We start from the raw sequence: 57,159 nt of genomic DNA, 5'->3' as shown, positions 1-57,159 counted from the left end.
CCTTCTCCGTCGCGCGCAGCAGATAGTCGATGTCGGACCGTTCGGGCGCGGGCCAGTAATCCGATCCCGCATGGAACACATCGGTCGTGCCAAGGTACGTGAACGCGCCGCGCGGCACGGCGAAGATGCTCCGCTTGTCCGGCGCGCGCAGGATCAGCGTGGCGTTGACCGGCACCCGCGCGCGGGGCAGCACCAGATGGATGCCGCGGCTGAGCGAAAGGCGCGTATCGCCCTGCCCCGCTTCCAGCGCCCGCACACGATCGACCCACGCCCCCGCCGCGTTCACGACCAGCTTTGCGCGGATTCGCGCCCCCAGCTCCTCACCCTCCAGCGTGGAGCGCGCCACGAGGCCGTCACCGGTCAGTTCCGCCGCCGCCGCATAGTTGACGACCACCGCGCCCGCCGCCTGCGCGGCGCGGATATTGGCCAGCACCAGCCGCGCGTCGTCGGTCAGGAATTCGGGATAGAGGATCGCGCCGTTGAGGCCATCGGTGCGCATCAGCGGTTCGCGCCGGCGCAATTCCGCGAGGCCGATCGCCTCGTGCCGTTCGGCTTCGGGTACGCCGCCCAGCTTTTCGAACGTCCACAGCCCGGCGCGCAGCTTGGCCGCCATCGCCATCGACACGGTGGGGATCAGGAACGGCGTCAATCGCGCGAGATGCGGCGCGATGCGGCGCAGGATCTGCCGCTCCGACGCCGCCTCCTTGACCAGCGCCACATCGCCCTGCGCCAGATAGCGCAGCCCGCCATGGATCATCTTGGAACTGCGGCTGCTGGTGCCGCTGGCGTAATCGCGCGCTTCCACCAGCGCCACCGAAAGGCCCCGCATCGCGGCATCGCGGGCAATGCCCGCGCCGGTGATCCCGCCACCGATCACCGCAAGATCGAACACGCCGGCTTCCAGCCGCGCGAAAGTGGCGCGCCGGGTCCGCGAGTCAAGGAAAGTGCCGTTCATGCGCTGTACGCTATGCGAATGTCCGATGGCTTGGTAATGCAAAACAGGAATGATATGGTGACTGTTGATGAACCTGCGCCGGCTCCGCCATTTCGAAACGCTCTACCGCATCGGCAATTTCGCGCGGGCGGCGGACGAGCTTGGCCTCACCCAGTCCGCCCTGACGCGGTCGATCCAGAAGCTGGAAGGCGAACTGGATGCCCCGTTGTTCGACCGCTCGACGCACTATGTCCGGCCGACCGGCGCCGCCGAACGCCTGATCCGTTCCGCGCGCGACGTGATCGCCGCCGCCGCCAATCTCGAACAGGAAGCGCGCGGCCTGAAGCAACCGACCACCGGCACCGTCCGCATCGGCGCCGGCCCCTATCCCCTGCAACCCCTGCTGACTGACGCCATCATCCGTTTCGCGCGCGATCACCCGGCGGTGCGCGTGACCGTGACCGGCGGGCCGTCGGAGCAACTGCTGGAAACGCTGGTGGACCGGCGCCTCGATCTGGTGGTGTGCGATCGCGCCAAGTTCGCGACATCAGGCCATGCCGACGAGGTGCTATGCATTCCCCTGCCGTCCGAGCCGCTGGTGGTGGTCTGCCGCGCGGATCATCCCCTGCTGGCCGCCGAAGGACGCCCCGACACGGCGGCCTGGCGCTGGGCCTTGCCCCGCCCGGCACCGGGCAGCAACTTTCCGCGTGCCCTGCGCGCGCGCTTCGCCGCCGGCCTGTTCCCCGATTACGAGCTGGATTCCACCGCCGCCTGCCTCGACATGGCGCGCAGCGGCCTGGCCATCACCGTCGTGCCGCGATCGCTGGCGGCGCGCGCCTGCGCCGACGGCACGCTCGCCACGCTACCGCTGCCGGAGGGCGAACAGACGCGCGACGCCATCCACCTGTTGCGTAACCGCAGCCGCAGCGCGCTGGTATCGGCCTTCGTGACCATCCTGCGGGGTACGGCCTAGGTCAGCCCCCGGCTGACGAGGCATTCCTGCACCGCGCGCTCCGCCTCGTCGATCGCGACATTGGTGAACGCCGCCGCGCCCGCATCGGCGTTGGCGATGGCGATGCGCCCAAGCGGGCGGCGACCGATCACATGCGGGCGCTGCGCATCGGGCATGTCCGGATCGCCCAGCGTGTCGTAAGTGTAGGCATAGCCATGCGGCCAGCGGTTGACCGTGATCGCCAGGATATCGCGCCGCGCGTCGAACCCGCCCGCGCCCAGCATCCGCTGGAGTTGCGCGCGGATTTCGCGCTCGATCGTTTCGAACGGCGTCGCCAGCATGTCGGCGCGACCGGCGCGATTCTGGTCCTTGCGCGAGAGGCCCGGCTGGTTGGGATTGCGCACCATGTGCACCACCACCGGTTCGGCCGGGTCCATCGCGCTGGCATAGCCGCCGATCGCCATCGCCGTGTCGAGCGAGGCCGAGGTGTGATAGCCATTGGGCGCGCTGATCGAGCGCACGCCCAGCGCCTTCCATGCCTTCCAGTCGCGCAGCAGGACGTTGGTGTACTGCATCGGCACTTTGGACGGATAGCGCAGCGCCGCTTTCTGCCCCTCCGGCAGTTCGGGCACGATATGCGGGATGATGTTGTTGAAGCAGGCCAGGATCACGTTCGCTCCGGTGACCGACCGGGGCTTGCCGTCCTGCATGTAGACCACGCGCGCCGCCTTCTCGGTCAGCACGGTGGGCGTGCCGAGATGTTCGACGCGGATCGCCGTGCTGCCCAGCCGCACACGCGTCTTATTGTCAGGCCGGTCGAGCGCGGCATAGTCGGCCGGCGCGCGCACGATCGTCTCCTGATCGAGCGCGGCGGCGCCGAACACGCCGGGCACCAGACGGTTGACCAGCAGGCGCGCGATCGAGGCGTTGCCATCGGGAAAGTGGAAATGCTCCGCCTCCGCCTCGATCGGATGCGGTAGCGCCATCCCCGCGAAGCCAGGCGACCGGCCGCCGCGCGCGGCGGTATAGGCGGGGCAGGTATCGACGCGCATGTTGTTGCGGAAAGCCATCCCCGCGAACCAGGGCAGGCTTTCGGGCCGCAGCCGCGCGTGCTTCAGCAGGAAATCCGCATAGCTCATGCGCTGGAGCGCGGCGACTTTCGCCTCGGGCGCGAGGGCGGGCATATAATCGACCTTCTCGGTATAGAGCCGCGTCAGGTCCGCGCGCACCGCCGGGGTCAGCGGCGCGGCGGCGAAGAACTCAGCCCACGGCCGCCGGTTCATGCCCGCAACGGTGCGATCCGCGCCGAAGTGCTCCTTGTCGAAGAACGCACCCTGCCCCAGCCCGGCATAGACCTGCGCCGAGCGGTCGTAGCGCGCATACGTCGACGGCACGATGCCAAGGTCCGCCAGCAACGCCTTGGACGAATGGCTGTAGGGAAACGGCGTCTCGATGCTCATCGTGCCGCCGTAAGCCAGGATCGTGCGCCCTTCGTGCCGGAACTCGTTGCGCTTGGCATGGCCGCCGAAGTCGTCGTGGTTGTCCAGCACCAGCACGCGCACGTCCGGCCCCAGCGCCTTGCGATAGAACCACGCGGCGGAAAGGCCCGAGATGCCCCCGCCGACCACCACCAGATCTTAATGCTCGCCCGTATCGTCCGCCACGACGGGGCCGGTGAAACCGCCGTCGCGCGCCAGGTGTGCCGCCTCGAACGAGCCCGGATACTGTCCGCGCAGGCCGGTGCGCAACGGCGGATAGGATGTGGGGTCGGGCGCGAGGCCAACCGCAGGCGTCTGCTCGGAAGCGGCGGGCGGCATCGCGCCCACCGCCGTCGCCACGGCCATTCCCTGCATGAAATCCCGGCGCGCGATGGGCATATCCATCCCCAGCCGCCGCGCTTCGCCGTCGCCCATCGCCATACCCCCGCAAGCTTTGCGGTGATCAAGCCTGCTTAATCCGCTTCGGGCAAGTTCTTATCGGGCGATCGGGTTTGGCCCGGCTATCCCAGCCGCTCGAACACCCGCTTCAGCACATCGTTGAGATGGGCTTCGTCTTCGGAGGGGATGTCGTGAAACACCGTCTGGTAGATCGCGTTGGCCACCGTCCAGGCCCGATCGCACGCTTCCTGCCCCGCCGGCGTCAGCGACACGTCGGTATAGCGCGCGTCCGACGCGCGCGGGGCGCATTGCACCAAGCCATCCGCTTCCATGCGCTGGATCAGCTTGAGCATCGTCGGCAGCTTGACGATGGCGAGGTCGGCGATCTCGCTTACGCCAAGCTGGCGGTTGCCGACCGACATCAGCACGCGCCAGCGCGCGACATCCAGCCCCTCACGCTTCAGGTGCTGTTCCAGCTTGCGCAGGTAGCGGCCCACCGCCTGCGTCATCCAGAAAAACGGCCAGCCGCGCGGGTCGAAATGCGCGGGGCGCGAAGCAGGCGAACTCTCTGTCATGCTCGCGCGTTTGCCGCCGGGCGCGCCGGATTGCAACGACCGCCTCAATAGAGGTCGTAGATGCCCGGATCGACGGCAAGGACCGGGACCATCCGTTCCATCGGAACACGCGGGGCATAGGCGTTCGAGGCGAAGCGGAACGTAACCTCGCCATCGGCGCTGAAATCAAACGCGGCCGGATCGACCGCCAGCGCCGGCGCCAGATCGTCCATCGTCACGCGCACCTGCGAACCGATCTGCGTCAGATCGTAAAGTTCGCGGGCAAAGGCATAGGGCATGCGGATGCATCCGTGGCTGGCGGGCCGGCCGGGATTGTGGCCGGCATGCAGGGCGATGCCGGTCCAGGTCAGCCGCTGCATGAACGGCATGGGCGCGTTGCTGTAGAGGTTGGAGCGGTGCCACTTCTGCTTCTGCAGAATCGCGTACACGCCTTCGGGCGTGCTGTGTCCCTTCCTGCCCGTGGACACGGACGCCTCGCCGATTACCCGGTCACCGGCATAGACCGTCAGCGTCTGCCGCCGCAGGCCGACGACGATGTGAACCGGATCGCTCCACGGCCCTTCGTCCAGCCAATAAGTACCGGGCGCGGGCGGCGGTGCGGTAACCACAATGTCGCTGGCATGGGGGGCAGACGGCTGTGCGGACGGGGGTGCCGTCTGGGCCATACCGGGCCGCGCGGAGACCAGCGCAAGCAACGCCAACGCCGCCGCAGATCGGAACCCCTTTGTGACCATGGAATTCTGTTAACCATGCCGGTGACCGGAGTCACCAGCAGGTTGGCATTTCCACCGCCGCGGAACGAAATTCCCGGCGACGCCATCCTCACCGCATGTAGAGGCCGCCGTTGATGTCGATGGTGGCACCGGTGATGAAGGTGGCATCGCGCGCGCAAAGGCGAACCGCCATCGACGCGATGAACGCGGGATCGCCGATCTGGCCGACGGGGACGTTGGTCAGGAACTGCGCCATGCGGTCCGCCGGCACCGTGCGATGTACCATGGGCGTATCGAGCGGCCCGGGCGCGATCGCGTTGACCGTGATCCCGAACGGCGCGAGATCGCGCGCGAAGACCTTGGTCATCGTGATGATCCCACCTTTCGACACCGCATAATGCGCGCCGGTGGCCGTGCCGCCGTTCTGCCCGGCCAGCGAGGCGAGATTGACGATGCGGCCATAGCCCGCCGCCTTGAACGCGCGCGCGAACACCTGGCTGCCGACAAAGGTGCCGCGCAGATTGACCGCGAGCACGGCGTCGAATTCGTCGGGCGTGATGTCGAGCACGGGCCGGGCCACGGTCAGCGCGGCGTTGTTCACCAGCGCTTCCACGCTGCCCCAGCGCGCGGCGAGCAGGCCATGCGCTGCCTCGAACGCGGCCTGATCGCGCACGTCGAGCGCGATGCCGGTCGCGGTGGCACCACTGGCGTCAAGTTCGTGCGCCAACGCCGCCGCCCCGTCCGCGTCGATATCGCCAATGCCCACGTTGTAGCCGGCGGCGTGGAACTCCCGGGCGATCGCCGCGCCAAGGCCGCTCGCCCCACCGGTGACCAGAACGGTATCGCGCTTCACAGCAGGTATCCTATGCCGAACAGATCCTCGTCGGAATTGAGCAGCAGAATGGTCTTGCCCGCCATCCTGAGCCCCGCATCGGTGCGGACCAGGCGGTAGGTCACGTCCGCCGCCAGCGTGCGGGTGCGGCCATACTTGTATTCGACGAGGATCTGCGCGCAGCGCACCGTGAGCGCGCCGGGCGCGCTGTCTTCCACCACGAAGCGCGAAGCGGAACGTACCGTCCGCGCCGGCGGGGCCGACGACATCGAGAAGCCCGAGAGCAGCCGCTTGACCCGCGCCTCGCGCATCGTCGCATCGTCATAGGCGATGTTCAAGGCGTCGACCGGATCGCTGGCGTCGCGGTCGATCGGGATCACGTAGTGCCCGCCCGCCCACAGTGGCAGCCAATCCTTGTATGCCAGCCGATCAAGCAGTTCGCCTTCCGCCCAGATGAAGGCGGCGGCCTCGTCAAGGCCGATCGCGGCAGTCGCCGTGAGTGTGGCGGTGGTTGCCGAAGTGCTCATGCTTCCATCATCCTCTTCCACATGCGGTAGGCCGCGCGCATTCCCGTTTCGGAAGACACGTCGCCCGCGTTATGGCCCGGCTCGGCCACGCCATCGGGCGCGGCCACGCCGCGATTGACCATGATCCACACATCCTGCCCGGCCTGCGCGCCGCGCTGGACGCGCTCCCAGCCTTCGGCGTCGTCGGGCGTGCCGAAGCCCATCGGCCCCTGGAAGTGCTCGTGCAGCCGCAGACGCATCCGGTTCGCCGGTGCAGGGCCGCCGTCCATGCCGATGGCGATGTGCTGGATCTCGGTCTCGTCCACCTTGACCGGCCGCAGCACGCGGAAGAACGCCATCGAACAGGCGATGTTGGGGAACATGTTGAGATTGAACCCGGTGCCGCCCACCGCGCGCACGACCTTGCGCACCAGCGCCTCGTCATGCCCCTCGGCGCGCAGTTCATCGGCCAGCGCGGCGAAGCGCTCGGGAATCGGCGCGTCGAGGTTGTCTTCCAGATCGATGAGGTCGGGGATCATGACCATGACCGAATGGCCGTTGCCCAGGTCCTCGACCCAGCCGCCCTGCCCCAGCACGTCGAACACGTCCTCGGTTTCCTCGTCCAGGCTGTCGAGGAAGGTCTTGTGGACGATCGGGAAGTGATAGGCGTCCGTCGTGTTCTCGAGCTGGATCTTCCAGTTGCCGGGGAAGCGGAACTTGTGTTCGCCCAGCGCCTTCACGCCGAAGCCCGCGCCCTGCTTCATGAACAGGTCGATCCACTTGCGCGCCGGCCCGAGCCATTCCTCCAGCGGCATGATGTCGTCGCGGAAGGTCGCGTAGATCATGCCGTTGTAGCTTTCGGTGCGCAGCGACAGCAGCGGAAACTCGTCCTTGTCGAAATCGGCGGGATAGCCCTTGGCGTGCGGCACCATGCGCAAGGCGCCGTCGGGGGCGTAGCTCCAGCCATGGTAAGGGCAGACGAAGACCGAGGCCTTGCCCTTCTTCTTCTCGCAGACGCTGGCCGCGCGATGGCGGCAGCGGTTGAGCAGCACGTGGACTTCGCCCGCCTTGTCACGCGTGACGATTACCGGCTCCAGCCCGACGTGCGCGGTCTTGAACGTGTTGGGGCCGGGCAGTTCGCTGGCGTGCGCCACCCAGACCCAGCTGTTCTTGAAAATCCGTTCCATCTCCGCGTCGAACAGCGCGGGATCGGTATAGAGGCTGGTATGCACGCGGTCTTCGCGCACCAATGTGTTCGCTGGATCAGTCATGCAGACCTCCTTGCGGGCTGGAACAAAGGATCGGTCGAAAGGTCACGCCGGGATCACCAGCTCGCGCCCGATGCGCGCTTCGACGCGCATGTAGCGCCACAGGCGATGTTCACCGACCTCGATCGTGCGAAACAGGTTGCAGGCGGCAACGACCGTATCGCGATCGGGCACTTCGGCGAGGATGTAGAACGTCCACGGCCAGCCGTTGGGCGATGTGCCGACCATGGTCTGATCGTCATCGATCGTGCCGAGCACGGTGACGCCCGGCAGATCGCGGATGCCCTTCAGCATCTCGCCGGTCGCCTGCCAGACCTTGCCGATCTCGGCTGCGGGAAGGTCGAAGAAGTTCTGAAGCACGGCGCCGCAGAACAGGACGCGAAGCGGGGGCTTGGTATCGGTCATTTCGGGGATCCTTGCTGAAGGTCTGGAATGGAGGTGCTCACGGGAAACCGGCGGGGGCATCGAGGCCCAGCAGCACGCGGCCGGCGTTCTGCCAGGTGCCGTCGGACAGGAAGGCGTGCTGGGGCACGACCATCGCGTCCTGCAGGTGGCGGGCTATCGGGTGGTTCGTGGCGATGCCGGTGGTGCCGCTCAGGCGATAGACCGCCTGCGCCACGTCGGCGCCCACCCGCGCCGCCTGCGTCGAGGCAAGGCGGAGCAGGGCACGTGTTTCGATGCTGAGATCATCGCCGGCGACCAGCGTATCGTAGGCTTCCTCGGTGATCTCGTAGAAGAACGCCCGCGCGGAGCGTAGCGCGGCTTCGGCCTTGGCCAGGTCGGCCTGCAGATAGGCCCGGTCCGCCAGCGTGGGCGCGCCGGTGATCGAGGTGCGCCCGCCCGCCATCTCGATCAGGCAATCGAGCGCGCCCCGCGCGGTGCCGAGCGCGACCACGGACAGCACCTGCGCCGCCAGCGGCATCGAGGGATAGCGGTAGAGCGGCGTATCGAGGCTCGAAGCGCCGCCGCGCACGAACGTCCATTCCTCCGGCACGACCACCTTGTCGACCACCATGTCGTGGCTGCCGGTGCCCTTGAGGCCGTTGACGTCCCAGTTGCGCTCGATCGTGACCTTGCCCGCCGGCATCACCGCGATCAGTGGAAGCCCCGCATAAGGGCCGCTGTTCGCGCCGTTTTCGACCTTGATGCCCACGCCGATCAGGTCCGCCCCGGTCGAGCCGCTGCCCCATGACCAGCGGCCCGAGACTTCCAGCCCGCCAGCGACCGGCACCGCGCGCTGCGGCGGATAGATGCCGCCGGCGAAGATCACGTCCGGCCCGTTGGCGTACATCTTTTCGAGCGTCGGCAGCGGCAGCGCGGACAGATAGACCGCCGAAAAGCCGAAGCTCGCAACCCAGCCCGAGGAGCCATCGACCTGGCTGATCGTTTCGATCAGGCGCAGGAAGCTGGCCGGCGACATCTCGTCTCCGCCGAAGCGCTTTGCCACCATGGCGCGATAGATGCCGGCCTCGCGCATCAGGTGGACCACGTCCGCACTGACCTGCTGGTTTTCGGAAAACGTCTCGCGCTGTTCGCGCACCGCGAGCAAGAGGCGGTCCAGCGCGTTTACGTCCTTGCGGACATCGAGTGCCACGTTCATCAGGGCTGCTCCTCTCGTTGCAGATAGGTTGGAATATCCAGCGACGGCGCCAGCGCGCGCGCCACGGCACACAGCGCGGCGTCGCCACCGATGCGGCCAACCAGCTGGATGCCGATCGGAAGTCCGGTAGGCGTCGCCACGGGGATCGACAGCGCGGGATGGCCGGACAGGTTGAACTGCCGCACCAGCGCGGTCAGCTTGAGCATCGCGGCCGCGTCGGCGGCGTCCTCCAGCGTGGGCACGAACACCGGCATGGTCGGTAGCACCAGCGCGTCGACGCCTTCCAGCGCGGCATCGACTTCGGCCCGGAACCGCGCGCGCACGTCCTCCGCCTTCGCCAGATCGTCAGCCGTCACCTTGCTGGCGTTGAGCAGGCGCTGGCGCACGTCCTCACCCATGTTTGGCGATGCCGTAAGCGAACCGAACGCCGCCCAGGTCTCCGCGCCGATGATGGCGATATTGGCGGCAAACGCCGCGTCCATGCCCGGCAGCGTTCTTTCCGTGAGATGTGCGGCGGAGCCAGCGAGCGCCGCATCGAACGCCTGCGCGACCGCCGGGTCAGTGGCGCAGGCCACGCGCCCGAGCCGAATGGTCACGGGCTTTTCCGCGATCTCGAACGTGGGATCGATGATCGTCATCGCCCGCTCCAGCATCGCCACGCTGCCGGCAAACGGCCCGACGCAATCGAGCGAGGAGACCGCCGGGTGCGCGCCCTGCCGGCTGACCCGGCCGAACGTGGGCTTGAGGCCGAACACGCCGCAGCAGGCGGCCGGCGTGCGGATCGATCCGCCGGTGTCGGTGCCCAGCGCGAAATCGCACAGCCCGGCCGCGACCGCCGCCGCCGAACCGCTGGAGGACCCGCCGGGGACGTGGCCGGGATACGAAGGATTTGCGGGCGTCCCGGTCCAGCCGTTCACGCCGGTCACGCCATAGGCCAGCTCATGCATGTTGGCCTTGCCGATGATCCGGCAACCGGCGTCGAGCACGGCCTGCACCACATCAGCATGGCGCGCGGCCGGGGGCGCATCCGCCAGCGCGGCGCTGCCGCCCCGCGTGGGATAGCCCGCGATGTCGAGCGAATCCTTGACCGCGACCCGCAGTCCGTCGCCGCCAAGCGACATCGCCTGAATGATGATGGCGTCCGCCATGTCCGTCGGTTTCTCCCCGTTATGGTGGAGAGCTTACCCTAGATACTTGAATATTCAAGTATCATAATATGTTTTGCATTCAATGCTATAACGAAAAGGGAGCGGCCTACACGAATCGCCGTCCCGATCTGCCGGTATCATCCCGCGCGACCGGGGGATGGAACGCATCAGGGCCGGACGACCGCCTTCCGGACGGACTTAGGCGCCTGCCCGGAAACGCCGCCCGACGCTCGCGAAGTCGGATGCGCGAACCGTCCGCACCCATTGGGCAAGGCGGACGGAACGTGGCAGTTCCAGGCCAAGGTCGACCAGCAGTTCATCGACGTGGTGGATCGAGAACGGTACGATATTGGTGCCCTTGCAATGGCGTCCGCCGGTGCGCGCATCCATCCACGCCAGCCGGCGGTCGATATCGGCACCCTGCGCCGCCTCATCGGGCAGGGTGAGCCGGCCGGTCAGCAGCGCCGCGATCCAGATCGCGCCCATTTCGGCGTTGAGCTGGCAGAAGAACGATGAATTGTAACCGTTGAACAACAGGCGCGGCACGCCCAGCGGCACCATCGAGCGGTACAGGCGGAAATTGCCCTGACGGTCGGTCACCCTGGCGCGCGTCGCATCGGGCAGGAAATCGACGCGCTGATGCCAGCCCGTGCCACAGATCACCAGATCGGCGGGCAGGTCGCGGCCGTTGGACAGCGTCGCGCGTCCGGGCGCCAAAAGGACGATCTCGGCATCGCGCTCGAACCCGAGCTGGCCGCTGGCCACCTTGTCATAGAAGCCGTCGCTGACGAGGCTGACCGTGCTGCGCGCGATGGTTTCCAGCGGCGTTCCGGGGTCCAGCCCGATCCGCTTGAGGCCAAGCTGGCGGCCGATCACGCCCTGCACCGTGGCCAGCAAGGCATTGCGGATGAATTTTCCGGACCCGAGCAGGCCGGAGCCGTGCAGGAACGCCTCGAACCCCTTGAGCTCCATCCACGGAAAAAGCCCCTCGCCCAGCCGATTTAGGAACAGGTGCTTGAAATTGAGGACATTGCCGATGCGCTTGGGTATCTTCCAGATCAGATGGCGCACCACCATCGTGGTGCTGGCGCTGCGCGCTGCGATGGCGTTGGCGACATCGCACGAAGACTTGCCGTAGCCCACCACCAGCACGTGGCGGCCGCTGGCCTGGGCGGGATCGGTGAACTGGCTGGTATGCAGCACCCGCCCCCCGGCCGCCTCGAACGCGTCCGTACCCGGAAACGGCGGCACCGCAGGGATCGAAAAGATGCCGTTGCACAGGATCAGCCAGTCGAACGACTGTTCCGTCTCGCCGCCGGGGCCGGCGAGCTTCAGGGTCCAGCCCGGCGCATCCGCGCTTTCGCGCGTCGCCAGGACCGTGTGCGAAAAGCGGATGCGCGGCGTTACTCCGAAATGATCGGCATAGCTCGCCAGATAGGCCTGCATCTGCGCACCCGACGGCCATTCCGGATAGTCATCAGGCATCGGCCAGTCGGAAAAGGCGTAAGTCTCGCGCGGGTTCTGCGTGGTCAGGCCCGGATAGCGGCGCGAGGACGACCACACCCCGCCAAGATCCGGCTCCTTTTCGAACACCGTCACCTCGAACCCGAGCGCGGCCAGCGTCTTGGCGGTGCATAGCCCGGCAATGCCCGCACCCACGATCGCGATTGTTCCTGCCATCCTGTCTATCCCCTATGCGACAGGACATCGGGTAGGGTTTCGTGGCGCGGGCGGCCTATGCGCCCAGTGCGTGGATTGTGCGCGGGCGGCAGCATTTGCACGGCACGCCCGCGCCGCCTGCGGCAAACGCATGCAAAGTCGCACTGGGCGCACATTGCCTGCAGCCGCTGAATATTCCGCAGCTCCAACCCGTGACGAGATGCACCCCACTCCGTCGACCGAACGGATCAAGCGATCTTCCATGATCCCTGGGGGGAAATATGACTGCTCTGTTCAATGGCCCGCGCCTTGCGGGATTGCTCGTATCGCTTTCCACATCCGTTGCCCTGCCCGGCATCGCCATGGCGCAGGCGGCCGCACCTGCCACCGAAAGCGCGTCCGCGGCCGATCCGCTGGCCGGCGACATCGTGGTCACGGCCCGCAAGCGCGAGGAAAGCGCGCAATCGGTCCCGCTGGCCATCTCCGCCTTCTCGGGCGCGGCGATCGAGGCGCGCGGCGTGCAGAAAATCGATGGCCTTGCCAGCTTCACCCCGAACATGACCTTGCAGAACAACCCCAGCTTCGGCGGTGCGGGATCGTCGGCGGCGATCTACATTCGCGGGATCGGGCAGAAGGAATTCCTGCCCACCACCGAACCCGGCGTGGGCGTCTATGTCGATGGCGTCTATGTCGCCCGTTCGGTCGGCGCACTGCTCGATCTGGTCGACGTCGAACGTGTCGAGATCCTGCGCGGGCCGCAAGGCACGCTGTTCGGCCGCAATACCATCGGCGGAGCGATCAGCATCACCACGAAAAAGCCGGATGAAACGCCATCGGGCAACCTGCAGGTCACGACCGGCCGCTTCAGCCGCATCGACGTGAAGGCGAGCGCCAACATCCCGCTTTCGGACACGCTGTTCTCCAAGGTCACCGTCGCCACCTTCAACCGCGATGGCTACGTCAGGCACCTCGTCGATGGCCGCGAGCTGGGCGATGTCGGCACGCTGACCGGCCGGTTCGACCTGCGCTGGAAGCCAAGCAGCACCTTCGAGGTCAATCTTGCGGTGGAAGGCACGCGCGATCGCACCAACGGCCCGGCTTTCGTGCTCTCGGGCGTCACGTACAAGTCCGCCATCTTCAACCCGCAGAACCTGCCGATGCTGCCACCCGGCAGCCCGACCACGGCGGGCGCCTATGTGCTGAATCCGCCGTTCGATGCGCCCACCGACAACTTCACGCTGCTACACAACTATTTCGCCGCGCTGCTGGGCGGGCAGCCGTGCTTCGCGTTCGCGCCCTACAGCCCACAAGGCAATGCCGCGGCCTGCTTCAGCAACCGCTTCATCGTGGGCGACGGCGCCGATGCCGGCACCGGCCCCCAATATGCGAGGAACGACCTGTGGGGCGCGCAGGCCGTGATCGATTGGGATCTCGGCCCGGTGCAACTGAAGTCGATCACCGCCTATCGTCACGTCAGCGGCGACTATGCCCGCGACGGCGATCATTCGCCGTTCACGATCCTGCACCTGGCAGACATACTCAAGCAGCACCAGTTCAGCCAGGAACTGCAGGTGCTGGGCAATACCGCGGACGACAAGCTGAAATACGTGGTAGGCCTCTATTACTTCAACGAGAACGGCAACAATATCAATAATCTGGACTTTACGCCGGTGACCTTCCGGTCGGGCGGCAAGTTCGCCACGAAAAGCTATGCCGCGTTTGGACAGGCGACCTGGACACCGATCCCGCTGATCGATCTGACGTTCGGTTTGCGCTACACCAAGGACAAGAAGTCGTTCCTTCCCGATCAGGAAATCCTGGTCGACAAGACCGGCGGCGCGCTGATCGCGGCCAGCCCGAACACCCCGCAGACGCGCGTGCTGCCCTATGTCACCGCCTATCGCAACGAGGATGCGGTAACCCCCAGCGCCAATATCGCGTTCCATGTGGCGGACGACGTGCTGGCCTATGCCTCGTTCTCCAAAGGGTTCAAGAGCGGCGGTTTCGTCCAGCGCGTGTTCCCGCCGCAGGCGAACATTCCCCAGTTCGGCGCAGAAAAGGCCACAGCCTATGAAATCGGCTTCAAGTCGAAGCTGTTCAACCGCCGCCTGACGCTGAACGGCGCCCTGTTCCTGACCAAATACGATGAACTGCAGGTGCAGGTCTTCACCGGCATCGCGCCGGTCACCAAGAACGCGGCTTCGGCCGAAATCAAGGGGCTGGAACTGGAGGGCCGCCTCGACGCTGGGGCCGGCTGGTTCCTGGAAGGCAGCCTTGGCTATCTGCACCCCCGTTTCACCGCGATCGATCCCGCCGCCGCCGAAATCACGCTGGCGTCGAAGTTCGAACGCGTTTCGAACTGGAGCCTGAGCGGCGCTGTCTCCAAGAGCGTGGAACTCGCAAACGGCGGCAACGTCCGTGCGCGGATCGACTGGTCGTACCGTTCGGGCGCCTACATGGACGCGCTCAATTCGCCCGAACTCTACCAGCCGGGCTACAGCCTTTTCAACGCCAACGTGACCTACACTTTCCCCGGCGAAAAGGTTTCGGTCTTCGCGGGCGTGACCAACCTGACCGACAAGCAGTACCTTCAGACGGGGGTCTATGGCGCATCGTTCGGGCTCTACGAAAAGCTTTACGCACGGCCGCGCGAATGGTCGGCCGGCCTCAAGTGGTCGTTCTGACCATGGCGCGGTACGAAGAACTGGCGGGCCGCACCGCCATCATCGCCGGGGGCGCCACCCTGATCGGGGTGGCGGTCGCCCGCGCCTTCCTCGCGCAAGGTGTGCGGGTGGTCATCGCGGATATCGACCGCTCAGGCGGCGAGCGCGCCGAAGCCGATCTCGGCTCCGAATCCCTGTTCGTCGAAACCGACGTCACATCGGATTCGGCTATCGAAGCCTGCATCGCCAGCACCATCGCGCGGTTCGGGCGGCTGGACTTCCTCGTCAACGTGACGACCTCCTACCTCGACGACGGACTGGCGACGAAGCGCGAGACTTGGCTCAAGGCGCTCGACATCGGCCTGGTCGGTGGCGCGATGTTCGCGCAACTGGCGCAGGAACACCTTGCCGCCTACGGCGGCGCGATCGTCAACTTTTCCAGCGTCAGTGGCCATCGCGCACAAAAGGGGCGCTTCGTCTATCCGGCGATCAAGGCCGCCGTGGCGCAGCTTACGCGCAGCCAGGCGCTGGAATTCGCGCGCCGTGGCGTGCGCGTCAATGCGGTGACGCCGGCGTGGACGTGGTCCAACGCCATCCTTGCCATGAGCGCGGACGATCGGGCGAAAGCCGATGCGGTGGGCGGGGTGTTCCACATGCCCGGCCGGATCGCCGACGCGGCGGAAGTGGCGGACGTGGTGGTCTTCCTCTGCTCGGACGCGGCACGCTTCATGAACGGCGCGGAAGTCGCCGTGGATGGAGGCTATCTGGCGCTGGGGCCGGAACAACGCGACGATCCGATCGCCCGGCTGATTACCGCGTAATCCCGTATCCGCGCCGCTCCTGTCGCATCGGTGACACGCCAGCGCGGAATGCAGCCTCCGAGTGCAGGATTCAGGGGTTCGCGCCTGGTCCGAGCCCATTGACTCTCCAGGGTGCCCGTATGATCCTGACTGTCAAAACAGGGAGCAAAATCACGGGGGGAACAGTGGGCAGCGGTTCCATGCCAGGCCTTGGCGGCCAGATTGCCATGACGACGGACGGCAATGCCTGCGAGACATTGCCGGGCTTTGCCGTCTTTGCATCCAACAGCCTCAGCGAAGTGCGCGAGCACATCGCGCGGACCTATTGCCCGCACCACCTCTCGGTGGCGCGACGCGGCGAACGGCTCGACGCCTGGCTCAACCACAAGCGCCTGAACGACATCGGCATCGGCGCGATGACCTATGGCGCGGAAGTATCGATCGAGGGGATCGAGGACGAGGATATGCTGCTGCTGATGCAGCCGCTCGCGGGGGCGGCCGAGGTCGGCACGCGCCGGGGGACCGTCCTGAGCACTCCGGCGATCGCTTCGGTCGTCAACACGCGCGATCTCAAACGGATGCACTGGTCCGCCGACTGCACGCAGCGCGTGGTCCAGATCAGCAACCGGGCGCTCGATCACCACGCCACGATGATGATCGGCCGTCCGCTCAGCCGCGAACTCGAATTCGCGCAGGAGATGCCGGTCAATGCCGGCAACGCGGACTGGTGGCACTATGCCTCGCTGCTCAGCATGGAACTTTCCGCCGCATCGGGAAGCGAAAGCCGCGCGGTGCTTGGAAGCCTCGAAACGCTGCTGATCCTGAAACTGCTGGAAAGCCACCCCAACAACTATTCGGAGCATCTGCGCCCGCAACCGTGCAAGATCGCGCCGCACCACGTCCGCCGCGTGGAGCAGTTCATCATCGCACACGCCGCCGAGCCGGTGACGCTGGACCAGTTGGTCGATGTTAGCGGCGTCAGCGCCCGCGCGCTGTTCGACGGCTTCCGCCGCTTTCGCGGCACCTCGCCAATGGCGTTCCTCAAGGCCGTGCGGCTGGAGCGCGCGCGCGACGATCTGCGCCAGGCGGAGCCCGGCACATCGGTCACGTCCGTCGCCTGCAAATGGGGCTTTTACCAGTTCGGCCGCTTTTCCGCGCAGTATCGCAAGATGTTCGGCGAGCTGCCTTCGGAAACGTTGCGCAATCTCAACTGACGAAATCGAGCAGAGCGGCGTTGAACGCCGCAGATTGTTCGATGTTCGACAGGTGCGCGGCATCGAGCGTGACCAATTGCGATCCGGCGATCCGGGCGGCAAGGACTTCGGCATCGGCGGGGGGCGTGGCCGGATCGCGGGCACCGGCGATCACCAGCGTCGGCAGGTCGATCAGGCCGATCACCGGGCGCATGTCCATGTCGCGGATCGCTGCGCAGCAGCCGGCATAGCCCGCGGGCGATGTCTCCAGCAGCCCCTCGCGCACCGGCGCGATGATCCCGGGCGCGGCGGCGCGGAACTCGGGCGTGAACCAGCGTTCGAGAAGGGCCGAGGTCATCACCTCCATGCCGCCATCGAGCACGGCGGCAATGCGCGACTGCCACCCCGCAGGCGGCCCCATGTAGGCCGCGGTGTTGGCCAGCACGAGCCGGTCGAACCGGTCGGGCGCATGAACGCCAAGCCACTGGCCGGTCATCCCGCCGAGCGACAGCCCGCAGAAATGCGCGCGCGCGATGCCCAGCGCATCCATCAGATCGAGCACGTCGCGGCCCAGCCGGTCCAGCCCGTAGGCGCCACCCGGAACGTCGGAGCGCCCATGACCGCGCGTGTCATAACGCAGCACCCGGAAGCTGGCGGACAGCGCCGCCACCTGCGGCGCCCACATCTCCAGCGCGGTCCCGAGCGAGTTGGACAGGATGACGACCGGCGCATCGGCCGCCCCGTCCTCCGGCCCTTCCAGACGCCAGGCGATGGCGCAGCCATCACCCGCCATCGCCCTTCCCGATTCGATCATGCGGTAACCGCAGGAGCGCGATGGCGCGCCATCAATTCGGTCTCCGCGGTCTCGGTCGCCGGGTGCAGCACGAAGTCGAACGCGATTTCGCTGAACGGACCGTTGAGGTTCTCGGCGTGGATCGCATCGGGTTCCTCGCGGCGGACGATCTCCGGGATGAGATCGTCGTGCGTGGCGAAGGCGAAATCATCGTGCAGATAGGGATCGCCGTTGATGTTGATCTGCGTGGTCAGATGACGAAGGCCGGGCGCCGACACGAAGAAGTGGATATGCGCCGGACGGTTGCCGTGGCGGCCGATCGCCGACAGCAGACGATCCGTGCCGCCCTGCGGCGGCACCGAATAGCCCGACGGCACGATGCTGCGGAACTTGTAGCTGCCGTCGGCCCCGGTCTCGATGCGGCGGCGGTTGTTATAGGCGGTCTGCGAAGGGTCGAACACCGAATAGCCGCCCTTGGTATTCGCGTGCCAGACATCGACGATCGCGCCCGCCACCGGCTTGCCATCGCGATCGAACACGCGCCCGTGCATGATCAGCGTCTCGCCCGTGTCGGTGCCATCGTCCAGCCGCGCGAAGCCCTTGGCCAGCGGCGCGCCGGGCACATAGAGCGGGCCTTCGATCGTGCGCGGCGTCCCGCCCGCGATGCCGGCGGCCTTGTCGGCCCGGTCCATGCGGATGTCGAGGAAGTGATCGAAGCCGAGCCCCGGCGCGATCAGCCCGAATTCCGGCGCCGCTTCCTGCAGGAAGTGCAGCGCGTGCCAGAATTCCTCGGCGGTCACGTCGAAATCGTCGATGGTGGTGAACAGGTCCGACACGATGCGCCGCACGATCGCCTTGGTGCGCGCGTCACCGCCGGGCTGGTCCACCCCGGCAATGCGGTCGAGGTAGCTCTGCACGCCGGATTCCTGCACGAGTTCTGATGCCATGAAACCTCTCCTTGAACTTGCGCGACCTCAGCGGTCGTCACTGTGGATGGACGACGGGTGGCGGCACAGCGCCGTCACGGTGATGTCCATGAACGGGAACAGCGGCAGGCCGGTGAGGATAGCATGAAGCTCCTCGTTGCTGGCCACGTCGAAGATGCTGGTATTGGCATAGGCTCCCACGTGCCGCCAAAGATGCCGCCACGTCCCAGCCCGCTGCAGGTCTTCGGCGCGCGCCTTTTCCTCGGCCTTGAGCCGGTCGAACTCGGCCGGATCGAGATGCGCCGGCACCTTGACGAGCATTTCCACCTGAAAGAGCATGATTACCTCGCGGCCTGGTTGAGCATGACCACGGTGCGCTGCGGCGCATCGCGGCGGAAGTGGCGGACCTTGTCCTCGTCAAGCTCGATCCCGAGCCCCGGCCCCTTGGGCACGGTCAGCGCGAAATCGGTATACTCGAGCGGCGTGGCGAGGATTTCCTCGGTCTGCAGCAGCGGCCCGAACAATTCGGTGCCCCATGCCAGCGTGGCGAACGTAGAACAGAGGTGCGCCGCCGCTGCCGTGCCCACGCTGCCTTCCAGCATCGTGCCGCCATAGAGGCCGATATGCGCCGCCTCGGCGATCGCCGCGACCTTTGCCGCCGCGATCAGCCCGCCGGCCTGCGCTGCCTTGATCGAGAAGGCATCGCCGGCGCGGATCGCGGCAAGATCGAAAGCGTCGTGCGTGCCGCGCAAGGCTTCGTCCGCCATGATCGCGATGGGAGCGCTGGCCGCAAGGCGCGCCATGCCGGCCCGGTCGGCCCGCGGCAACGGCTGTTCGATCAGATCGATCCCCGCATCGCCCAACATCCGCGCGCCCTTGCGCGCGGTCTGCTCGTCCCACGCCTGGTTCACGTCCACGCGCACCGAGGCGCTGGCGCCCAGCGCCCGCTTGATCGCGCCGGCATGGGCGACGTCATCGGCCAGGGGGCGCTTGCCGATCTTGAGCTTGAACACGTTGTGCCGCCGCGCCGCGATCATCGCTTCGGCTTCGGCGATGTCCTTCGCCGTGTCGCCGCTGGCCAGCGTCCACAATACCGGCAAGCGATCGTGCTGCCGACCACCCAACAGATCAGATAGCGGCACGCCGGCACGCCGCGCAACGCAATCGAGCAGCGCGGTCTCCACCGCGTTCTTGGCGAAGTGGTTGCCGACGACGTTCTGCCGCAGCCGCGTCATCAGCGCGGCCGGCATCGCGGAATCCGCGCCGACCAGCAGTGGTGCGAAATAGGTATCGATGGTGAGCTTGATGTTCTCCGGGCTTTCGTCGCCATAGGCAAGCCCGCCGATCGTCGTCCCCTCGCCCAGCCCCGACACCCCGTCGGCGCAGCGCACGCGCACGATCACCATCGACTGGCGGCTGATCGAGGTCATCGACAGCACGTGCGGGCGGATCGTCGGAACATCGACAATCCAGGTATCAATCGCGTCTATGGTCGCCAACGGCCGATTCCCTTCCCAACCGCCATATATTCCACCTCTCCTATTGACTCCTCCCGCGTGCGTGAAAGATCGTCTCGGTCCGGCCTGATACCTTTTGGATATGATATGGAACTGAGGCACCTTCGCTACTTCGTCGCCGTGGCCAACGAACAGAACTTCACGCGCGCGGCGGAGCGGCTCAACGTGGCGCAGCCGCCGCTGAGCCGGCAGATCCGGCAGCTGGAGGAGGAAATCGGCGCCGACCTGTTCAATCGTGATTCTCGACCCGTGCGGCTGACCGAGGCTGGACGGCTGCTTTACGAACATGCCGTGCCACTGCTGGCCGGCGTCGACCAGTTGCGCGACATGATGCGCCGCTTCACCGGGCAGGGGCAGCGACGGTTCGTGATCGGCTTCGTCGGCTCCATCCTGTTCGGCCCCTTGCCCGAAGTGATCCGCCTGTTCCGCGATCGCGCCAGCAACGTGGACGTCTCCGTCCTAGAATGCACCACCACCGAACAGATCGCGGCGTTGAAGGAAGGGCGCATCGATGCCGGCTTCGGCCGGTTACGCTTCGAGGACCCGGCCATCCGCCGGATCGTGCTGGCCGAGGAGACGCTCCTGGCGGCGGTTCCGGCCGACCATCCTCTCGCACTGGCGCAACGCCCGGTCCATCTGGCGGACCTGATCGGCGACACCCTGATCGCCTATCCGCGCCCGGCCCGCCCGAGTTATGCGGACCAGGTTTTCAGCATCTTTCATGATGCCGGCCTGCAACCGAGCGGCGTGCAGGAAGTACGCGAACTCCAGACCGCGATCGGCCTTGTCGCAGCCCATGCCGGCTTCACCATCGTTCCGGAATCGGTGCAGCGCTTCCGGCGCGACGATGTGGCCTATCTCCCCATCGCCGACAGCACCGCGCGTTCGCCGATCATGATGATTCATCGCATGGGCGACGTGTCCGTGGAACTGGCGGAACTGATCGCCATCAGCCGCGACGTGCATGGAATGCACGACGACTAGCCTCCCCCTGCGAGCCCGGGGTCAAGCCCTGCGGTGAAGAAGGCGGCACGACGACCATCTCTCTGGAATCCTTCGTTTCCGGCACCAATTGGATCGACGTCCGATGGCGTCGTCAGCGGCGGCGTCATGCGCAATTTGATCGATCCCGAGCACTCTTGATTACCAAGAGAATGCAATATATACCCACGAGTAGCTACAAAGCGCCGTAAGAACGGCAAAGCAATTTGGGGGAGTTCCGATGAAGCTTGGGTTGCGAGCGATTTGCCATGCACCTCTGGGCATCGCGCTGCTGTTTCCGGCAGCCGCCATGGCCCAGGCCGCCGAGGATGGATCGACGGCCGCGCCGTCCGCCGCGGAAATCATCGTAACGGCCACCAAGCAGAACACGACCCTGGGCAGAGTGGCGGCGGCCGTCAGTGCCATCACCGCCGCCGATATCGGGCCTGGCGGCGTCCAGAATATCGGCGACCTTCAGGTCGTGGTGCCGAACGTCTCGATCGGCGACCAGTTCGGCGTCAACCGCACCTTCATCCGTGGCGTGGGCCTCAACAACTTCGACGTTGGCGGCGAAGGCGCCGTCGCCTTCCTGCAGAACGGCGCGATCCTTGCCCGCCCGGCGCAGCAGTTGAGCGGATTCTTCGACCTGGGCCAGATCGAGGTTCTGCGCGGACCGCAATCGATCCTCTACGGCCGCGGCGCGACGGCGGGCGCGATCAATCTCGTGACCGCACTGCCCACCGAAAAACTCGACGGCTACCTGCGCGCAACCTACGGCAACTATGACTCGAAGGTGATCGAAGCGGCCGTCGGCGGTCCGCTGTCGGGCGACAAACTGCTGGTGCGCCTGGCGGGGAAGTACGAAAAGCGTGATGGCTACGGCGTCAATCTGTTCACCGGAAAGCCGGTGGATGATCGCGATGCCTATTCCCTGCGCGGCACTATTGTTGCCAAACTCGCGGATAACTTCAAGGCAACCATCGTCGGCGATCATTTCCACGAAGATGACAACAATTACGCGTTCCACTACTTCGGGCCGTCGGTCATTCCAGAAGCCGCGGTATTCCACAACCTGATCGGCGGGAAATCGATTTTCGACTATTACGCGGCCCGCAATCAGAAGCCCAACCTGCGCAATATCTATTCCGACGAGGAAGCGATCAACAAGCGCAAGGGCTATGGCATCACCGGCACGCTGGACTGGGATCTGGGCGCGACGACGGTAAAGTCCATTACCGCCTATCGCACGTTCGATCGCTTCCAGCGGGACGATCTTGACGTCTCGGACGTCAATCTTGCCGGACAGAACAACTACGTCGAAAAGAGCCGCGCCTTCAGCCAGGAAGTGACGGTGAATTACCAGGGCAACGGCTTCTCGCTGCTTGGTGGCGCGATGTACTTCCACGAAAAGCTCACCGGGCAAGTGCTGGTGCCGACCGTCAATCTGGGCGTGCTGTTCGGCCTTCCGGCCAACACCTTCGACAACGGCGCCTACGAACAGAACGGCACCGTCAAGATCGATGCGGTGGGCGTCTATTTGCAGGGCGCGGTCGACATCAGCCCCACGCTGAAGCTGACCGCCGGCGCGCGCTACAACTTCGAGCACCGCAACGGCATCGGCTATTTCCGCTTCGACGCGCTGGGCGTGAACATTCCGACCGACAAGGCCAAGGGCTGGTCTTCCGTGACGCCCAAGGTTCTGCTCGAATTCAAGCCCAGCGACACCTCGCTGCTCTACGCCAGCGTCACCAAGGGCTTCAAATCGGGCGTGATCAACATCGGCAGCACCGATGCGGCGATCAACCCGGAAACGGTGTGGAGCTACGAAGCGGGCTTCAAGCAGAAGCTGGCCGACAACCGCCTGCTGCTGAGCGGCGCGGTGTTCTATTACGATTACAAGGATCTCCAGGTCAGCTTCGTCAACGCCAACTCGATCGTGCAGACGATCAACGCGGCAACGGCGCGCAACTACGGCGGCGAACTGGAGCTGGAAGGCCGGGTCACGCGCAATTTCCGCATCAACCTTTCCGCATCGTACCTCAACGCCCAGTTCACCAAGTTCTGCAATGCCTATTACGGGGCGGGCTTCCCCGCGCGTCCGGGCATTTCCTACGCCGCGTGCCCCACGACGCCGGGTCTTGTCGACCTGAGCGGCAAGCGCCTGCCCAACGCGCCGCGCTTCACCTTCGGCGGCGGCTTCAACTGGGATATCCCGCTGGGCAACGACAGCCGTCTGGCGGTGAACGGCGATATCAAGTGGCAGTCAAAGGTCTATTTCACCGAGTTCAACAACCGCGATGCCGAACAGGGCGCCTATGCCATGGCGAACGCCGGCCTGACCTGGCATTCGCCGAACGATCGCTATTCGATCGGCGCGTGGGTGAAGAACCTGACCAACAAGTTCGTCATCTCGAACAACATCATCACGGCGGCGACCTTCGCCTACGTCCGCGTCGGCTCGGTCATGCCGCCCCGCACCTACGGAGTGACCGCCGCTTTCAATTTCTGACGGAAATCGGACCGGAGGCGAGATGGACCGCTTTGATATTGGAACCGTGAAGGTTCATCGCATCGAAGAGTGGCAAGGTACATTCTCGCCTCCGGCGGACCTGTTCGCGGGGTTCACGTTCGATGGATGGGAGCCCCATGCCGAAGAATTCGCGCCGGAATACTACGATCCGGTCAGTGGAAAGCTCTTTGCCTTCCTGCAAAGCTGGGTGCTCGATACCGGCCGGCAGCGCATCCTGTTCGATACCGGCGCCGGGAACGACAAGGACCGCCCGAACCTGCCGATCTTCGGCAATCTGCAAACCGATTTCCTCGGCAACCTGGCCGCGGCCGGGTTCCAGCCCGAGGACATCGACGTGGTGGTCTGCTCACATATCCATGTGGACCACGTCGGCTGGAACACGCGGCTGGTGGACGGGCGCTGGGAGCCGACCTTCCGCAACGCGCGCTATGTCCTGCCGCTTGCCGACCGCGCTTACTGGGACCCGCAGGACGAGGCCGCCGGCCCGGCCGGGATCGGCGCGGCGGTCAACGCCGGCATGTTCGATGACAGCGTGCGCCCGATCATCGAGGCCGGGCGCGCCGAATGGGCCGAAGATGGCTTCGAGGTTGACGATGGCCTCATCCTGCGCGCCTGCCCCGGACACACGCCCGGCAGCATGATGCTGGAAGTCGCCAGCGGTGGAGAGACCGCGATGTTCGTGGGCGACGTGGTCCATCACCCGGCGCAGATCTACCGTCCCGAATGGAACAGTGTTTTTTGCGAGGAACCCGAACAGGCGCGGGATACCCGGCGCAGGGTGCTCAATCTTGCCGCAGCGCGCGAAGCGCTGCTGATCCCGGCGCACTTCGGCGGGAGTCACATGGCGCGGGTGCTGCGCGAGGGCAGCGGCTTTCGCCCCGTGCTCAACCCGCTTTAGGAGGTTACGGCCCAGGGTTCTGACCCTAGCTCGCGGCCAGAACGCCCGCTTCCGTCAATGCGCGGATTGCGTGGTTGTCGAAGTTCCACTGCTCGAGCGCGGCGATCCCGCCTTCTCCCGCCAGCGCCGGCATGGACCGCATGGCGCCCGGCGTGCGCGAAAGGCGCGGGGCGGGCGCGGGCTGCCGCGCATCGGGCGGGCCAACATGCACGCCCCGGGCAAGGTTCGCCGGATGGGACAGTGCTTCCTGCGGCGAAAGCACCGGCGTGACGCAGGCATCGATGCCTTCGAAAGCGCGCGTCCATTCCGCTTGCGTGCGCGTGCGGAAAATCGCCGCGATACGCGCGGCGCGCGCTGCCCAGTGGGCGGGATTCAGGTGATCGGCGAACTCGGCCGGATCGAGCCCGAGCGCCTGCACAAACAAGGCGTGGAACTGCGGCTCCAGCGCGCCGACCGCCATGTGGCGTCCGTCGGCAGTCTCGTAGCAACGGTAGAAATAGGCGCTTCCATCGAGCAGATTGCCACCGCGCCCTTCGCGCCAGATGCCCATGCGGGTCCAGGCGAAAACCTGCGTCATCAGCAGCGACGCGCCATCGATCATCGCCGCATCGATCACCTGCCCCTTGCCGCTGGTCGACCGCTCGACCAGCGCGGCGAGGATGCCCGCGACAAGCACCATGCCGCCGCCGCCGAAGTTCGCCGCGAAATTGAGCGGCGGCGGCGGGGGACGGTCCGGCGGACCGATCAGTTCCAGGCCGCCAGTCAGCGCCAGATAGTTGATATCGTGCCCGGCCGTATGCGCCAGCGGTCCGGTCTGTCCCCATCCCGTCATGCGTGCGTAGATCAGGCGCGGGTTGAGCGCGCAGAGCGCGTCAGGGCCGAGCCCGAGCCGTTCCATCGCGCCGGGCCGGAAGCCTTCGATCAGCACGTCCGCGCGAGACGCCAGATCGCGCGCCAGTGCCAGGCCTTGTGTGCTTTTGAGATCAAGCCCGATGGTGTGGCGGCTGCGGTTGAGATAGTTGTGGCGTTCGTCCCCGCCGGCGGCCGACACGTGGCCGATCCGCTCCACGCGCAGCACGTCCGCCCCGAAATCGGCGAGCAACATCGCGCTGAACGGCGTCGGCCCCAGCCCGGCAAATTCCAGCACGCGGATTCCGGCAAGCGGCCCCTGTGGCGGTCCCGCATGAGACACGCCGTTGCGCTCCGCACCCTCGGCGTTGTCTTTCAAGGGCACAGCGCCGGCATTATCCATCTGTTCTTCTTCCCCAATTGCGCCATGGCAAGGGCGCCCCACGCCTTGTCAGGCCACTATCTTTGCACAGTCCTTATCATAGGTCGAAAAATATACTAGCGGGTAATGCCTTCTCGTGGCACTCTATGCGCAAGCGCCGGCCAAAGGGCGGACAGGCGCGCAGAAAGGAGAAAGCCGTGGGCAGCGTCAGAGCCAGCGAGATGACGTTTACCGAAACCGAACGGGTCACCATGGGCACCCCGGCCCGCGAGGCGATCCGCGACCAGGCCGAGAAGATGGGCGCGCGTCGCGTATTCATTCTGGCGTCCGAGACCCTGCGCACGAAAACGGAAGAGATTGCCGCAATCGAACACGCGCTTGGCGATCGCCATGCCGCCACGTTCAGCGGCATCGCGCCGCACGCTCCGCGTTCGGACGTATTGCGCGCCGCCGATGCCGCGCGGGCGGCCGGTGCGGATCTGATCGTTTCGGTCGGCGGCGGTTCGGTCACCGACAGCGCCAAGATCATCGCGCTGCTGCTCAAGCACGATGTGCGCAGTGTCGAAGCGTTCGAGCCGCTGCACGTCTATGTCGACGATGGTGGCAATGTCATCAATCCCCTGACCGTCGGCCCCGATGTGCGCGTCATCTGCGTGCCAACGACACTGTCCGGTGGCGAATTCAACGCGCTGTCCGGCGCCACGGACGAGGCGATCCAGCACAAGCAGGGCTACGAACATCGCAACATGGCGCCGGTGATGGTCGTGCTCGATCCCGCCCTGACGGTCTATACCCCGGAATGGCTGTGGCTCTCGACAGGGGTGCGCGCGGTCGACCACGCGGTCGAAACGCTTGCCTCGCATCTTTCCAACGACTTCGCCGACGGGCTGGCCGATAGCGCGCTGCGCCTGCTGGTCGAGGGGCTGGGCCGCGCCAAGGCGGACCCGCAGGACATGGAAGCGCGGCTGAAATGCCAGATCGGCGCGTGGCAATCGATGATCTCGATCATCGGTGGCGTACCCATGGGAGCCAGCCACGCCATCGGCCATATTCTGGGCGGAACCTGCGACGTTCCCCACGGCTACACGTCGTGCGTGATGTCGCCCTATGTGCTGGCCTGGAACGCCGAGCACGATGCCAGCCGGCAGGGCCGCATCCTGCAGTGCCTGGGCAATACCCATGGCACGGCGTCCGAAGCGCTGGACGCGTTCATCCGCAGCCTTGGCATGCCGCGCACGCTGGCGGACGTGGGCGTGGGCGAAGATCGATTCCAGCAGGTAGCGGAATATACCATGCTTGATATATGGGGGAGAACCAATCCGCGGCCGGTGCGTTCGCCCGCCGATATCCTGGAAATTCTGAGAAAGGCCGCATGACCAAATCCAGCACTGCCGCCAAGCCGCGCCAACGCAGCACCGCCGCGCCCACCGGGCGCGAGATCAGAACCGGTGTGGTCGCGTTCAAGCAGGCCCGTATTCTCGAAGAGGCCGCCGCGCTGTTCTTCGAAAAGGGATACGAGGCGGCAACGCTGGAAATGCTCGCTGACCGGCTGAGCGCGACCAAGCCGTTTCTCTACACCTACTTCAAGGGCAAGGCGGCGATCCTGTGCGCCATCTGCGAACTCGGGGTTACCGAATCGCTCGCCGCCCTGGACAGGATCGCGGAAACGGAACGGACGTCGATAGACCTGCTCAAGGCCTCGCTGCGCGAAGTGGCGAAGATCATCATCGACCGCAACGAATATCTCGTTGTGTACCAGCGCGAGATGATGAACCTTGACCGGACGGACGCACAGCGCATCCTGCGCCTGCGCCACGAATTCGACCTGCGCATCGGCAAGATGATCGAGGATTGCGTGCGCGACGGGTACATCACCGTGCCAGATGCGCCGGCAATGTCGATCTGGATCGGCGGGCTGCTCAGCTGGATTACCTATTGCTACCGCCCGGGCAGCAGTCGGTCTGGCGATGCAGTGGCGGATCAGGCCATGAAGGCCTGCCTGCGGCTGATCGGCCTGGATTGACCGCTGTCCTCAGACGCCCGCCAGCCGGGCGCGGAGAGGACCGATGACCGATACCAACCCGAAGACCGCGCGCGATTTCACCGATCCGCGCATCCCCAACCGCGACGAATGCGTGCTGCGCTATCTCGTCGACCGCTGGGCAAGCGAACGCGCGGACAAGGTCCACGTCGTCTGGGAAGACGGCGAGGAATGGACCTTTGCCGATGTGCGCCGCCGCACTATCGCTAAGGCCGCGGGCCTGGAGAAGCTGGGCGTGCGGCAGGGCGATTTCGTGGCGGTGTGGCTGCCCAACGGGCGGGATGCGCTGCTGGCGTTCTATGCGATCAACTACCTTGGCGCGGTGTTCGTGCCGTTCAACACCGCCTATCGCGGCAATCTGCTCGCCCACGTAGTCGCCAATTCCGGGGCGGACCTGATCATCGCCCACCCCGATCTCGTGGGCCGGCTTGGCGAGATCGACCGCGCCGCGCTGCGCCGGCTGGTCCTGACGACGCAAGGCGCTGCGCCGGACGTCGGGCTGGACGTCACGCGCTTCGATGATCTGGACGGCGATGCCGTGTCCGCGCTCGAGCGGCCGATCCAGCCGTGGGACATCCAGTCGATCATCTATACCTCGGGCACCACGGGTCCATCGAAGGGCGTGCTGTCCTCGTACCTGCACATGTTCTCCAACGCCGGCCCCGAATCCTGGCCGATGGTGGGTGAGGACGACCGCTACATGTGCGTGGCGCCGATCTTCCACATCGGCGGCATGGGGCCGCCGTTCGTGATGCTGGCGCGCGGAGCCTCGGTGGCCATGGTCGAGAGCTTTTCGACCGACCGCTTCTGGGAAATCGCGGCGCGCACGCGGACCACGGTCGTCTTCCTGCTGGGGGTGATGGCGACGTTCCTGATGAAGCGCCCGCCCTCGCCCGAGGACCGCAACCACACCGTGCGCAAGGCCTTCATGGTTCCGCTGACCGACGATGCGCCCGCCTTCACCGAGCGCTTCGGCATCGACATCTACACCATCTTCAACATGACCGAGATTTCCTCGCCGATCGTATCCGAAGCCAACCCGGTGAAGCGCGGCACCTGTGGCCGCGCGCGACCGGGCGTGGAAGTGCGGCTGGTCGATGCCAACGATTGCGAAGTGCCAGTGGGCGAAATCGGCGAGATGCTGGTGCGCACCGACCGCCCCTGGGGAATGAACAGCGGGTATAACCGCAACCCGGAAGCGACCGCCAAGGCCTGGGCCAACGGCTGGTTCCATACCGGCGACGCCTTCCGCCGCGACGAGGATGGCTATTTCTACTTCGTCGATCGCGTGAAGGACGCGATCCGCCGGCGCGGCGAGAACATCTCCTCGTTCGAAGTCGAAGTGGAGGTCTGCGCTCATCCCGCCGTGCGCGAGGCGGCGGCTATCGCCGTGCCCAGCGAATTCTCCGAGGACGAGGTTATGGTCATCGTTGCGCCGGTGCCGGGGCAGGCGATCGACGTTCCCGAACTCGCCCGCTTCCTGATCGAACGGATGCCCTATTTCATGGTGCCTCGTTATATCCGCGTGCTGGACGAGCTGCCCAAGACGCCTTCGGCCAAGGTGCTGAAAGGGGATCTGCGCGCGCAGGGCATCACGGGCGACACCTGGGACCGTGAAAAGGCCGGAATGCGGGTGCGGCGGGAGAGTTTCGCAGGCTAGCCCCGGTCTGCGATTGACTCTATATACTCATGGGTAGATATTTCTTATTTCAGGTATGATGCTCGCCCGAACGTGCGGCCAACGAGGATTGCCATGACCGCTCCGAAGATCACCGACCGCCCCTTTGCCGCCGCTACAATCGACCGCGCGCTGCTGCGGCAGGGCGTGGATGAGGCCAATATCCCTGCCCTGCTGATGGTGCTGGTCCAGCTGACCGGCGACCGGCGCTATCTTGAACCGCCCTACGCGCCGCGCCGGGGCAAGGGGCTGGACGACAACGACAGCGGCGGTCTGCCGGAGGATATCCAGCGCGAGATCCGGGACGCCGCATGGACCGCCATCATCGCCTGGGCTGAAGGGCGGGAACCCGCGCTGCCGCGCCCCGCCAATGCCGACCTCGCCGCGATGCTGGCCGTCGCCATGACCGAGGCCGTGCCGCCCGAATATGGCGACATCGTCGCCGCGACGATGCACCTCGATCCCGCGCCGGAACCGGCACGCCCGGCAAAACCGCTGACGGCGATCATCATCGGCGCGGGCATTTCGGGCATGGTCGCCGCGGTGCGCCTGCGCGAAATGGGCATCGCGCACACGATCTTCGAAAAGAACGCGGAATTTGGCGGCACCTGGTGGGAAAACCGCTATCCCGGTTGCGGTGTCGACACCCCGAACCTGACCTACACCTTCTCGTTCCGCCCCAACGACTGGTCGGCCTTCTTCCCCTTGCGCGACGAGATCGAGAACTACCTGCTTGAAACCGCTCGGGAAACGGGGCTCTATGATCGAGTCCGCTTCGGCACCAAGGTCGAGCGGGCTGAATGGCTGGCGGACCGGAACCAGTGGCAGGTCACCGTCCGCACCGGCGACGGCCGGCAGGAGATCCACCACACCGACATCGTGATGAGCGCGGTGGGCATTCTCAACATGCCGGTCGTGCCCGACATCAAGGGCCTCTCCGGCTTCGCCGGCCGGATCGTCCATACCAGCGACTGGCCGCAGGATATCGACCTGAAGGGCAAGCGCGTGGCCGTCGTCGGCAATGGCGCATCGGCGATGCAGGTGGTGCCGGTGATTGCCGACGAGGTTGCCGAGCTGACGCTATTCGCGCGCTCCAAACAATGGGCCGCGCCCTTCCCGCAGTTCCGCAAGCCCGTGCCGACCGGCGTGCGCTATCTGATGCAGGTGGTGCCGCTATACCGCGCGTGGGTGGAACAGCGCCTGTCGTGGACGTTCAATGATCGCGTGCACGGCACGCTGTTCCGTGATCCCGACTGGGCGGAACCGGCGCGCGCCGTCAACGCGATCAACGACGGCCATCGCGAGTTCTTCACCCGCTACGTGCGCGAGGAGCTGGGCGAACGGCAGGACCTGTTGCCGCTGGTGCTGCCCGACTATCCCCCGTTCGCGAAGCGCATGCTGCTCGACAACGGCTGGTATCGCACACTGCGCAAGCCGCACGTGCGGCTCGTGCCGCAACGCCTCGCGGAAGTGCGCGGCTCCACGCTGATCGCGCAGGATGGCGAGGCGTTCGAGGCGGACGTGCTGATCCTGGCCACCGGCTTCCAGGCAGCCAACGTGCTCGGCTCCTATGACGTGATCGGACGGGAGAGGCGCGTGCTGCGCGATTTCTGGGAGGGCGACAACGCCGCCGCCTATCTGGGCACGCTGGTTCCGGGCTTTCCAAACTTCTTCATCCTGCTTGGCCCCAACGTCGGTTCCGGTCACGGCGGCAGCATGATCCGCAACATCGAAAACCAGGCGCATTACGCCACCCGCGTGATCGAGGCGCTGGTGAAATCGGGCGCGGACGCGGTCGAGGTGCGCGAGGACGTCTATGGCGACTACAAGACCAAGATCGACGCGGCGCACGAAAAGCTGGTGTGGACGCATCCCGGCGCCACCAACTGGTATCGCAATTCGCGCGGCCGGGTGATCGCCATCACGCCCTGGCGCAACGATGCCTTCTGGCGGATGACTCGCGAGGCGAAGGCGGAAGACCTGAGATTCACCGGACCGCCCACGGACAAGGCCGAACAGGCCGCCTGACGCGCGGCGGGGTCAAACAACCGGGTTGGAAGGGGAGAGAGAACGGCATGGACATCGATACCGCAGCGGCCATCCCTCCGCTCGATACCTCGGACCCGGCGCTGATCCCCGATCCCTGGCCCACCTTTACCGCCCTGCGCGAACGCGATCCGTTCCACTGGTCGAAGTATGGCTACTGGGTGGTTTCGCGGCACGAACACGTGCGCGATGTGCTGATGAACCGCACGGATTTTGGCACCGGCGATTTCGCGGCGAACCTGCGCCTGTTCTATGGGCCGGACTTCGACGTACTGGCCAATCCCGCCTACCGCTGGCTATCCGAAGTCTTCATCATGCAGGACCCGCCGCAGCATACGCGCATCCGCAATCTGGTAGTGGGTTCGCTGACCGCGAAGCGGGTTCGCGCGATGGAGCCACGCATCCGTGAAATCGCGCGGGAGCTGACGGATGGCTTCCAGGCGCGCTGCCACGCCGACCTGATTACCGAATTCGCCTATAAGTTCCCGGTCATGGTCATCTGCGATCTGATGGGCATCGATTATGAAGCGCCCGAAATGACCGACCTGATCGCGGCCATCCCGGAAGCCTTCACTGTGTTCGAGGCGCGCATCCTGAGTCCCGCCGAACTGGCGCTCGCCAACCGCCGCATCCTGGAACTCGAAGCCTTCTTCGAGGCGCAATTCGCCGACCGCCTTGCCAACCCGCGCGATGACCTCCTGACCGCGCTGGCCCGCACCGGGCAGGAGCCGGACGGGCTGTCGGTGCATGAGGCGATTACCGTCACCATCGGCCTGTTCGGGGCGGGCTTCGAAACCACCGCCAACATCATCGGCAATGGCCTTCACGCCCTGCACGCTCATCCCGAACAGTGGGCCAGGCTGGTTGCTGACCCCGGCGGCATGGCATCGGGCGCCTGCGAGGAAGCGCTGCGCCACCAAAGCTCGCTGATCGCCACCTACCGCACCGCTCTGGCCGACACCACGATCGGCGACCACCCGGTCCGCGCCGGGCAACGGGTGCTGACCTTGATCGGGGCAGCCAACCGTGATCCGCGCAAGTTCGCCGATCCCGATGCCTTCGACATCGCGCGCGGGGATGCTGGTCACCTGACCTTCGGCGGCGGCATCCACTTCTGCGTCGGCGCCGAACTGGCCCGGATCGAGGCGCGCGTCGCTTTCGAACACCTCGCGCGCACGTTGCCGCACATGCGCGTGGATAGCGCGAATGCCCACTGGCGCGAAAACTTCCTCTTTCGTGGCCTGACGTCGCTTAAGGCCACGTGGGATGCGCCCGCATGAAGCGCGTCGCGGTCCACCGTCTCGATGGTATCGATGCGCTCGTGCTGGATGAAGTGCCCGTGCCGCAACCGGCAAGCGGGGAAGTGCGTCTGCGCGTCAACGCGGTGGGTCTGGGCTTCGTCGACGGACTGCTGATAGCCGGCCAGTACCAGTGGAAGCCGCCGCTGCCCTATGTTCCCGGCGGCGAGATCGCCGGCACGGTCGATGCCGTCGGCGAAGGGGTGACCGGGTGGTCGGCGGGCCAGCGCGTCGTCGCCTGGCGGATGGGTGGCGGCCTTGCCGAATACTGCACGGTCCCGACCGGCGCCCTTGTGGCGGTGCCCGATCGCGTACCCCTCAAGACCGCCGCCGCAGTAGTGCTCGATTACGCCACAGCCGATTACGCCCTGAACGTGCGCGGCCGCCTGCAGCCCGGCGAGACGGTTTTCGTTCTGGGCGCGAACGGCGGTGTGGGCGGCGCGGCCATGCAAATCGCCCGGGCGAACGGAGCGATCCCGGTCGCCGGCGTTTCTGCCGGCCATCGACGGGACGCCGCCATGGCAAGGGGTGCGATGGCGACGGTCGATCTGTCCGCGCCGGACTGGCGCGATGAATTGCGGACGGTCCTGTCGGGCAAGGCGCCGGACGTGGTAGTCGATCCCTTGGGTGGACCGCTGACCGAACCGGCCTTCCGCAGTCTGGCCAAGCGCGGACGCCACCTCGTCATCGGCTTTGCCGCCGGCGGGATTCCCGCGTTGCCCGTCAATCTGGCCCTGCTGAAGAATGCCGATCTGCTGGGCGTGGACATCCGCGATTTTGCCGAAAGCGAACCGGACCGCTTTGCCCAACGGGTCAAGACCCTTCTGGACCGGATCGCACGCGGCGAACTTGCCTCTCCGCCCGTCTGCAAACACGATTTCGCCGCATCAAAGGACGCCTTCCGCAGTCTTCAAAGGCGCGATCGGAGCGGTAAACCCGTTATTGCGCTGCCATCCGGTTAGGACAATGGCCCTTCAGGCCAGGCCCCGCACGCAACGGTCGACACCGTTGCTGAGGTGCCGGGCCAGCATCTCCTCGTCCTGGAAGAAGATGTGGTTCTTGGCGCCGGACTTGAGTTGCGCGCAGATCAGTTCGTGGGTGAAGCAGTCTTCCATCATCGGATCGCGCAGGCCGATCTTGGAATATTCGCGGGCGAAGAGTTCCCCGGCGGTGCGCACCGGCGGATAGTATCCCTTGATCTCCCATACGCTGCGGTCGACCGCGACCGGCCAGATGTTGAACGTGAAGAACAGGCCATTGAGCAGCCCGACGAAGAAGTTCGGGAAGATGTGCCAGAAATCGAACGACCCCCGGAAGCGATAGCCTTCGCCGGCGTTTTCCACCTTGGTTCCGAAGGCCTGCACCGTACCCGTGCCGAAACGGCTGGCAAGCAGCGCGGTAGGCGGGGGCGTGAAGGAATCGGGCGGCGGCGAACCCAGTACGCCGTGCAAACCATGCAGTTCAATCGCGGTGTGGCGATACTGGTTGCCATCGATCTTGACCGCGCGTGCCAGCGTCTTTTCGTGCAGGTAGGGCAAGTGCCAGCCTTCGAGCTGGGCTTCCTGCAGGGTCTTCCAGTTGACCTGCTCGTCGATGCGGTAAGAAAACGCGGGCGTATAGCCTTCGAAGTCGAACCGCCCGATCTCGTCCGCCACCGGTCCCAGGTATTCGAGCAGCGTCTGTTCGGGCCGGTCCGCCAGATTGACGAAGATGAAGCCCTTCCAGATGGCGCAATGAACCGGCGTGAGGCCATTTTCCGCCGGGTTCACGCCGGGGAAGTTCTCGGCATCGGTGATCTGCACCAGCTTGCCAGTGGTGTCATAGACCCAGCCATGGAAGCGGCAGGCCAGATAGCCGCGGCATGACCCTTCCGCATCCCACGCCACCGGCGCGCCACGGTGCGAACACATATTGTGGAACGCGCGATATTCTCCGTCCTTGCCGCGGATCACCAGCAGCGACGTGTCGAGGATCTTGAGGTCGGCGACGAAATAATCGCCCGGATTGGGCGCCTGTTCCACGCGGCCGACGTTGAGCCACTTGCGGCGGAACACCCGCTCGCGCTCCAGATCAAAGTATTCCTGGGAGGTATAGCGCTCGACCGGGATCGGGCCGCGGCCCTCTTCGGGATAGCGATCCATGAAACGGCACGGCGCGGTGCTCATGCGGCGGCTCCCTTGCCGGCCAGCGGCCAGGCATCATGCGTGGGGACGAAACGGGAGATCGGGAAGACGTATTTGGGCGCAGGATCGCCATACATCTCGATCGTGGCGGAACATTCCGCGAGGGCTAGGCACATGTCGAGAAGAGTGCGATCCGCCCCGTCGATTTCCGACAGGGGCCGCTGTCCGAAATATTCAAAGGCGGCGGGGCTGCGCTCCAGCATGGTATCGTAGAACACCTGGCTCTCTTCGAGCGAGGACGACCAGCGCTTGTCGTTGCGTTCCCGCTCGGTGGGTCTTGCCCAGTCCAGGAACGGCAGAAGATCTTCAAACCCTTCAGGCAATTCGCGTTCCACACAGCCCTCCCTCTCGCGCCACGGCATGAGAAGACTGCGGGAACGCCGCGCCGAAACGCTATCCCGCCCCTGCAGCCGGTGACCGCTGAGTGCGGAATTTCGACACGATCCACGCCGGCAACGGACAGGCCGCGCGAACCCGACACTTCGATGGGATATAATACCTGCTAGGTATGACGTGGCGCAGATTCAGTATTGGACGCGGCAAACCTCAGGCATCACGCTTCTACCGGAATCAGGGAAATTTTGCCACCCGGCGCCGCAGGGAGCGCTGGCGCAAGGCGATACCCGGAGAACCGTTCATGACCCATCGCATCAAGATGATCGTTCCCGTGCCGGTGCCGCAGCAAGCCCTTGCCGCATTCGCCGACCAGATCCCCGCCGGGCTGGTCCGGCCGGACATCGCCATCGAGTTCGCCTGCGCGGCGCGCGGCGGAGGAACGCTCGATTCCCTCTATGAAGGCACGATCGCCGATGCCTTCTGCCTGGAGGCGGGATGCCGCGCGGAGGAGGAGGGCTTCAGCGCGGTCTGCATCAATTCGATGAGCGATTCCGGCGTGGCGGCGCTGCGGTCGCGGTTGACCATCCCCGTGGTCGGCACGGCACAGGCGACCTATCATCTCGCCTGCCAGCTCGGCAAGAAATTCGCGATCCTTTCGATGTGGGACAACTGGCGCTGGCTCTATGACAAGGTCCTGACCGAACAGGGACTGCACCACCGCCTCGCCGCGATCCGCTCGATCGGCGTGCGCCCCGATACCGCCGAACTGCTGGCGGGCAAGGAGGACAGCGTCTTCCCGCTGCTGATGGACGCCGCGCGCCGCGCGATCGAGGAGGACGGGGCGGACGTGCTGGTGCTGGGATCGACCACCATGCACCAGTCGCACGCCTATCTCGCCGCGCACCTGCCCGTGCCGGTGCTCAATCCGGGCCTCGTCGCATTCAAGGCGTGCGAAACTTTGATCGACCTTGGCCTGTCCCATAGTAGAAAGGGCTTTGCGCCGCCGGAGAGGATCATCGACAACGTCTTCGAAGCAGCGTGAATCGGGAGCGGAATCGACCAGCTCAAGCGGAGGTCCAACGATAATGATCCCAGCCATGACTTCTGTCCGCTCTTGGGATGGCAGCGATCTTCCGCTGCCCAGCCTGACGCGCCTAGCGACACGCGATATCAACGAGGTCCACGACCACATGAGCCGCATGTTCTGCCCGCACGATCTGCGGGTGGAAGGCGGCAACCCGCCCCTTGCCTTCCGGCACCATCAGGCCTCGCTCAAGTCGGTCACGTTCAACGCCACAGACTACGGCAACCCCTATGGCCGGGTGGTGGTGAACATCCCGCCGACCGACGTGCTCTATCTTGTCCAGTTCTCGCTGCGCGGCGTCGCGCAGATCACGCAGGATAACGCGACCTTCGAGCTGCACCCCGGCCAGATGTGCGTGCTTGGCCCCGACGCCAAGGTCCGGCAGATGTTCGGAGACGGCTACAAGCACTTCACCGTCAAGATGGACAAGAGCGGGCTGGAGGCCATTCTGGCGCAGGAACTGGGGTTTCGGCCGGGCGACCTTCATTTCTCGCCGCAACCGGTTCGGCTCGAAGGCGCGGCCGCCGCGTTCGCGCAGCTTGTTCGCACCGTGTGCGACAATCTCGATTCCGGCATCGAAACCGGGTTGAGCGGGTTCAACCATGCGCGGGCAAGCGGCGCGGTAGAGGAGACGCTCCAGCGGCTGTTGCTGGCCGCCGTGCCCCATAACCATTCCGACCTGTTCGACGCGCCGGCTTCGTGCCCCGCCCCCTATTACGTGCGCCGGGTCGAGGAGTTCATCCACGAACACGCGCAAGCGCCGATCACGCTGGAAGAAATGATCGTCGTTTCCGGTGTCAGCGCGCGGTCGCTCCATGCGGGCTTCCGGCGCTTCCGCAACACCACGCCGATGCTCTATCTCAAGAACCACCGGCTCGATCTGGCACGGCGGCAATTGCGCGAGGGCGCCGATACCGGCGTTTCTGTCACAGAAGTCGCGCTGGCCTGTGGTTTCACCCACCTGTCGAAATTCGCCCGCGATTACCTCGAACGGTTCGGCGAGCGGCCGTCGATGACGCTGAAGCGCATGTCCGGCCGCTGATCGCGAAAGCGCATCTCAGCCAAGCCCGAACTGGGCGGCGGTGAAGACAAAGCGCTCCTCCGCCGGAAAGGCCGCCAGAGCGAGCAGCCGGCCGCCTTCATGGCGCAAGTGCCATGTCCGGCGGATCACCGGTTGCTGGCGCGCGAAGGCCGCCGGATCGAACAGCACCAGATTGCACCCGCCACCGGGATCGCGCGCGGAGCGGGTGCGGATCAGCGCGATCCGGGCTTCGCGCGCCTGCGCGGCAATATCCTGGCAGGCCGTGTAGTCCAACGGATCGATCCAGCGCGCCGCTTCGTTGTCGAAAGGCGGAAGTGTCAGGTCGAGCGCCGAAGCCGTCGCCAGCGCGGCGGTGAAACTGGTATGTTCGCTCGTGGTCGAAGGCGGTACAAACCCGGGGGACCGCTGGAAGAAGCGCAAGCGCCAATAAGCCGTTTCAGCGATGGCCGTGGCCTCGCGCTCGGCCGCGTAGAAGATGCCGGGGCGTTCGTTCGCGCGGCGGAAGCGGCTTTCGTTGCGATGGCCATAACGGAAGGGCGAGGCGAGCAGGTAGTGCAGCCCGCGCGTTTCCGGCGGCAGATCGGGCTTGACCGCGTCCGCCAGCATTTCGAGCCGCGCCTGGTCCGCCAGTCCGTCAGCCAGACGGTTGGTGGAGATGCGGTGCTGGGCTTCCACCACCCGCCAGGCATCGCCCCGCCATGGCCTGGCTTCAGACGCGAGCGCGGTAGGCGTCCACATAATCGCACACGGAAATCAGGCCCCGGAAACTGTCGATCAGGTCGAGCGGGCGGGCATTGAGATCGAGGTTGGCGGTTTCCAGCCAGCGCCGCGCGGCAGCATCGTCGCTGCCGAGCAGCGCATCGAGGCTGCGGAACAACCGCAGCAGGAACTGGCCCGCCTCATAGGACTTGGAAGCCGGATCGAGCACCGACCGACCGCTGCGCAGGCGCGAGACCGTGGCGGCCGACACACCGAGCACCGTGCCCAGCTTGGTGTTGCTGAAATTCCAGAAATCGGCGATCCGCCCCAGCGCGGAGGTCAGGATTTCCGCATCGCCGCGCGGCGGGCTGTCAAACCGGGTCGCCATGCCTTCTCCTTTCATATGCATGATATAGGAGAAACTCATTCATTTGAACAGATGGCTTCTGCAAAAATTCCTATCCGGCCCGACCGGCAAAAGACGACAGGGAAGCCGGGGGCTCCCCTGTCGCAAGGGTGGATTGCCTTTCGCGCAATGCGCCGCCGTCAGGCGTCGATCACCACGTCGTCGCCGGACACCGAGACGCAATAGGTTCTAACCGCGATCGAACAGGGCGCGCCGATCGCTTCCCCGGTGCGGATGTCGAAACTGCCCATGTGGAACGGGCAGAGGATCTTGCCGCCGTCCACTTCGCCTTCGGCCAGCGAGGCATCGCCGTGCGTGCACAGATCGTCCGTCGCGAAGAATTCGCCATCGAGGTTGTAGACGGCCAGCGCGCGTCCGTCGTCGAGATCGACGCGGATGACTTCGCCGGCGGGTATGTCACGGGTTACGCAGAGTTTGATCGTCACAAGTTCACCGGTTTCTTGAATTGCCATGAAGGCACGGCCTCGCCCTGAAGGCGGACATCGAGCCTCACTTTGGAAAAGCGCCACCCTTCAGGCGTAAGCACCACATCGCTGTCGTACCAGCCGCCAAACCAGGTGTCGGTCGGGCTGGCGTGCCCCCGATCGCCGGCCGCGGGAGCCATCGTGCACAGCTCCCACAAGTACCAGTGGCAACGCCCGGAACGCAGGTCCGCCGCAAGTTCGATCAGCGGCGAGACCATGTAGTGGATCGACCACAGCACCCTGTCGGCCGCAAGACCGGCCAGGCCCACCGCGATCGCATCGCGGCCGACGAGATCGGCGAACCCTTCGGCCGACCACACCGCGTTAGCGGCGAAGAGCGGACCGAGAATCGCGGGATCGTTCTTGCGGTCCGCCCCCAACGCGTAACGCGCCACGAGATCCCCGATCTCCGCACGCGCCTCCAGCCGTGCCAGCCTGTATTCGCCGGACGTGGGCTCTGCCATGTCAGGGATGTGCCATCGGCTGCAGGCCCTGCCAGGTCGGCTGCGCGCCATGCACCGCCACGAAGCGCGTTTCCTCGAAGGCATAGGGCACGCCGACCGCGCCGCCGTAAAGTTCCAGGTGCGGCGCGACTTCGGCCAGCGACAGCGCGATGTTGTAGAGCGGCTGCAGCGCTTCGGGCAGCCCGCCGAGCGGATACTTGTCCACTTCGGCAAGGATCGCTTCAAGACGCGGCAACGTCGCATCGTAGAACGCCTTGAGCGCCTGCGGCGTCGCAGTGCGGCGGCGCGTCTGGCGTTCGTCGGCCGTCGGCAATGCCCATTCGAGCCAGGGCGAAAGGTCCGCGAAATCCGCGGGCAGCGAAAGCTGGGTCATGATCTGCGTCCTGTTCAGGCGTTGACGTACTGGTCGACGACAGCGGCGCTGTGGCGGATGAGGATTTCATCGTCCTGCAGGTGCTGCTGCGTCTTCGCCCGCGATTCCATCGCCCGCTGGGTATCTTCCATGGTGGCGGTGTCTTCGAGCCAGGCGTTGCGCTGGAGCGTCATCGCATGCTCGATCGCCCAGCGTTCCGCGTTGGTCCTGGGCGCACGCACGTAATAGCGACCTTCCCACACGGTGCGGTTGTGCGCAGTCGGCCAGAACTGGTGGGTAAACCAGATCCCTTCCGACACATGCAGCAGCGTGTTTGGGAAAATGACGCTCAGCTCGAAGGCGAAATCGCCGCGATGATCGGGATTGATCGTCTTCGGCAGCATCGATTCGCCGCGGCGCGAGACAAGGCTCGCACCGGATATCGCGTTGGCCACAGCGGAAACCGGCGTCGGCTTGGCGTCCAGCGTCAGGCACACCGCGCAAGTCCGGTGCGGCCCCATCAGCTTCACGTTCTGCAGGCCGGTGGAAAACACGTTCGGGAACGAGCCGGCGTGGATCGTATCGACGTGATAGGCTTCGGCAAAGGCATCGTGCGCCACCTTCCAGTTGCACGCCAGCTCGGTGCGATAGGTGAAGCCGAAGTCCATCTCGTCGAACGGATAGCCGCGGAAGTGCTCGGCATAGTCGCCCAGGTATTCTTCCAGCGTCTGTTCAGGCTGCGGGGCGACGTTGATGAAGAGGAACCCCTCCCACACCCCCAACGCGATTTCGGTGAGGCCGTTGTGCGCCTTGTCGAAGCACGAATAGAACCGTTCCTCGCTCGGCACGCTCTTGAGCGCGCCGTCCGCGCCATAGACCCAGCCGTGAAAACGGCAGGTAACGACGGCGGCCTTGCTCTTGCCGTAGGTTTCCTCGCCGATCTCGGTCACCACCGTATTGCCGCGATGCGCGCACATGTTGTGAAACGCGCGAACCACGCCGTCCTTGCCCCGGATGATGATCGCCGACGTACCGGCAGCCTCGATCCGCTTGACCTTGTAGTCCCCGGCCTTGGGAATTTCGCTGGCGCGGCCGACGCAGAGCCAGACCTTGCTGAAAATCTTTTCCTTCTCCTGCTCGTACCAGGCGGGGGAGATGTAAGGCTCGGTCGGGATCGGACCGGAGCCGAGTTCGGGGTACTTTTCCAGCCAGCGATGTTGGATGTTCATGGCCATTCTCTCCAATGGATGCGCGTGTCCCGCCTCACTCGACGAAGATATCGAGCGGCAGGACCGCCGAAACGATAACGTTGGGAACGTCGACAAGCTGGCCGATGCGCAGGTCCACGGCGGCGGCGCAGATCGCATAGGCCTGTTCGCGGGTGTATCCCTTGTTGGTCGCGATCCAGTCGATCATCCGCAGCAGCGCGTCGCGCGCGGCGAGCGAGAGGTCTTCGGACAGGTTGGTCAGCGCGGCAACCTTCGGGCTGTCAAGATAGGCAAGGTGCGGCGGCACTTCGCCTGCCTTCTTGACCGGCATCCCGACGATGGCGTGGAACCGGCCGGGTTCGGTGTTGCGAAGCTGGCTGCCGCCGGTGACGTGGGGGAACACGATGTCCTTGCCGCCACCCTTGATGACTTCGCATTTCAGCGTCACGCGCGCGGCCATTTCCACGGCCGTGCCGCAGACCTCGCCATCGCCCTGCGCGAAGTGGATGTCGCCGGTCCACAGGCCCGCCCCATCGACGAGAACCGGGAACAGGATCGTGGTGCCGACCTGCATCGCCTTGATGTCCATGTTGCCGCCGTTCTCGCGCGGGGCCACGGTGCGCAGGCCTTCGGCGGCATAGGGCGCGCCTTCGCCGAACAGCCTTTCCGGCACGGCGCGGCCCGGATCGGGCATCAGCACGAAGCCGCCCGCTGCCGCCAGGGCGCCTTCACGCTCCAGCGCGGCGGCGACTTCGGGCTTGCCGGGCAGCACACCGATCGAACCGGGGAAGGCGCACATCGGAATGCGCACGCCGGGGATCTGCTCGGAAATGGCGCAGAGCCTATCCAGCTTCCAGTTCGCGATGAACGGGCCGGAGATGACATCGCGCAGATAGCCGAAGCCCGGCACAATCGCGGTATAGCCATAGTCCGACGGCGCGATGTCGACGATCGTGACCGCCAGCGCATCGCCCCGTTCCGCGCCCTCGATATGGACCGGGCCGGTCATCGGATGGACACGGTTGAGATCGCAGGCGGCGACCTGTTCAGGCGTGGTGTCGAAATCGAACTGGCTGTCGAACGCGTCACGCGTCTCATAGACGACATAGTCCCCCGGATTGGCGCGGGCGACGGGCTCCAGCGCCCAGTGAAGGCGGTTGAAGCAGTTCGGATCGTCCTTGGCAGTGGCTCCGCTGCGCTTGATTTCGACGGTCTTCGACATGGCGCTCCCTCGTTCTGTCCGGGCATGGCCGGACCGTGGTCTGTGCCGCCATGATGGGGGGCTCCGCCGCTTGCGGGCTATCCCCGTGCCGTGCCGAATAGCCAGCTACCGCATCAAACCACGCCCCATCGATCACGGCGAAACCCGCAATTCCTTCATTCCCCGCCACCATTCGATCGCGCTGAGGTGTTTCTTCCAGCGCCCTGAGGCTAGCGCGCCTGCGCCCCGATGATGTTGCATAATAGGGTCACGAAGACGCTTGCCGGCGTCCCGTGGGCAGGCGGAGCTTCCGGCAATATCGCGCAGATCTATCCAACAGAGCGCGAAGGCCGGATCGGGGAAATCACATCGGGAGGAATTCAATCATGACACAGCACAACACGCCGGCTAGTCCTGCCGGCCTGACGGTCCATCACACCACGCGAACCTTCCGGCTGCTTGTAGGCGCATCGCTGCTGGGCCTCGCCCTGCCCGCCGTCGCCGCCCACGCCCAGTCCGCATCCGCCGAAACGTCGGCCGGCGCGGCCGAGGAAGCGAACACCGGCGTCGAAACGATCACCGTAACGGCGCGCCGGCGCGCGGAATCGCTGCAGGATACGCCGATCTCGATCTCGGCAATGACCGGCGAAGGCATTGCCGCGCGCGGCATCGAGAACGTCACGCAGATCGGCGATTTCACGCCCAACGTGAAGTTCAACAGCTCCGTCCCGGTTTCGGCCAGCAACGCCACGGCCGCCATTTTTATCCGCGGCATCGGCCAGAACGACTACCAGCTTTCCGCCGATCCCGGCGTCGGTCTCTATCTGGACGGCGTCTATATCTCGCGCGGCGTGGGCAACGTGCTCGATGTGCTCAATATCGAGCGCGTCGAAGTGCTGCGCGGCCCGCAGGGCACCCTGTTCGGCCGCAACACCATCGGTGGCGCGGTCAGCGTGGTGACCAAGAAGCCGTCCGAAACGCTGAACGGCAATATCGAAGCCACAACCGGCAGCTTCAACCGCTTCCAGATCAAGGGCAGCATCGACGTTCCCCTGGCGCAGGGAGTCTATTCGAGCTTCGCCGGCTTCTACCACCGCCGCGACGGCTATGTGAAAGGCATCGTTCCCGGCGCACCGGACCTGGGCGACACCGACAACCTTGCCGGCCGCTTCGCGCTTCGCCTCGAACCGTCCAGCAACGTGACCATCGATCTCGCCGTCGACGGATCGCGGACTCGCGAGAACTCGGCGCCCAACGTCGCGCTCAAGATCAACGAGAACGCACCCGCCGCGCAAGTGTGGAACGCGCTCTATTCCGGCGCGGCGGCGATCTGCACCAATCTTTCCAACCCCGCCCGGCTCAGCGACCAGCGCTGCTTCAACAGCCAGTGGGCGGTCGGCCCCTACCGTCACGGCGGCACCTTCACGTCGATTTCCAGCGTTTTCACCAATGGAAACCCCAGAAAGTACCAATCCGGCTCTGACGTGAACATCTGGGGTGCATCGGGCACGGTAGAGTGGAAAATCTCGCCCGAAATCGCGGTGAAGTCGATCACCGCCTACCGCAAGGTGACGGGCTTCTGGACACGCGATTCCGATCACAGCCCGGCCACGATCGTCGAAACCAACAGCGACTGGAAGCAGGACCAGTTCTCGCAGGAACTTCAGCTTCAGGGCAAGATGCTGAATGGCAAGTTCAACTGGGTGCTGGGCGGCTACTATGCGAGCGAGCACGGCAACCACAGGGACCTCGTCAACATCGTCGATGCCGTGTTCCTGAGCGGCGCGGTGCTTGACGGGGAAAGCCTCGCCTTCTTCGGCCAGGGCACCTACGAGATCGTGCACGATCTGAACCTGACCGCCGGCGTGCGCTGGACGCAGGACAAGAAGACGTTCGGCAACGCCAACCAGTACGTCGTCGAAGCCGGCTTCCTGACCGGCGCGCCCTACAACCCCGACGGGTCCGGGCTCAAGAACGGCGATCCGCTGATGGGGCCGCTCGGCCAGCGCGCGACGATCAAGGACAAGGCATGGACGCCGATGGTCAGCCTTTCCTACCGCTGGAGCCCGGAGCTGCTGACTTATGCCTCCTACTCCGAAGGGTTCAAGGGTGGCGGCTTTACCCAGCGCGTGTTCCCGCCGTTCGCCTTCATCCCCTCGTTCAAGCCGGAAACCAGCAGGACTTACGAACTGGGCTTCAAGAGCGATCTCGCCGGCCGGCGCCTGCGCCTGAACGGCGCGGTCTTCCTCAACGACTACAACAACCTGCAGATCACCGTGAACGACCCCACGCTGGGCTTCGCGCCGATCATCCAGAACGCCGCCAAGGCCCGCATCAAGGGCTTCGAGCTGGAAATGCTGGCGCGCCCGGTGCCGGCGCTGTCGATCGAGGCGGGCATCGGCTATCTCGACGCCAAGTACCGTCAGGTGGACCTGCGCGCGCTGAGCGCGGGCGTGACGACCGCGACCAGGCTGCAGAACGCGCCCAAGTGGACGCTGAGCGCCGGCGCATCCTATGCGATCGAGGCCGCGGGCATCGGCACCTTCACGCCGCGCATCGACTGGTCCTATCGCTCGACGGTCTACAACGATGCGGTCAACACGCCGGAGCTGGTCCAGCCGGGCTATCACCTCGTCAACGCCTCGATCGGCTTCAGTGACGAGGACAAGCGCTGGGGCGTGACGCTGGGCGTCAAGAACCTGACCAAGGCGCTCTACCTCGGCTCCGGCTATGCGGACTCGTTCGGCGGTATCATCGAGGGCGTCTACGGCCGTCCGCGCGAATGGTACCTCAGCGCGCGCACGTCGTTCTGACCCCGTGGCGGAAGCGGCCCGGCGCAATCCCGTCCGCTTCCGCCACCCCGGCTCGTTCATCAAAGGCCCGGCATAATGACAGAACCATCGTCGCTGGAGGACCGGATCGCCCGCCTCGAAGCGCGGCGCGCTATCGACGACCTGATCGGCGCTCTGGGCCGGGCGTTCGATAGCGGCCCGTCCGCCGATGCGCTGCGCCCACTGTTCACCGTAGATGCCACCTTCCGCATCGACCGCTACGGCGATCTGCAGGGCCGCGATGCCATTGCCGATGGCGTGGCCGGCAATGCCGATGCGGGTTTCCGCTGGACGCTGCACTACCTCGTCTCTCCCAAGGTGGAACTGGCCGCCGACCGCACGGTGGCCGACGTGGAATTCTATCTCTGGGAGGTCGCCACCGCGGCCAGCGGACGCGCCTACTGGATCGGCGGGCGTTATCTCGCCACCGCGCGGTCCGATCGGGGCCAATGGCGCTTCAGCTATCTCGAACTGATCGCCGATCTCATTTCCCACTATCCCGCGGGCTGGTCGCCAAAGCCCGGGGCACTCGCCGACGCCTGAAACCGACCACAGAGAGGACACCTCGACGATGACTGACCCCGCCAGCACCACGCTGAAGCCGGGCGCGGAGACGTTCGCCCACCTCGGCCGCAGCGTGGCCGCGATCCGCGCCGAACTCGGCACCGACCCCGTATCGGTGGACGCCATCCGCGATCCGGCGATCTACGAACTGGAGCGGGAGAAGATATTCCGCCGCACCTGGCTGAAGGTGGCGACCACGTCGGAGCTGCCCGCCATCGGTGACTACAAGGTCAAGGACCTGCCGGTCGTCGACGCCTCGGTGCTGATCGTGCGCGGCAAGGACGGCGTGGTCCGCGCGTTCCACAACGTCTGCACCCATCGCGGCAACAAGGTGGTGCCGACCTCGGACGCCGAAACCTTCGGCCGCGCGCGCGCCGGCGTCGTCACCTGCCGGTTCCACGGCTGGGTCTTCGGCACCGACGGCCCGCTGCGCTCGGTGCCGCTGGAGGACCATTTCGGTACGCTCGACAAGGCCTGCCTCGGCCTGCGCGAGATCGCCTGCGATACCTGGGAAGGCTTCGTGTTCATCAACATGGCCGATCCGCCCGAACAGACGCTGGCGGAATATCTCGGCGATTTCGGCACGCTGTTCGGCGGTTATCCCTATGCCGAAGCGACGACGGCCTATCGCTATTCCACCGTGCTCGAATGCAACTGGAAAGTCGCACTCTATGCCTTTTCCGAAGGCTATCACGTCCCCACGATCCACGCCGGATCGCTGCCGGGCTTTCGCGGGATCGAACATTCCGATTTCAAGCTGATCGGCCCGCACGCCTCGTCCACGATCTACGGCCTTGGCATGGAAGCCGCCGCTTCCACCGCCGAATGCGCGCGCGTGCTCCACGGTAGCGCGGCCCATGCCCCGCATCCCGAGCAGGTTCCGCCCGGGATCAACCCGACGCGGCGCGCGGATTTCCAGTTCGAACTGCCGAACGTCTTTCCCAACCTGCTGATCCATCTCGCCGCCGGCTGCGGCTATCCGGGCATGGCCTTCTTCACCCACCAGTTCTGGCCGCTCGACCACGGGCGGACGCTGTGGGAAGGCATCAACTACTTCCGCCCGGCGCGCAACGCGGCCGAACGGGTGGCGCAACTGCATGTGAACGCGCTGCATCGCAACGCCTGGCTGGAAGACACGGCGACGATGGAAGACACGTTCACCGGCATCCGTTCGGGCGCGGTCGATACCATGCAGCTCATGGATCAGGAGTTCCTGATCCGGCACGCGGCGCGCACACTGGACCGCTATCTCGCCGCCTGAACGGAAAGGATCATTCCGATGACCGATACCATCACCCTGCCCGCCGGCTTCGAAGACCTGACCGAGCTTGCGGCACACTGGGCACGCGCCACGGAAAATGCGCGCAGCGCAATCCGCTGGAGCGCTTCGGCGCAGGATTTCGCGGCGTTCTACGCGGCGTTCATGCCACGCCTGCGCGCCGCGCTTGATCTGCTCGAACAGGTTCCGCTCGAAGAAATGGACGAAGCGCAGAACAACCTGTTCGAACTGGCCTGCGCCTTTGCCGAGGCCGCGCCGCACCACGAGCTTTATGGTGGCAGCGCGGACGTGCCGCACAGCTTCTCCGCACGCCGGTTCGTCCCCGGCCACGGCGACACGGCTTCGCGGCTGTAGGCGGCTCAGCGGGGCGCGAAGACCTGCTCCAGCAGGCCGGCCGCGCAGGGCGCCACGCATTGCGCCACGTTGAAGCGCATGAAATCGGGCGCGGTGCGCGTCAGGCTGAAAACGTCGCCGGGGGCCAGAACCACCCCCTGCGCCAGCGCGGCGCGCGCGCATTCGGCGGCGTCCATCCCGCCGGGCAATTGGCACCACAGGAACATGCCCGCGCGCGGTTCGATCCAGGGCACGATGTTCAGCGCGCCCAGCCGTTCGATCGTGGCGCGCCGGGCCTTGCGTAGCCGGGCGCGCAGCGTCTGCACATGGCGGCGGTAACTGCCGTCCTGGATCACGCGCAACACCAGTTCGCTCGACAGCCGCCCGGCCCCGAAGGCCGTGGCGATCGACAGGTCCACCAGCCGGTCCATCCAGTCGGCGCGGATCGCGACGTAGCCGCAGCGCACCGCCGCCGACAGCGTCTTGGAAAAGCTGCCGATCTGGATCACCCGCTCCAGCCCGTCGAGCGCGGCCAGGCGCGGAGCGGGTTCCTCGTCGAAATCGGCGAAGATGTCGTCCTCGATGATGGTCAGGTCGTGGGCGTCCGCCAGCCGCAGCAACCGGTGCGCGGTGGTCAGCGAAAGCGTGGCCCCGGTGGGATTGTGGACGCCCGAATTGGTGATGTAGAGCCGCGGACGGTGCGTGACGAGCGCGTGTTCGAACGCGGCAAGGTCCGGCCCTTCCGCCGTCATCGGCACGCTGACCACGGTGACGCGGTGCGCGCGCAGCAGCGCGAGGAAATTGAAGTAGCAGGGATCGTCCACCAGCACGACATCGCCGGGCGCGATCAGCAGCCGGCAGAGAAGATCGATCGCCTGCGTGCCGCTTTCGGTCAGCATGATCTGGCCGGGGCCGCAATGCACCCCGCGTTCGCCCAGGCGCCGGGCGAGGATCTGGCGCAGCGCGGGAAGACCCAGCGGCGTGCCGTAATCGGCCAGGGCGCCGCCGCCATCGCGCGCCATCGCGCGCAGCGCACGGCGCACCTCCTCCTCCGGCAGCCATGCGGGCGGCAGCCAGCCGCAGCCGGGCTTGGGCAGATCACCGGGGCTTTCGAGCGACTGGCGCGAGACCCACAGCGGATCGATCGCCCGGTCCAATCGGGGCGCGATGTCGGCCAGCGACAACGGCTCGCCCTGCCGCGCGACATAGAACCCCGATCCGCGCCGCGCCGAAACCGTGCCTTCGCTCGCCAGCCGGTCATAGGCTTCGACGACGGTCGACTTGGACACGCCCGCCGCTTCCGCCGCGCTGCGGATCGAAGGCAGCTTCGCCCCGGGCGGCAACGCGCGCGAGGCGATCTGGCGGCGCACCTGCCCCATGACCTGTTCGACGAGCGTGCCTTGCGATGAGGCCATGATCCGAAACCTTATTGCCGATTGAATCAGTACAGTTTGTTTCAACCTTACTGGATTGTCCCTGTCGCCCATCGCCGCTTCCGAGGCAAGGAGGTTGCCGGAGGACTTATGGAAAAATCGCTCGAAGGATGGTTCAGCGGCCTGATCGGCGTGGTGATCTTCAGCGGATCGCTGCCGGCGACACGCGCGGCGGTGATCGATCTCGATCCGCTGTTCCTGACGCTCGCCCGCGCCGCCATCGCCGGGCTGATCGCGCTGGCGCTGCTGATCGTCCTGCGCCAGCCCCGCCCGGAACGGCGCGATCTCGTGCCGCTCGTTGTCGTAGCGCTGGGCGTGGTCGTGGGCTTTCCACTGCTTACCGCCGTGGCGCTGCGCCACATGAACGCGTCCGCATCGATCATCTTCACCGGCCTGCTGCCGCTGTCGACCGCGACGTTCGCGGTGCTGCGGGCGCGCGAACGGCCGGACCGGCGGTTCTGGCTGTTCGCCGCGCTCGGCGCCCTCTGCGTGGGGAGCTACGCCTGGTCGCCTTCGCTGCGCGCCGACCCCACCGGGGTTGCGCTGATGATCGCGGCGGTAATCGTCTGCGGGCTGGGCTATGCCGAAGGTGCCGTGCTCTCGCGCCGGCTGGGCGGCTGGCAAGTGATCTGCTGGGCGCTCGCGCTGACGCTGCCGGTCTCGCTCGGCGCGCTGGCGCTGGCCACGGCCCCGGTATGGAGCGCGGTCGGTGCGCCGGCCTGGCTCGGCCTTGGCTATGTCTCGCTTGGCAGCATGTTGATCGGCTTCATGTTCTGGTATCGCGGCCTTGCGCTGGGCGGGATCGCGGCCGTGGGGCAACTCCAGCTCGTCCAGCCGCTGCTGGCGCTTGGCCTGGCCGCGCTGCTGCTGCACGAACCGGTCGGCATGGACATGGTTCTGGTACTCGTTCTGGTGATCGGCTGCGTGGCCGGCGCCCGTCATTTCTCGCTGCGAAAGGCTTGATGCATGACCCGCTATTCCTTCCAGATCGTCGACGTGTTCGGTACCGGCGCGTTCAGCGGCAATCCGCTGGCGGTCGTCACCACGCCCGAGGAACTGGATCCTGACACGATGCTGCGCATCACGCGCTGGCTGAACTTCTCGGAAACGACCTTCCTGCTGCCGCCGACCGACACGGGCGCGGACTATCGCGTGCGCATCTTCACCCCGGCGCGCGAACTGCCATTCGCTGGGCATCCCACGCTCGGCACCTGCCACGCCTGGCTGGCGGCGGGAGGAACGCCGCGCGCCGCCAACGAGGTCGTGCAGCAATGCGGCGCGGGGCTGGTGCGCGTGCGCCGCGCCGGGTCCGCGCTGGCCTTCGCCGCCCCACCGACGATCCGGTCCGGCGCGGTCGAGGAGGACAAGCTCGACGAGATCGCCGCCGTGCTGCGCATTCCGCGCGACGCGATCGTCGCGTCGCGCTGGGTGGACAACGGCCCGGGCTGGGTTGCCGTGCGGCTTGCCTCGGCGGAAGCGGTGCTGGCGCTCGATCCGGTGCGCTGGCACGGGGCGACGATCGACCTCGGCGTGGTCGGGTCCTATCCCGAGGGTCATCCCGCCGCTTACGAGATCCGCGCGTTCTTCAGCGATCCGTTCGGCGGCCTGATCGAAGACCCGGTATGCGGCAGCCTCAACGCTTCGGTCGCGCAATGGCTGATCGGCGAAGGGCAGGTCAAGGCGCCCTACCACGTTACGCAAGGCGCGTGCCTGGGCCGGAATGGCCGGATCACGGTCGAGGCCGATGGCGAAGGCCAGGTCTGGATCGGCGGCCATACCGCAAGCCTGTTTGCCGGGACGGCGGACGTTTGAACAGCGCTTGGCCGATTTCCTACCAGGTAGTACCACCATGGCATCACAGCCTGGTGGTATACCCCGCATATGCAGCTTTCCCCGACGGACGGACATTTCGGCAAACTGGTGGAGCGTATCGTTGCCGGCGGGCCGGTCGTGGCGCTGTGCGCCCCTCCGGGCTTCTACAAGGGCCGGCTGGCGCAGGCGGCGGCGCGGCGCCTGCACGGCGCGGGCACCGACGGGATCGCGGTGTTCGGCCTGTGGGAACATGGCCGCGATCCGCAGGCGGCGGCCGAAGGGTTGCTGGCCGGAACGGCGCCGGTCACCGTGATCGAGGAAGCCGGCGCGGCCGACGGCAGGTTGCTGGCGCAAGTGCTGGACCGGATCGACCTTGAAAGCGCCGGCCGCCGGGTGATCTTCACGATCCACCAGCCCGGCGATCTGCCGCTGGCACGCATGGCCCTGCGGACGCCGATCGACGTGCTGGACGCCGATGCCTTGCGCCTGCGCCCGCAGGATATCGCCAGCACACTGAAAGGCTCGCTGCGCCCGGCGATCCGCGCCCGCATCCAGACCCTGGCCGGCGACTGGCCGGTGGCGCTGGACGTGCTGACCCGCTGGGCCGCCTCCGCCCGCGAGGTGTCGGCAAGCTGGAGCGATCTCGACATCGTGCGCGAAAGCGGACTCGGCACGTTCATCGCGCAGGAAGTGCTGGCGTCTCTCACACCGGCCGAATGCGCCGCGCTGACGCACGCAAGCTGGCTGGACGCGCCCGATCTGGCGACCTTGCGGGCGATCGACAGCCAGCGGCGGGAAGACACGGTCGTCGCCGACCTCGCCTATCGCCTGAAAGGGCTGGTCGACCGGCAGGGCCAGCGCATCCACCTTCATCCCGCCTTGCGCGTCCTGCTGCGCGACGGACCACAGACCGCAGGCGCGGGGGAGGACCGCGAGAGCCTTCTGCTGGCCATGGCCGACCACTATTCCGGCACGGGCCAGCTTGCCGAAGCTGCCACGCTGGCCCGGATGGCGGGCAATTCCGGCCGTATCCGCGAATATGCCGATGCGCATGGCGCGCTGCGCATCTGGATCGTCCACGGCTTTCCCGTTCTGCGCGAACTCGTCGAGAAATCCAGCGTGGATGACGTGGCTGCCTCGCTCGTGCTGCGGATGATGGACTGCATCGTCCACCTAAAGGGCGGCCGCATCCGCGTGGCGCAGCACCTGTACGAAACGCTGGCGGCGGAACTGGCGCAGGCCGGGATCAGCCCCCCCGATCCGCTGGCGCGCGATCTGGAAATCGTGCGCGTGACGCTGCTGGTCTATGGCTGCTCGCTGGAACGGACGAACGACCTCGAGCTGCTACGCGGCCTGACTGCCGAGCAGGCCGAAGACGCCGCCCTGCGCAGTTTCCTCTCGACGCTTTCGTGCATCCTCAATTCGCAGCGCGCCCGGTTCGATGTGGCGCGGGCCAGCCTGATCGACGCGCGCGCACAGGCCAAACTCGCCGCTTCGCATTACAACGTCATGTTTCTGTTCATGCACGAAGCCGCGATCCACCTGGCCGAAGCAAGGCTCAAGCAGGCGCGTACCTGCATGTCGGAGGCGCGCCGTCACTGGCAGCAGGGCTTCGCGCATGATGTGGGCGTGGAAACCGTGATCGCCGCGCTCACCGGATCGATCGAGTACGAAGCCGGCCAATTGACGAGCGCGCGCAATTCGGTCCGCAAGTCCGCGCACAGGATGCCCGATGCCGAAGCCTGGTTCGACATCTACTTCCTGGCCTATGAAACGATGGTGCGGCTCAACCGCATCGACCATGGCCTCGGGACCACCCTGCGCGCCATCGAGGACGAAGTCGGCAAGCTGCGCGCGCAAGGCCTGCCGCGCGTGGCCGATCTGGTGACGGGGATTGGCCTGTGCATAGTCGGCGAGGAAGCGATGCAGGGCAACGAAAGTCCCGTTCCCCCGGGCTGGATCGCGCCGGAGCCCGGGCCGACGGCCAGCTGGCAGGAGCACGAGGTGTATACGCTGGCCCGCTTCTATGAACTGCGCGCCGATGGTGCGCGGGACCAGGCCGACGCGCTTCTCGAAACCGCGCTGGAGCGCGCGGCCGCGCGCGGGCTGGAACGATCGCGGCTGCGCTTCCTGCTCGCCCGCTTCAGCGCCGCCTGCATCGATGGGCGGGACGACCGCGCGCGCGATCTGCTGGGCGCGGCCATCGCGATCGGCGCGCGCACCGGGACCAGGCAGATATTCCGCGACATGGCAGGCCCTCTCCTCGCCACTCCGCTGGCGCGCTTGCGCGAGGAGGCCCGCCTCGACGAGGTCGGACTCGCGTTTGCGGAAACGCTTGGCAACCGGCTGCGCGACCGGGGCGGCGCCGGCGCAAGCGCCCTGTCCGAGCGCGAGCGCGAAGTGCTGCGGCTGCTGGAAAACGGCGGTTCGGACAAGCGGATCGCCCGCCAGCTAGCGATTTCTGAACACGGCGTGCGCTATCACCTCAAAAGCATCTACAAGAAGCTGGGCGTCCACGACCGGGTCTCGGCGATTGCCGCTGGCAGGCGGTTCGCATCCGCCTGACTACTAATCCGAGTAGCGCTGCAATCTGGCGCACTATCTCATGACTACCATGTAGAACCCTTCCCCTCCCAGCCGGGCGCGTTGCGCACCGGCCACGGCGCAGGAAAGCTGTCCTCTACCAGCGGAGGGCTTCAATGCGGATTGGCGTGGATGTGGGCGGCACGAATACCGATGCCGTTCTTTTATCAGGCAAGAACGTGCTGGGGGCAGTGAAACGCCCGACCAGCAAGGACGTCAGTTCGGGCATTGCCGAAGCGATCACCGCGCTGATTTCCGAATGCGCGATCACGCCGGACGCGATCGACGCCGTCATGATCGGCACGACCCATTTCACCAACGCCTTCATCCAGCGCCGCGAACTGGTGCCGGTGTTCGCCATCCGCATCGGCTTCCCGGCCGGGCGCGGCATTCCTCCGTTCACCGCCTGGCCCGACGATCTCAAGGCGGTGGTGCGCGGCGGCTCGGCGATGGTGCGCGGCGGCTTCGAATTTGACGGGCGCGAAATCTCCCCGCTGGATGAAACCGCCATCCTCGCCGCTGTCGAGCAAGCGCGCGCGGCGGGCATCGGCCAGATCGCCGTCTCCTGCATCTTCAGCCAGCTGAACCCGGCGCACGAGACGCGCGCCGCCGAACTGATCGCGCAGCACGCCCCGGGGGTGGAAGTCTCGCTCTCGTCCGAAGTCGGCCGCGTGGGCCTGCTGGAGCGCGAGAACGCCGCGATCATGAACGCCAGCCTGCGCCCGCTCGCCGCCACCATCACGTCGGCGTTCCGGCGCGCGCTGGCCGAACTCGGCATCGCCGCGCCGTTCTACATCAGCCAGAACGACGGCACGCTGATGAGCGCCGACCACATGCAGCGCTATCCGGTGCTGACCTTCGCCGCCGGTCCCACCAACAGCCTGCGCGGCGCGGCGTGGCTGACCGGCGCGAGCGATGCGATCGTGGTCGACATCGGCGGCACCACGTCGGACGTGGGCGTGCTGGTCGCGCGTTTCCCGCGCCAGTCGACCGTCCATGTCGACGTCGGCGGCGTGCGCACCAACTTCCGCATGCCCGATATTCTCTCGATCGGCCTCGGCGGCGGCAGCCTTGTCCGCGAGACGCCGGACGGCGTCACCGTCGGGCCGGATTCGGTAGGTTTCCGCCTGCGCAGCGAGGGGCTGATCTTCGGCGGCGCAACGCTCACCGCCAGCGACATCGCGGTGGCGAGCGGCCAGGCGGCGTTCGGCGATCCCGCGCGGGTGGCCCACCTGGCTCCGGCGCTGGTGGCGGAGGCGCGCGGCGCAATCGACCGGTTGATCGACGACGCGATCGACCGGATGAAGACCGCGCCCGGCGATATCCCGATGATCCTTGTCGGCGGCGGATCGGTGCTGGTTTCGGCCACGCCGCAGGGCGTTTCCGACATGATGCGCCCCGAACACGCCGGCGTCGCCAACGCGATCGGCGCAGCCATCGGCCAGGTCAGCGGCGAGATCGACCGCATCTACAACGCGCCCGACGCCGCGAGCCGCGAAGCGGCGCTCGCCGATGCCCGCGCGCAGGCGACCGAACAGGCCATCGCCGCCGGCGCCAGCACCGACACGGTGGAGATCGTCAACATCGAGGCGGTCCCGCTGCAATACCTGCCGGGCGGGGCAACCCGCGTTGTCTGCCGCGCGGTCGGCGATCTGGCGCTTGCGGAGGTACGGTGATGGTTCGCGAAATCACGCTCGACAATATCGAACATCTGGCGATCGGATCGGCCTTCCTGGGCACCGGCGGCGGCGGGGATCCCTATCTCGGCTCGCTCCTGTGCCGCGAGGCGATCGCGCAATACGGCCCCGTCCCGATCGTTCGGCCGGAGGATCTCAAGGACGAGGACAACGTGTTCGTTGCCGCCGCGATGGGCGCGCCGACGGTCATGATCGAGAAGCTGTTCTCGATCGAGGACCAGCACCGCGCCGTCGAAGTGCTGGAACGCTTCCTGGGCCGCACCGCCACCGCGATCATTTCCGCCGAGATCGGCGGCTGCAATTCGATGATGCCGGTCGCCTACGCGGCGATGCGCGGGCTGCCGATCGTCGATGCCGACGGCATGGGCCGCGCCTTCCCCGCGCTCCAGATGACCAGCTTCAACATCGAGGGCGTGGCCTGCGCACCGATGACGATCGCGGACGAGCACGGCAACAGCGTACTCTACCAGACGGTCACAGGTCTGAAAGCCGAGGAACTAGCACGCCCCGTCGCCGCCGTGATGGGCGCCAGCGTGTGCATGTCGTGCTATCCGATGACCGGGGCGCAGGCGCGCCGCGCCGCCGTGCCGCTGACACTGAGCGGCGCGATCGGGATCGGCGAAGCGATCGCGCGCGGCGGCGATCCCCGCCCGCCGCTCGATCGCCTGATCGATGCCCTGCGCGCCCACGCCTATTATTCGGACGCGGCGGTGGTGTTCCGGGGCAAGATCACCAGCCTCGAACGCGATACCACGCGCGGCTGGGTGTTCGGCAGTTGCACGATCTCCGCCATGGGCGGGGCGGATGCGGCGACTGGTGTGGCTGAAGTCCGATTCCAGAACGAGAACCTCGTGGTCCACGTCAACGGCGAACTGCGTGGCATCGTCCCCGATCTCGTCACCATCGTCGATGCCGAAACCGCGCATGCCATTCCCACCGAACGCCTCGCCTATGGCCAGCGCGTCGCCGTGGTGGCGTGCAGCGCGCCGCCGATCCTCACCACTCCGCACGCGCTGGACGTGGTCGGCCCGCGATGCTTCGGGCTGGACGAGGACTACGTGCCCGTCCGCGACCTGATCGGGGAGTGTGCGTGATGAGGGTCCACCTCATCACCCCCGTCATCACCGGAGGCATCCGCACGCTGGACGATGTGGCACCGCTGATGCGCGACGATCTGGTCATCACCCAATCGCCGCTCGCGCCACGGTCTGCATCGCGGACGGCCGGGTCCGCGCCGGGCCGGCGCACAGCAAGCGCACCTACGGCAATCCACGCGACAAGGAACTGAGGGGATACCCGGAGATAGGCATCGCTCGACACGGGGCATAAAAGGGGAAAGACGATGGGAACGAACAACATGAGGGGCGCTGGCCGGCTGGCCATCGCAATGGCCGGACTGACCGCCGGAACGCACGCAATGGCGCAGGAAGCGCCGCAGAACCAGGGCTTTGGCGATATCGTGGTGACCGCGCAACGGCGCCAGGAGAACCTCCAGAACGTGCCGATCCAGGTGGCCGCGTTCTCCGAGCAGAAGATCACCGACGCCGGCATCAAATCCACGCGCGAATTCGTCAATCTGGTGCCCAACGTCTCGTTCGACGAAAGCTTCACCTATCTCAATTCGTTCGTGGTGGTGCGCGGCGTCACGCAGATCAACAATGCGGATTCGCCGGTGGCGGTGATCGTCGACGGCGTTCCCCAGAACAGCCAGAAGCAACTGCGGATGAACCTGTTCGACATCCAGCGGATCGAAGTGCTGAAGGGACCGCAAGGCGGCCTTTACGGACGCAACGCCATCGGCGGGGCGATGAACATCATCACCAAGGACCCGTCCGACCACATGGAAGGCGCGCTCGACGCCAGCTATGGCCGGGGCGACGCCATCGACGTGACCGGCTCGCTCTCCACCCCGGTCGGCGATGACGCGGGCCTGCGCGTCGCCGGATCGTACAAGACCGACAACGGGCGCATCCGCAACACCTACAGCAACAAGAACGTCGATTTCATCGACCACGACTGGGAACTGCGCGGCAAGTTCAAGGCCTCGCTCAGCGACAACCTGAAGATCGACCTGCGCGCCTCCTACCGCGATTTCCGCGCCGGCGCGATCTATGACAGCCGCGTCCCTTCCGGGCTGGCCAATGATTTCCGGCTGCCCAGCTCGAACATCGAAGGCCTGACGTTCGGCCACCTGTTCGATACCTCGGCCAAGATCGATCTCGATCTCGGCGCCGCCACGCTGACCAGCATCACCGCCTATACCGACATCAAGGAGAGCTATCGCGGCGATCTCGATTTCGGCAATCCGGTGGACAATCCGGGTGGTTTCCTCGGCTTTGGCATCCAGGCCGGCCAGGGGCAGGACCTGCGCGTCAAGCTGACCAGCCAGGAATTGCGCCTCGTCTCCAACGGCAAGGGGCCGTTCCGCTGGATTCTCGGCGGCTATTACCTGCACACCAAGCGCAGCCTGCTGACCCGCGCCTTCATCGACCTGAACGGATCGCGCGA

General features: G+C 66.1%; 53 protein-coding genes (1 of these 53 running past the window's edge). 26 read left to right on the top strand and 27 right to left on the bottom strand.

Annotation, left to right across the window (positions count from 1 at the left end):
- Positions 1-955, bottom strand: partial view of a glycerol-3-phosphate dehydrogenase/oxidase gene (locus B3547_RS18530; protein ID WP_292965648.1) — the 5' portion only. Its footprint begins 626 nt before the window's first position; the window shows 955 of its 1,581 coding nt (coding positions 1-955); its start codon is at positions 953-955; its stop codon lies beyond the left edge, outside the window.
- Between the two features lie 67 nt (positions 956-1,022).
- Here B3547_RS18530 and B3547_RS18525 point away from each other — a divergent pair, with 67 nt between their 5' ends.
- Complete coding sequence (locus tag B3547_RS18525) at positions 1,023-1,907, top strand: LysR family transcriptional regulator (RefSeq protein WP_147457722.1); 885 nt, start codon at positions 1,023-1,025, stop codon at positions 1,905-1,907.
- Here the strand turns inward: B3547_RS18525 and B3547_RS18520 are convergent.
- The 11 genes from B3547_RS18520 to B3547_RS18470 all read right to left on the bottom strand — a co-directional run bounded on the left by B3547_RS18520 (position 1,904) and on the right by B3547_RS18470 (position 12,085).
- Entirely contained in the window at positions 1,904-3,514 is a 1,611-nt protein-coding gene (locus tag B3547_RS18520; protein WP_292965642.1) for an NAD(P)-binding protein, read from the bottom strand. The genes B3547_RS18525 and B3547_RS18520 overlap by 4 nt on opposite strands.
- 9 nt (positions 3,515-3,523) lie before the next feature.
- Positions 3,524-3,805, bottom strand: a complete 282-nt coding sequence (locus B3547_RS18515) for a twin-arginine translocation signal domain-containing protein (RefSeq protein WP_292965639.1) — start codon at positions 3,803-3,805, stop codon at positions 3,524-3,526.
- Positions 3,806-3,885: 80 nt separating this feature from the next.
- Positions 3,886-4,338, bottom strand: coding sequence for a MarR family winged helix-turn-helix transcriptional regulator (locus tag B3547_RS18510; protein WP_125953343.1), 453 nt, complete (start codon positions 4,336-4,338; stop codon positions 3,886-3,888).
- A gap of 44 nt (positions 4,339-4,382) precedes the next feature.
- Complete coding sequence (locus B3547_RS18505; protein WP_292965636.1) at positions 4,383-5,072, bottom strand: L,D-transpeptidase family protein; 690 nt, start codon at positions 5,070-5,072, stop codon at positions 4,383-4,385.
- 88 nt (positions 5,073-5,160) lie between these two features.
- Positions 5,161-5,904 (bottom strand): SDR family NAD(P)-dependent oxidoreductase, encoded by a 744-nt coding sequence (locus tag B3547_RS18500; RefSeq protein WP_292965634.1) that lies wholly within the window; start codon positions 5,902-5,904, stop codon positions 5,161-5,163.
- Positions 5,901-6,410, bottom strand: a complete 510-nt coding sequence (locus B3547_RS18495) for an aromatic-ring-hydroxylating dioxygenase subunit beta (RefSeq protein WP_292965631.1) — start codon at positions 6,408-6,410, stop codon at positions 5,901-5,903. Before B3547_RS18495 ends, B3547_RS18500 begins: the two co-directional genes overlap by 4 nt.
- The gene (locus B3547_RS18490) at positions 6,407-7,660 is read right to left on the bottom strand and encodes an aromatic ring-hydroxylating oxygenase subunit alpha (protein WP_292965628.1); all 1,254 of its coding nucleotides are present in this window, start codon (positions 7,658-7,660) and stop codon (positions 6,407-6,409) included. The genes B3547_RS18495 and B3547_RS18490 overlap by 4 nt, the downstream gene beginning before the upstream one ends.
- A 42-nt stretch (positions 7,661-7,702) precedes the next feature.
- Positions 7,703-8,062: a hypothetical protein gene (locus tag B3547_RS18485; RefSeq protein ID WP_124808567.1), complete on the bottom strand. Its 360-nt coding sequence runs from the start codon at positions 8,060-8,062 to the stop codon at positions 7,703-7,705.
- 37 nt (positions 8,063-8,099) lie between these two features.
- The gene (locus B3547_RS18480; protein ID WP_292965624.1) at positions 8,100-9,257 is read right to left on the bottom strand and encodes an acyl-CoA dehydrogenase family protein; all 1,158 of its coding nucleotides are present in this window, start codon (positions 9,255-9,257) and stop codon (positions 8,100-8,102) included.
- The gene (locus B3547_RS18475; protein ID WP_292965621.1) at positions 9,257-10,405 is read right to left on the bottom strand and encodes an amidase; all 1,149 of its coding nucleotides are present in this window, start codon (positions 10,403-10,405) and stop codon (positions 9,257-9,259) included. The genes B3547_RS18480 and B3547_RS18475 overlap by 1 nt, the downstream gene beginning before the upstream one ends.
- A 198-nt stretch (positions 10,406-10,603) precedes the next feature.
- On the bottom strand, positions 10,604-12,085 hold the full coding sequence (locus tag B3547_RS18470) for a flavin-containing monooxygenase (RefSeq protein ID WP_292965618.1): 1,482 nt from the start codon (positions 12,083-12,085) through the stop codon (positions 10,604-10,606).
- Between the two features lie 260 nt (positions 12,086-12,345).
- On the opposite strand from B3547_RS18470, the gene B3547_RS18465 reads away from it, so the two are divergent.
- The 3 genes from B3547_RS18465 to B3547_RS18455 all read left to right on the top strand — a co-directional run bounded on the left by B3547_RS18465 (position 12,346) and on the right by B3547_RS18455 (position 16,741).
- Positions 12,346-14,748 (top strand): TonB-dependent receptor, encoded by a 2,403-nt coding sequence (locus B3547_RS18465; protein WP_292965615.1) that lies wholly within the window; start codon positions 12,346-12,348, stop codon positions 14,746-14,748.
- Positions 14,736-15,548, top strand: a complete 813-nt coding sequence (locus B3547_RS18460) for an SDR family oxidoreductase (RefSeq protein ID WP_292965612.1) — start codon at positions 14,736-14,738, stop codon at positions 15,546-15,548. Before B3547_RS18465 ends, B3547_RS18460 begins: the two co-directional genes overlap by 13 nt.
- A gap of 206 nt (positions 15,549-15,754) precedes the next feature.
- Positions 15,755-16,741 carry an AraC family transcriptional regulator gene (locus B3547_RS18455; protein WP_292965609.1) on the top strand — a complete coding sequence of 329 codons (987 nt, stop codon included), beginning with the start codon at positions 15,755-15,757 and terminating at the stop codon, positions 16,739-16,741.
- On the opposite strand, the gene pcaD is transcribed toward B3547_RS18455, so the two are convergent.
- From pcaD to B3547_RS18435, 4 genes are read right to left on the bottom strand one after another with little or no spacing between them, the layout of a single operon-like run.
- On the bottom strand, positions 16,734-17,513 hold the full coding sequence (gene pcaD / locus B3547_RS18450; protein WP_414690591.1) for a 3-oxoadipate enol-lactonase: 780 nt from the start codon (positions 17,511-17,513) through the stop codon (positions 16,734-16,736). The two genes, B3547_RS18455 and pcaD, sit on opposite strands and share 8 nt — an antisense overlap.
- A gap of 17 nt (positions 17,514-17,530) precedes the next feature.
- Positions 17,531-18,460: a catechol 1,2-dioxygenase gene (gene catA, locus B3547_RS18445; RefSeq protein ID WP_292965603.1), complete on the bottom strand. Its 930-nt coding sequence runs from the start codon at positions 18,458-18,460 to the stop codon at positions 17,531-17,533.
- Between the two features lie 27 nt (positions 18,461-18,487).
- Positions 18,488-18,778 (bottom strand): muconolactone Delta-isomerase, encoded by a 291-nt coding sequence (catC, locus tag B3547_RS18440; RefSeq protein WP_124808560.1) that lies wholly within the window; start codon positions 18,776-18,778, stop codon positions 18,488-18,490.
- A 2-nt stretch (positions 18,779-18,780) separates the two neighbouring features.
- The gene (locus tag B3547_RS18435; protein WP_292965600.1) at positions 18,781-19,938 is read right to left on the bottom strand and encodes a muconate/chloromuconate family cycloisomerase; all 1,158 of its coding nucleotides are present in this window, start codon (positions 19,936-19,938) and stop codon (positions 18,781-18,783) included.
- A gap of 105 nt (positions 19,939-20,043) precedes the next feature.
- On the opposite strand from B3547_RS18435, the gene B3547_RS18430 reads away from it, so the two are divergent.
- The 3 genes from B3547_RS18430 to B3547_RS18420 all read left to right on the top strand — a co-directional run bounded on the left by B3547_RS18430 (position 20,044) and on the right by B3547_RS18420 (position 24,365).
- The gene (locus B3547_RS18430; RefSeq protein ID WP_292965597.1) at positions 20,044-20,940 is read left to right on the top strand and encodes a LysR family transcriptional regulator; all 897 of its coding nucleotides are present in this window, start codon (positions 20,044-20,046) and stop codon (positions 20,938-20,940) included.
- 238 nt (positions 20,941-21,178) lie between these two features.
- Complete coding sequence (locus B3547_RS18425; protein WP_292965594.1) at positions 21,179-23,446, top strand: TonB-dependent receptor; 2,268 nt, start codon at positions 21,179-21,181, stop codon at positions 23,444-23,446.
- A gap of 22 nt (positions 23,447-23,468) precedes the next feature.
- Positions 23,469-24,365, top strand: a complete 897-nt coding sequence (locus tag B3547_RS18420; protein ID WP_292965591.1) for an MBL fold metallo-hydrolase — start codon at positions 23,469-23,471, stop codon at positions 24,363-24,365.
- 25 nt (positions 24,366-24,390) lie between these two features.
- On the opposite strand, the gene B3547_RS18415 is transcribed toward B3547_RS18420, so the two are convergent.
- Positions 24,391-25,593: a CaiB/BaiF CoA transferase family protein gene (locus B3547_RS18415; protein WP_414690584.1), complete on the bottom strand. Its 1,203-nt coding sequence runs from the start codon at positions 25,591-25,593 to the stop codon at positions 24,391-24,393.
- Between the two features lie 200 nt (positions 25,594-25,793).
- On the opposite strand from B3547_RS18415, the gene B3547_RS18410 reads away from it, so the two are divergent.
- The 6 genes from B3547_RS18410 to B3547_RS18385 all read left to right on the top strand — a co-directional run bounded on the left by B3547_RS18410 (position 25,794) and on the right by B3547_RS18385 (position 33,621).
- Positions 25,794-26,972, top strand: a complete 1,179-nt coding sequence (locus B3547_RS18410; RefSeq protein ID WP_292965585.1) for an iron-containing alcohol dehydrogenase — start codon at positions 25,794-25,796, stop codon at positions 26,970-26,972.
- Positions 26,969-27,619, top strand: a complete 651-nt coding sequence (locus B3547_RS18405) for a TetR/AcrR family transcriptional regulator (protein WP_125953324.1) — start codon at positions 26,969-26,971, stop codon at positions 27,617-27,619. The genes B3547_RS18410 and B3547_RS18405 overlap by 4 nt, the downstream gene beginning before the upstream one ends.
- Before the next feature lie 43 nt (positions 27,620-27,662).
- Entirely contained in the window at positions 27,663-29,297 is a 1,635-nt protein-coding gene (locus B3547_RS18400; protein ID WP_292965581.1) for an AMP-binding protein, read from the top strand.
- A 93-nt stretch (positions 29,298-29,390) separates the two neighbouring features.
- A complete protein-coding gene (locus B3547_RS18395; protein WP_292965578.1) occupies positions 29,391-31,343 on the top strand; it encodes a flavin-containing monooxygenase in 1,953 nt (650 codons plus the stop codon).
- Positions 31,344-31,390: 47 nt separating this feature from the next.
- Entirely contained in the window at positions 31,391-32,641 is a 1,251-nt protein-coding gene (locus tag B3547_RS18390) for a cytochrome P450 (RefSeq protein ID WP_292965575.1), read from the top strand.
- Positions 32,638-33,621, top strand: a complete 984-nt coding sequence (locus B3547_RS18385) for an NADPH:quinone oxidoreductase family protein (protein WP_292965572.1) — start codon at positions 32,638-32,640, stop codon at positions 33,619-33,621. The genes B3547_RS18390 and B3547_RS18385 overlap by 4 nt, the downstream gene beginning before the upstream one ends.
- A 12-nt stretch (positions 33,622-33,633) precedes the next feature.
- Here B3547_RS18385 and B3547_RS18380 read toward each other — a convergent pair whose 3' ends face one another.
- Together B3547_RS18380 and B3547_RS18375 are read right to left on the bottom strand one after the other, a co-directional pair.
- Positions 33,634-34,824, bottom strand: coding sequence for an aromatic ring-hydroxylating oxygenase subunit alpha (locus tag B3547_RS18380; RefSeq protein WP_125953320.1), 1,191 nt, complete (start codon positions 34,822-34,824; stop codon positions 33,634-33,636).
- Entirely contained in the window at positions 34,821-35,165 is a 345-nt protein-coding gene (locus tag B3547_RS18375; RefSeq protein WP_233497288.1) for a hypothetical protein, read from the bottom strand. Before B3547_RS18375 ends, B3547_RS18380 begins: the two co-directional genes overlap by 4 nt.
- A 314-nt stretch (positions 35,166-35,479) precedes the next feature.
- On the opposite strand from B3547_RS18375, the gene B3547_RS18370 reads away from it, so the two are divergent.
- Together B3547_RS18370 and B3547_RS18365 are read left to right on the top strand one after the other, a co-directional pair.
- Positions 35,480-36,220: an aspartate/glutamate racemase family protein gene (locus B3547_RS18370; RefSeq protein ID WP_292965567.1), complete on the top strand. Its 741-nt coding sequence runs from the start codon at positions 35,480-35,482 to the stop codon at positions 36,218-36,220.
- A gap of 55 nt (positions 36,221-36,275) precedes the next feature.
- The gene (locus B3547_RS18365) at positions 36,276-37,304 is read left to right on the top strand and encodes an AraC family transcriptional regulator (protein ID WP_233497287.1); all 1,029 of its coding nucleotides are present in this window, start codon (positions 36,276-36,278) and stop codon (positions 37,302-37,304) included.
- 15 nt (positions 37,305-37,319) lie between these two features.
- Here B3547_RS18365 and B3547_RS18360 read toward each other — a convergent pair whose 3' ends face one another.
- The 7 genes from B3547_RS18360 to B3547_RS18330 all read right to left on the bottom strand — a co-directional run bounded on the left by B3547_RS18360 (position 37,320) and on the right by B3547_RS18330 (position 42,140).
- Positions 37,320-38,042 (bottom strand): RES family NAD+ phosphorylase, encoded by a 723-nt coding sequence (locus tag B3547_RS18360; RefSeq protein WP_292965564.1) that lies wholly within the window; start codon positions 38,040-38,042, stop codon positions 37,320-37,322.
- Positions 38,014-38,391 (bottom strand): antitoxin Xre/MbcA/ParS toxin-binding domain-containing protein, encoded by a 378-nt coding sequence (locus B3547_RS18355; protein WP_136957789.1) that lies wholly within the window; start codon positions 38,389-38,391, stop codon positions 38,014-38,016. Before B3547_RS18355 ends, B3547_RS18360 begins: the two co-directional genes overlap by 29 nt.
- Positions 38,392-38,549: 158 nt before the next feature.
- Positions 38,550-38,855: a non-heme iron oxygenase ferredoxin subunit gene (locus tag B3547_RS18350; protein WP_292965561.1), complete on the bottom strand. Its 306-nt coding sequence runs from the start codon at positions 38,853-38,855 to the stop codon at positions 38,550-38,552.
- The gene (locus B3547_RS18345) at positions 38,852-39,358 is read right to left on the bottom strand and encodes a nuclear transport factor 2 family protein (protein ID WP_292965558.1); all 507 of its coding nucleotides are present in this window, start codon (positions 39,356-39,358) and stop codon (positions 38,852-38,854) included. Before B3547_RS18345 ends, B3547_RS18350 begins: the two co-directional genes overlap by 4 nt.
- A 1-nt stretch (position 39,359) precedes the next feature.
- Positions 39,360-39,731 (bottom strand): hypothetical protein, encoded by a 372-nt coding sequence (locus tag B3547_RS18340; RefSeq protein WP_125953313.1) that lies wholly within the window; start codon positions 39,729-39,731, stop codon positions 39,360-39,362.
- Between the two features lie 14 nt (positions 39,732-39,745).
- On the bottom strand, positions 39,746-40,939 hold the full coding sequence (locus B3547_RS18335) for an aromatic ring-hydroxylating oxygenase subunit alpha (RefSeq protein ID WP_124808536.1): 1,194 nt from the start codon (positions 40,937-40,939) through the stop codon (positions 39,746-39,748).
- 34 nt (positions 40,940-40,973) lie between these two features.
- Positions 40,974-42,140, bottom strand: a complete 1,167-nt coding sequence (locus B3547_RS18330) for an acetamidase/formamidase family protein (RefSeq protein WP_292965554.1) — start codon at positions 42,138-42,140, stop codon at positions 40,974-40,976.
- 365 nt (positions 42,141-42,505) lie between these two features.
- Here B3547_RS18330 and B3547_RS18325 point away from each other — a divergent pair, with 365 nt between their 5' ends.
- The 4 genes from B3547_RS18325 to B3547_RS18310 all read left to right on the top strand — a co-directional run bounded on the left by B3547_RS18325 (position 42,506) and on the right by B3547_RS18310 (position 47,147).
- Positions 42,506-44,932 (top strand): TonB-dependent receptor, encoded by a 2,427-nt coding sequence (locus B3547_RS18325; RefSeq protein WP_292965551.1) that lies wholly within the window; start codon positions 42,506-42,508, stop codon positions 44,930-44,932.
- A 75-nt stretch (positions 44,933-45,007) separates the two neighbouring features.
- Entirely contained in the window at positions 45,008-45,493 is a 486-nt protein-coding gene (locus B3547_RS18320; RefSeq protein ID WP_292965548.1) for a nuclear transport factor 2 family protein, read from the top strand.
- 28 nt (positions 45,494-45,521) lie between these two features.
- Positions 45,522-46,775, top strand: a complete 1,254-nt coding sequence (locus tag B3547_RS18315) for an aromatic ring-hydroxylating oxygenase subunit alpha (RefSeq protein WP_125953309.1) — start codon at positions 45,522-45,524, stop codon at positions 46,773-46,775.
- An 18-nt stretch (positions 46,776-46,793) separates the two neighbouring features.
- Positions 46,794-47,147, top strand: a complete 354-nt coding sequence (locus B3547_RS18310; protein ID WP_292965546.1) for a hypothetical protein — start codon at positions 46,794-46,796, stop codon at positions 47,145-47,147.
- Positions 47,148-47,152: 5 nt separating this feature from the next.
- Here B3547_RS18310 and B3547_RS18305 read toward each other — a convergent pair whose 3' ends face one another.
- On the bottom strand, positions 47,153-48,541 hold the full coding sequence (locus tag B3547_RS18305) for a PLP-dependent aminotransferase family protein (RefSeq protein WP_292965544.1): 1,389 nt from the start codon (positions 48,539-48,541) through the stop codon (positions 47,153-47,155).
- 108 nt (positions 48,542-48,649) lie between these two features.
- Here B3547_RS18305 and B3547_RS18300 point away from each other — a divergent pair, with 108 nt between their 5' ends.
- The 7 genes from B3547_RS18300 to B3547_RS18270 form a co-directional block, all read left to right on the top strand.
- Positions 48,650-49,522: a DMT family transporter gene (locus tag B3547_RS18300; protein WP_292965542.1), complete on the top strand. Its 873-nt coding sequence runs from the start codon at positions 48,650-48,652 to the stop codon at positions 49,520-49,522.
- A gap of 3 nt (positions 49,523-49,525) precedes the next feature.
- The gene (locus tag B3547_RS18295; protein WP_292965540.1) at positions 49,526-50,371 is read left to right on the top strand and encodes a PhzF family phenazine biosynthesis protein; all 846 of its coding nucleotides are present in this window, start codon (positions 49,526-49,528) and stop codon (positions 50,369-50,371) included.
- 108 nt (positions 50,372-50,479) lie between these two features.
- A complete protein-coding gene (locus B3547_RS18290) occupies positions 50,480-52,936 on the top strand; it encodes a helix-turn-helix transcriptional regulator (RefSeq protein WP_292965538.1) in 2,457 nt (818 codons plus the stop codon).
- A 134-nt stretch (positions 52,937-53,070) separates the two neighbouring features.
- Positions 53,071-54,630, top strand: coding sequence for a hydantoinase/oxoprolinase family protein (locus tag B3547_RS18285; protein WP_292965535.1), 1,560 nt, complete (start codon positions 53,071-53,073; stop codon positions 54,628-54,630).
- Positions 54,630-55,745 (top strand): DUF917 domain-containing protein, encoded by a 1,116-nt coding sequence (locus tag B3547_RS18280; protein ID WP_292965532.1) that lies wholly within the window; start codon positions 54,630-54,632, stop codon positions 55,743-55,745. The genes B3547_RS18285 and B3547_RS18280 overlap by 1 nt, the downstream gene beginning before the upstream one ends.
- On the top strand, positions 55,745-55,939 hold the full coding sequence (locus B3547_RS18275; protein WP_292965529.1) for a hypothetical protein: 195 nt from the start codon (positions 55,745-55,747) through the stop codon (positions 55,937-55,939). The genes B3547_RS18280 and B3547_RS18275 overlap by 1 nt, the downstream gene beginning before the upstream one ends.
- 69 nt (positions 55,940-56,008) lie before the next feature.
- Positions 56,009-57,159, top strand: a 1,151-nt coding sequence (locus B3547_RS18270) for a TonB-dependent receptor (protein ID WP_292965526.1), incomplete at its 3' end; no start/stop codon positions are given.

It is taken from the genome of Novosphingobium sp. UBA1939 (assembly GCF_002336885.1).
In the GTDB taxonomy this organism is placed as follows: Bacteria; Pseudomonadota; Alphaproteobacteria; order Sphingomonadales; family Sphingomonadaceae; genus Novosphingobium.
The sequence above is the reverse complement of the archived record's forward strand: the minus strand, read 5'-3'. Positions and strand labels throughout refer to the sequence as shown.

Excerpts from the sequence above, each read along its gene's own strand:
- B3547_RS18525 (WP_147457722.1), top strand. The coding sequence starts at position 1,023 with ATGAACCTGCGCCGGCTCCGCCATTTCGAAACGCTCTACCGCATCGGC.
- B3547_RS18515 (WP_292965639.1), bottom strand. The coding sequence starts at position 3,805 with ATGGCGATGGGCGACGGCGAAGCGCGGCGGCTGGGGATGGATATGCCC.
- B3547_RS18510 (WP_125953343.1), bottom strand. The coding sequence starts at position 4,338 with ATGACAGAGAGTTCGCCTGCTTCGCGCCCCGCGCATTTCGACCCGCGC.
- B3547_RS18505 (WP_292965636.1), bottom strand. The coding sequence starts at position 5,072 with ATGGTCACAAAGGGGTTCCGATCTGCGGCGGCGTTGGCGTTGCTTGCG.
- B3547_RS18495 (WP_292965631.1), bottom strand. The coding sequence starts at position 6,410 with ATGAGCACTTCGGCAACCACCGCCACACTCACGGCGACTGCCGCGATC.
- B3547_RS18490 (WP_292965628.1), bottom strand. The coding sequence starts at position 7,660 with ATGACTGATCCAGCGAACACATTGGTGCGCGAAGACCGCGTGCATACC.
- B3547_RS18485 (WP_124808567.1), bottom strand. The coding sequence starts at position 8,062 with ATGACCGATACCAAGCCCCCGCTTCGCGTCCTGTTCTGCGGCGCCGTG.
- B3547_RS18480 (WP_292965624.1), bottom strand. The coding sequence starts at position 9,257 with ATGAACGTGGCACTCGATGTCCGCAAGGACGTAAACGCGCTGGACCGC.
- B3547_RS18475 (WP_292965621.1), bottom strand. The coding sequence starts at position 10,405 with ATGGCGGACGCCATCATCATTCAGGCGATGTCGCTTGGCGGCGACGGA.
- B3547_RS18470 (WP_292965618.1), bottom strand. The coding sequence starts at position 12,085 with ATGGCAGGAACAATCGCGATCGTGGGTGCGGGCATTGCCGGGCTATGC.
- B3547_RS18465 (WP_292965615.1), top strand. The coding sequence starts at position 12,346 with ATGACTGCTCTGTTCAATGGCCCGCGCCTTGCGGGATTGCTCGTATCG.
- B3547_RS18455 (WP_292965609.1), top strand. The coding sequence starts at position 15,755 with ATGACGACGGACGGCAATGCCTGCGAGACATTGCCGGGCTTTGCCGTC.
- pcaD (WP_414690591.1), bottom strand. The coding sequence starts at position 17,513 with ATGGCGGGTGATGGCTGCGCCATCGCCTGGCGTCTGGAAGGGCCGGAG.
- catA (WP_292965603.1), bottom strand. The coding sequence starts at position 18,460 with ATGGCATCAGAACTCGTGCAGGAATCCGGCGTGCAGAGCTACCTCGAC.
- catC (WP_124808560.1), bottom strand. The coding sequence starts at position 18,778 with ATGCTCTTTCAGGTGGAAATGCTCGTCAAGGTGCCGGCGCATCTCGAT.
- B3547_RS18430 (WP_292965597.1), top strand. The coding sequence starts at position 20,044 with ATGGAACTGAGGCACCTTCGCTACTTCGTCGCCGTGGCCAACGAACAG.
- B3547_RS18425 (WP_292965594.1), top strand. The coding sequence starts at position 21,179 with ATGAAGCTTGGGTTGCGAGCGATTTGCCATGCACCTCTGGGCATCGCG.
- B3547_RS18420 (WP_292965591.1), top strand. The coding sequence starts at position 23,469 with ATGGACCGCTTTGATATTGGAACCGTGAAGGTTCATCGCATCGAAGAG.
- B3547_RS18405 (WP_125953324.1), top strand. The coding sequence starts at position 26,969 with ATGACCAAATCCAGCACTGCCGCCAAGCCGCGCCAACGCAGCACCGCC.
- B3547_RS18400 (WP_292965581.1), top strand. The coding sequence starts at position 27,663 with ATGACCGATACCAACCCGAAGACCGCGCGCGATTTCACCGATCCGCGC.
- B3547_RS18395 (WP_292965578.1), top strand. The coding sequence starts at position 29,391 with ATGACCGCTCCGAAGATCACCGACCGCCCCTTTGCCGCCGCTACAATC.
- B3547_RS18390 (WP_292965575.1), top strand. The coding sequence starts at position 31,391 with ATGGACATCGATACCGCAGCGGCCATCCCTCCGCTCGATACCTCGGAC.
- B3547_RS18385 (WP_292965572.1), top strand. The coding sequence starts at position 32,638 with ATGAAGCGCGTCGCGGTCCACCGTCTCGATGGTATCGATGCGCTCGTG.
- B3547_RS18380 (WP_125953320.1), bottom strand. The coding sequence starts at position 34,824 with ATGAGCACCGCGCCGTGCCGTTTCATGGATCGCTATCCCGAAGAGGGC.
- B3547_RS18370 (WP_292965567.1), top strand. The coding sequence starts at position 35,480 with ATGACCCATCGCATCAAGATGATCGTTCCCGTGCCGGTGCCGCAGCAA.
- B3547_RS18365 (WP_233497287.1), top strand. The coding sequence starts at position 36,276 with ATGACTTCTGTCCGCTCTTGGGATGGCAGCGATCTTCCGCTGCCCAGC.
- B3547_RS18360 (WP_292965564.1), bottom strand. The coding sequence starts at position 38,042 with ATGTGGACGCCTACCGCGCTCGCGTCTGAAGCCAGGCCATGGCGGGGC.
- B3547_RS18355 (WP_136957789.1), bottom strand. The coding sequence starts at position 38,391 with ATGGCGACCCGGTTTGACAGCCCGCCGCGCGGCGATGCGGAAATCCTG.
- B3547_RS18345 (WP_292965558.1), bottom strand. The coding sequence starts at position 39,358 with ATGGCAGAGCCCACGTCCGGCGAATACAGGCTGGCACGGCTGGAGGCG.
- B3547_RS18340 (WP_125953313.1), bottom strand. The coding sequence starts at position 39,731 with ATGACCCAGCTTTCGCTGCCCGCGGATTTCGCGGACCTTTCGCCCTGG.
- B3547_RS18335 (WP_124808536.1), bottom strand. The coding sequence starts at position 40,939 with ATGAACATCCAACATCGCTGGCTGGAAAAGTACCCCGAACTCGGCTCC.
- B3547_RS18330 (WP_292965554.1), bottom strand. The coding sequence starts at position 42,140 with ATGTCGAAGACCGTCGAAATCAAGCGCAGCGGAGCCACTGCCAAGGAC.
- B3547_RS18325 (WP_292965551.1), top strand. The coding sequence starts at position 42,506 with ATGACACAGCACAACACGCCGGCTAGTCCTGCCGGCCTGACGGTCCAT.
- B3547_RS18320 (WP_292965548.1), top strand. The coding sequence starts at position 45,008 with ATGACAGAACCATCGTCGCTGGAGGACCGGATCGCCCGCCTCGAAGCG.
- B3547_RS18315 (WP_125953309.1), top strand. The coding sequence starts at position 45,522 with ATGACTGACCCCGCCAGCACCACGCTGAAGCCGGGCGCGGAGACGTTC.
- B3547_RS18310 (WP_292965546.1), top strand. The coding sequence starts at position 46,794 with ATGACCGATACCATCACCCTGCCCGCCGGCTTCGAAGACCTGACCGAG.
- B3547_RS18305 (WP_292965544.1), bottom strand. The coding sequence starts at position 48,541 with ATGGCCTCATCGCAAGGCACGCTCGTCGAACAGGTCATGGGGCAGGTG.
- B3547_RS18300 (WP_292965542.1), top strand. The coding sequence starts at position 48,650 with ATGGAAAAATCGCTCGAAGGATGGTTCAGCGGCCTGATCGGCGTGGTG.
- B3547_RS18295 (WP_292965540.1), top strand. The coding sequence starts at position 49,526 with ATGACCCGCTATTCCTTCCAGATCGTCGACGTGTTCGGTACCGGCGCG.
- B3547_RS18285 (WP_292965535.1), top strand. The coding sequence starts at position 53,071 with ATGCGGATTGGCGTGGATGTGGGCGGCACGAATACCGATGCCGTTCTT.
- B3547_RS18280 (WP_292965532.1), top strand. The coding sequence starts at position 54,630 with ATGGTTCGCGAAATCACGCTCGACAATATCGAACATCTGGCGATCGGA.
- B3547_RS18275 (WP_292965529.1), top strand. The coding sequence starts at position 55,745 with ATGAGGGTCCACCTCATCACCCCCGTCATCACCGGAGGCATCCGCACG.